Annotated in this window: 55 protein-coding genes and 2 pseudogenes (2 of these 57 only partly in view); 41 read left to right on the top strand and 16 right to left on the bottom strand. The window is 73.3% G+C overall.

Translation table 11 applies throughout. The features are described from left to right. Positions 1 to 4,557, bottom strand: partial view of an ATP-dependent helicase gene (locus DQ237_RS03970; protein ID WP_205730054.1) — the 5' portion only. 51 nt of this gene lie to the left of the window's left edge; only the first 4,557 of its 4,608 coding nucleotides appear in the window; it begins with the start codon at positions 4,555 to 4,557; its stop codon lies off the left edge, out of view. Positions 4,558 to 4,878: 321 nt separating this feature from the next. Between DQ237_RS03970 and DQ237_RS03965 the strand changes: the two genes are divergently transcribed. The 4 genes from DQ237_RS03965 to DQ237_RS03950 all read left to right on the top strand — a co-directional run bounded on the left by DQ237_RS03965 (position 4,879) and on the right by DQ237_RS03950 (position 8,094). Then, entirely contained in the window at positions 4,879 to 5,919 is a 1,041-nt protein-coding gene (locus DQ237_RS03965) for an MFS transporter (protein ID WP_240619373.1), read from the top strand. Between the two features lie 141 nt (positions 5,920 to 6,060). Next, a complete protein-coding gene (locus DQ237_RS03960) occupies positions 6,061 to 6,255 on the top strand; it encodes a DUF3046 domain-containing protein (protein ID WP_113797243.1) in 195 nt (64 codons plus the stop codon). Positions 6,256 to 6,437: 182 nt separating this feature from the next. Next, on the top strand, positions 6,438 to 7,475 hold the full coding sequence (gene recA, locus DQ237_RS03955) for a recombinase RecA (RefSeq protein WP_113797241.1): 1,038 nt from the start codon (positions 6,438 to 6,440) through the stop codon (positions 7,473 to 7,475). Between the two features lie 133 nt (positions 7,476 to 7,608). Then, a complete protein-coding gene (locus DQ237_RS03950; RefSeq protein ID WP_113797239.1) occupies positions 7,609 to 8,094 on the top strand; it encodes a regulatory protein RecX in 486 nt (161 codons plus the stop codon). Between the two features lie 278 nt (positions 8,095 to 8,372). Here the strand turns inward: DQ237_RS03950 and DQ237_RS19400 are convergent, their stop codons facing one another. The 5 genes from DQ237_RS19400 to DQ237_RS03930 all read right to left on the bottom strand — a co-directional run bounded on the left by DQ237_RS19400 (position 8,373) and on the right by DQ237_RS03930 (position 12,488). Beyond that, a complete protein-coding gene (locus DQ237_RS19400; RefSeq protein ID WP_147251736.1) occupies positions 8,373 to 8,681 on the bottom strand; it encodes a hypothetical protein in 309 nt (102 codons plus the stop codon). A 479-nt stretch (positions 8,682 to 9,160) separates the two neighbouring features. Continuing rightward, positions 9,161 to 10,060 (bottom strand): amino acid ABC transporter permease, encoded by a 900-nt coding sequence (locus DQ237_RS03945; protein ID WP_113797237.1) that lies wholly within the window; start codon positions 10,058 to 10,060, stop codon positions 9,161 to 9,163. Then, positions 10,057 to 10,707: an amino acid ABC transporter permease gene (locus DQ237_RS03940; RefSeq protein WP_113797235.1), complete on the bottom strand. Its 651-nt coding sequence runs from the start codon at positions 10,705 to 10,707 to the stop codon at positions 10,057 to 10,059. The genes DQ237_RS03945 and DQ237_RS03940 overlap by 4 nt, the downstream gene beginning before the upstream one ends. A gap of 86 nt (positions 10,708 to 10,793) precedes the next feature. Beyond that, the gene (locus tag DQ237_RS03935) at positions 10,794 to 11,684 is read right to left on the bottom strand and encodes a glutamate ABC transporter substrate-binding protein (protein ID WP_113797233.1); all 891 of its coding nucleotides are present in this window, start codon (positions 11,682 to 11,684) and stop codon (positions 10,794 to 10,796) included. A gap of 48 nt (positions 11,685 to 11,732) precedes the next feature. Continuing rightward, complete coding sequence (locus tag DQ237_RS03930) at positions 11,733 to 12,488, bottom strand: amino acid ABC transporter ATP-binding protein (RefSeq protein ID WP_113797232.1); 756 nt, start codon at positions 12,486 to 12,488, stop codon at positions 11,733 to 11,735. Between the two features lie 123 nt (positions 12,489 to 12,611). On the opposite strand from DQ237_RS03930, the gene miaB reads away from it, so the two are divergent. Next, entirely contained in the window at positions 12,612 to 14,087 is a 1,476-nt protein-coding gene (gene miaB, locus DQ237_RS03925) for a tRNA (N6-isopentenyl adenosine(37)-C2)-methylthiotransferase MiaB (protein WP_113797230.1), read from the top strand. Positions 14,088 to 14,145: 58 nt separating this feature from the next. On the opposite strand, the gene DQ237_RS03920 is transcribed toward miaB, so the two are convergent. Continuing rightward, positions 14,146 to 15,660: a DUF349 domain-containing protein gene (locus DQ237_RS03920; RefSeq protein WP_113797228.1), complete on the bottom strand. Its 1,515-nt coding sequence runs from the start codon at positions 15,658 to 15,660 to the stop codon at positions 14,146 to 14,148. A gap of 40 nt (positions 15,661 to 15,700) precedes the next feature. On the opposite strand from DQ237_RS03920, the gene DQ237_RS03915 reads away from it, so the two are divergent. The 6 genes from DQ237_RS03915 (at position 15,701) to DQ237_RS03890 (ending at position 21,560) form a co-directional block, all read left to right on the top strand. Then, on the top strand, positions 15,701 to 16,417 hold the full coding sequence (locus tag DQ237_RS03915; protein WP_113797226.1) for a hypothetical protein: 717 nt from the start codon (positions 15,701 to 15,703) through the stop codon (positions 16,415 to 16,417). After that, positions 16,414 to 17,331, top strand: a complete 918-nt coding sequence (gene miaA, locus DQ237_RS03910) for a tRNA (adenosine(37)-N6)-dimethylallyltransferase MiaA (protein ID WP_205730052.1) — start codon at positions 16,414 to 16,416, stop codon at positions 17,329 to 17,331. Before DQ237_RS03915 ends, miaA begins: the two co-directional genes overlap by 4 nt. Beyond that, the gene (gene dapF, locus DQ237_RS03905; protein WP_113797222.1) at positions 17,328 to 18,200 is read left to right on the top strand and encodes a diaminopimelate epimerase; all 873 of its coding nucleotides are present in this window, start codon (positions 17,328 to 17,330) and stop codon (positions 18,198 to 18,200) included. Before miaA ends, dapF begins: the two co-directional genes overlap by 4 nt. A gap of 73 nt (positions 18,201 to 18,273) precedes the next feature. Beyond that, positions 18,274 to 19,761, top strand: a complete 1,488-nt coding sequence (gene hflX, locus DQ237_RS03900) for a GTPase HflX (protein WP_255411517.1) — start codon at positions 18,274 to 18,276, stop codon at positions 19,759 to 19,761. A 55-nt stretch (positions 19,762 to 19,816) separates the two neighbouring features. After that, positions 19,817 to 20,527, top strand: a complete 711-nt coding sequence (locus DQ237_RS03895; RefSeq protein WP_240619372.1) for a phosphatase PAP2 family protein — start codon at positions 19,817 to 19,819, stop codon at positions 20,525 to 20,527. Next, the gene (locus DQ237_RS03890; protein WP_240619371.1) at positions 20,511 to 21,560 is read left to right on the top strand and encodes a hypothetical protein; all 1,050 of its coding nucleotides are present in this window, start codon (positions 20,511 to 20,513) and stop codon (positions 21,558 to 21,560) included. The genes DQ237_RS03895 and DQ237_RS03890 overlap by 17 nt, the downstream gene beginning before the upstream one ends. 69 nt (positions 21,561 to 21,629) lie before the next feature. On the opposite strand, the gene lexA is transcribed toward DQ237_RS03890, so the two are convergent. Then, positions 21,630 to 22,376, bottom strand: a complete 747-nt coding sequence (gene lexA, locus DQ237_RS03885) for a transcriptional repressor LexA (protein WP_113797218.1) — start codon at positions 22,374 to 22,376, stop codon at positions 21,630 to 21,632. Between the two features lie 310 nt (positions 22,377 to 22,686). Between lexA and DQ237_RS03880 the strand changes: the two genes are divergently transcribed. The 16 genes and pseudogenes from DQ237_RS03880 to nagB all read left to right on the top strand — a co-directional run bounded on the left by DQ237_RS03880 (position 22,687) and on the right by nagB (position 40,260). Next, positions 22,687 to 23,061, top strand: a complete 375-nt coding sequence (locus tag DQ237_RS03880; RefSeq protein WP_205730051.1) for a LysM peptidoglycan-binding domain-containing protein — start codon at positions 22,687 to 22,689, stop codon at positions 23,059 to 23,061. A gap of 140 nt (positions 23,062 to 23,201) precedes the next feature. Then, the gene (locus DQ237_RS03875) at positions 23,202 to 23,918 is read left to right on the top strand and encodes a hypothetical protein (protein WP_147251735.1); all 717 of its coding nucleotides are present in this window, start codon (positions 23,202 to 23,204) and stop codon (positions 23,916 to 23,918) included. A gap of 404 nt (positions 23,919 to 24,322) precedes the next feature. After that, the gene (gene nrdR, locus DQ237_RS03870) at positions 24,323 to 24,832 is read left to right on the top strand and encodes a transcriptional regulator NrdR (protein ID WP_113797212.1); all 510 of its coding nucleotides are present in this window, start codon (positions 24,323 to 24,325) and stop codon (positions 24,830 to 24,832) included. Positions 24,833 to 24,976: 144 nt separating this feature from the next. Then, on the top strand, positions 24,977 to 27,841 hold the full coding sequence (locus DQ237_RS03865; RefSeq protein ID WP_113797210.1) for a vitamin B12-dependent ribonucleotide reductase: 2,865 nt from the start codon (positions 24,977 to 24,979) through the stop codon (positions 27,839 to 27,841). Positions 27,842 to 27,935: 94 nt separating this feature from the next. Then, complete coding sequence (locus tag DQ237_RS03860; protein WP_113797208.1) at positions 27,936 to 28,904, top strand: 1-aminocyclopropane-1-carboxylate deaminase/D-cysteine desulfhydrase; 969 nt, start codon at positions 27,936 to 27,938, stop codon at positions 28,902 to 28,904. 61 nt (positions 28,905 to 28,965) lie between these two features. After that, positions 28,966 to 29,802 (top strand): DUF817 domain-containing protein, encoded by an 837-nt coding sequence (locus DQ237_RS03855; RefSeq protein WP_113797206.1) that lies wholly within the window; start codon positions 28,966 to 28,968, stop codon positions 29,800 to 29,802. A gap of 57 nt (positions 29,803 to 29,859) precedes the next feature. Beyond that, positions 29,860 to 30,954 carry an aromatic acid exporter family protein gene (locus tag DQ237_RS03850; protein ID WP_166509470.1) on the top strand — a complete coding sequence of 365 codons (1,095 nt, stop codon included), beginning with the start codon at positions 29,860 to 29,862 and terminating at the stop codon, positions 30,952 to 30,954. 194 nt (positions 30,955 to 31,148) lie between these two features. Further along, positions 31,149 to 31,445, top strand: a pseudogene (locus tag DQ237_RS20585) (hypothetical protein); the annotation flags it as partial. 94 nt (positions 31,446 to 31,539) lie between these two features. Continuing rightward, entirely contained in the window at positions 31,540 to 32,946 is a 1,407-nt protein-coding gene (locus tag DQ237_RS03845) for a BCCT family transporter (RefSeq protein WP_240619390.1), read from the top strand. A 238-nt stretch (positions 32,947 to 33,184) separates the two neighbouring features. Next, positions 33,185 to 33,883 carry a SemiSWEET transporter gene (locus DQ237_RS03840; RefSeq protein ID WP_113797202.1) on the top strand — a complete coding sequence of 233 codons (699 nt, stop codon included), beginning with the start codon at positions 33,185 to 33,187 and terminating at the stop codon, positions 33,881 to 33,883. A 90-nt stretch (positions 33,884 to 33,973) separates the two neighbouring features. Continuing rightward, positions 33,974 to 35,152 (top strand): ROK family transcriptional regulator, encoded by a 1,179-nt coding sequence (locus DQ237_RS03835; protein WP_205730050.1) that lies wholly within the window; start codon positions 33,974 to 33,976, stop codon positions 35,150 to 35,152. A 91-nt stretch (positions 35,153 to 35,243) separates the two neighbouring features. Further along, entirely contained in the window at positions 35,244 to 36,578 is a 1,335-nt protein-coding gene (locus DQ237_RS03830; RefSeq protein ID WP_113797200.1) for an extracellular solute-binding protein, read from the top strand. An 82-nt stretch (positions 36,579 to 36,660) separates the two neighbouring features. Then, entirely contained in the window at positions 36,661 to 37,650 is a 990-nt protein-coding gene (locus DQ237_RS03825; RefSeq protein WP_113797198.1) for a carbohydrate ABC transporter permease, read from the top strand. Beyond that, a complete protein-coding gene (locus DQ237_RS03820) occupies positions 37,647 to 38,507 on the top strand; it encodes a carbohydrate ABC transporter permease (RefSeq protein WP_113797196.1) in 861 nt (286 codons plus the stop codon). The genes DQ237_RS03825 and DQ237_RS03820 overlap by 4 nt, the downstream gene beginning before the upstream one ends. Further along, positions 38,504 to 39,475, top strand: coding sequence for an ROK family protein (locus DQ237_RS03815; RefSeq protein ID WP_113797194.1), 972 nt, complete (start codon positions 38,504 to 38,506; stop codon positions 39,473 to 39,475). The genes DQ237_RS03820 and DQ237_RS03815 overlap by 4 nt, the downstream gene beginning before the upstream one ends. Positions 39,476 to 39,477: 2 nt before the next feature. Further along, a complete protein-coding gene (gene nagB / locus DQ237_RS03810) occupies positions 39,478 to 40,260 on the top strand; it encodes a glucosamine-6-phosphate deaminase (RefSeq protein ID WP_113797192.1) in 783 nt (260 codons plus the stop codon). On the opposite strand, the gene nagA is transcribed toward nagB, so the two are convergent. Next, entirely contained in the window at positions 40,261 to 41,397 is a 1,137-nt protein-coding gene (gene nagA, locus DQ237_RS03805) for an N-acetylglucosamine-6-phosphate deacetylase (RefSeq protein WP_113797503.1), read from the bottom strand. After that, positions 41,394 to 42,818, bottom strand: coding sequence for a glycoside hydrolase family 3 protein (locus tag DQ237_RS03800; protein ID WP_205730049.1), 1,425 nt, complete (start codon positions 42,816 to 42,818; stop codon positions 41,394 to 41,396). The genes nagA and DQ237_RS03800 overlap by 4 nt, the downstream gene beginning before the upstream one ends. A 266-nt stretch (positions 42,819 to 43,084) precedes the next feature. Between DQ237_RS03800 and DQ237_RS03795 the strand changes: the two are divergent. The 3 genes and pseudogenes from DQ237_RS03795 to DQ237_RS03785 all read left to right on the top strand — a co-directional run bounded on the left by DQ237_RS03795 (position 43,085) and on the right by DQ237_RS03785 (position 45,800). Continuing rightward, positions 43,085 to 44,159, top strand: a pseudogene (locus DQ237_RS03795) (ABC transporter ATP-binding protein). A 118-nt stretch (positions 44,160 to 44,277) separates the two neighbouring features. Beyond that, positions 44,278 to 44,868 carry a hypothetical protein gene (locus DQ237_RS03790; protein WP_147251734.1) on the top strand — a complete coding sequence of 197 codons (591 nt, stop codon included), beginning with the start codon at positions 44,278 to 44,280 and terminating at the stop codon, positions 44,866 to 44,868. A 59-nt stretch (positions 44,869 to 44,927) separates the two neighbouring features. After that, entirely contained in the window at positions 44,928 to 45,800 is an 873-nt protein-coding gene (locus DQ237_RS03785; protein WP_113797185.1) for an alpha/beta fold hydrolase, read from the top strand. 1 nt (position 45,801) lies between these two features. Here DQ237_RS03785 and DQ237_RS03780 read toward each other — a convergent pair whose 3' ends face one another. From DQ237_RS03780 to DQ237_RS03775, 3 genes are read right to left on the bottom strand one after another with little or no spacing between them, the layout of a single operon-like run. Then, on the bottom strand, positions 45,802 to 47,229 hold the full coding sequence (locus DQ237_RS03780) for a serine hydrolase (protein ID WP_113797183.1): 1,428 nt from the start codon (positions 47,227 to 47,229) through the stop codon (positions 45,802 to 45,804). Next, positions 47,226 to 47,396: a hypothetical protein gene (locus tag DQ237_RS19585; protein WP_166509469.1), complete on the bottom strand. Its 171-nt coding sequence runs from the start codon at positions 47,394 to 47,396 to the stop codon at positions 47,226 to 47,228. The genes DQ237_RS03780 and DQ237_RS19585 overlap by 4 nt, the downstream gene beginning before the upstream one ends. 22 nt (positions 47,397 to 47,418) lie before the next feature. Beyond that, on the bottom strand, positions 47,419 to 48,948 hold the full coding sequence (locus DQ237_RS03775) for an alpha/beta hydrolase (RefSeq protein WP_113797181.1): 1,530 nt from the start codon (positions 48,946 to 48,948) through the stop codon (positions 47,419 to 47,421). Between the two features lie 110 nt (positions 48,949 to 49,058). On the opposite strand from DQ237_RS03775, the gene mgrA reads away from it, so the two are divergent. From mgrA to DQ237_RS03730, 9 genes are all read left to right on the top strand, one after another. Next, positions 49,059 to 50,090 (top strand): L-glyceraldehyde 3-phosphate reductase, encoded by a 1,032-nt coding sequence (mgrA, locus tag DQ237_RS03770; protein WP_113797179.1) that lies wholly within the window; start codon positions 49,059 to 49,061, stop codon positions 50,088 to 50,090. Between the two features lie 51 nt (positions 50,091 to 50,141). Continuing rightward, complete coding sequence (locus tag DQ237_RS03765) at positions 50,142 to 50,399, top strand: hypothetical protein (RefSeq protein ID WP_113797177.1); 258 nt, start codon at positions 50,142 to 50,144, stop codon at positions 50,397 to 50,399. Next, a complete protein-coding gene (locus DQ237_RS03760; protein WP_113797175.1) occupies positions 50,396 to 50,878 on the top strand; it encodes a hypothetical protein in 483 nt (160 codons plus the stop codon). The genes DQ237_RS03765 and DQ237_RS03760 overlap by 4 nt, the downstream gene beginning before the upstream one ends. Positions 50,879 to 50,892: 14 nt before the next feature. Continuing rightward, positions 50,893 to 51,492, top strand: a complete 600-nt coding sequence (locus tag DQ237_RS03755; RefSeq protein ID WP_113797174.1) for a hypothetical protein — start codon at positions 50,893 to 50,895, stop codon at positions 51,490 to 51,492. Positions 51,493 to 51,673: 181 nt separating this feature from the next. Further along, a complete protein-coding gene (locus tag DQ237_RS03750; protein ID WP_147251733.1) occupies positions 51,674 to 52,012 on the top strand; it encodes a hypothetical protein in 339 nt (112 codons plus the stop codon). After that, a complete protein-coding gene (locus DQ237_RS03745; RefSeq protein WP_113797170.1) occupies positions 52,009 to 52,602 on the top strand; it encodes a hypothetical protein in 594 nt (197 codons plus the stop codon). Before DQ237_RS03750 ends, DQ237_RS03745 begins: the two co-directional genes overlap by 4 nt. Before the next feature lie 211 nt (positions 52,603 to 52,813). Further along, entirely contained in the window at positions 52,814 to 53,689 is an 876-nt protein-coding gene (locus DQ237_RS03740; RefSeq protein WP_205730048.1) for a lysophospholipid acyltransferase family protein, read from the top strand. Positions 53,690 to 53,703: 14 nt separating this feature from the next. Further along, positions 53,704 to 53,913, top strand: coding sequence for a DUF4177 domain-containing protein (locus DQ237_RS03735; protein WP_113797167.1), 210 nt, complete (start codon positions 53,704 to 53,706; stop codon positions 53,911 to 53,913). Then, positions 53,910 to 54,452 carry a DUF4334 domain-containing protein gene (locus tag DQ237_RS03730; protein WP_240619370.1) on the top strand — a complete coding sequence of 181 codons (543 nt, stop codon included), beginning with the start codon at positions 53,910 to 53,912 and terminating at the stop codon, positions 54,450 to 54,452. The genes DQ237_RS03735 and DQ237_RS03730 overlap by 4 nt, the downstream gene beginning before the upstream one ends. 4 nt (positions 54,453 to 54,456) lie before the next feature. Here DQ237_RS03730 and DQ237_RS03725 read toward each other — a convergent pair whose 3' ends face one another. The 3 genes from DQ237_RS03725 to DQ237_RS03715 are packed head-to-tail and all read right to left on the bottom strand — an operon-like array spanning position 54,457 to position 55,918. Next, complete coding sequence (locus tag DQ237_RS03725; protein WP_113797165.1) at positions 54,457 to 54,849, bottom strand: arsenate reductase ArsC; 393 nt, start codon at positions 54,847 to 54,849, stop codon at positions 54,457 to 54,459. Beyond that, a complete protein-coding gene (locus DQ237_RS03720) occupies positions 54,846 to 55,577 on the bottom strand; it encodes an MIP/aquaporin family protein (protein WP_113797163.1) in 732 nt (243 codons plus the stop codon). Before DQ237_RS03720 ends, DQ237_RS03725 begins: the two co-directional genes overlap by 4 nt. Then, the gene (locus tag DQ237_RS03715; protein ID WP_240619369.1) at positions 55,574 to 55,918 is read right to left on the bottom strand and encodes a metalloregulator ArsR/SmtB family transcription factor; all 345 of its coding nucleotides are present in this window, start codon (positions 55,916 to 55,918) and stop codon (positions 55,574 to 55,576) included. The genes DQ237_RS03720 and DQ237_RS03715 overlap by 4 nt, the downstream gene beginning before the upstream one ends. A 131-nt stretch (positions 55,919 to 56,049) precedes the next feature. Between DQ237_RS03715 and DQ237_RS03710 the strand changes: the two genes are divergently transcribed. Next, positions 56,050 to 56,469: an ArsI/CadI family heavy metal resistance metalloenzyme gene (locus tag DQ237_RS03710; RefSeq protein WP_113797159.1), complete on the top strand. Its 420-nt coding sequence runs from the start codon at positions 56,050 to 56,052 to the stop codon at positions 56,467 to 56,469. Between the two features lie 88 nt (positions 56,470 to 56,557). Then, positions 56,558 to 56,909, top strand: partial view of a hypothetical protein gene (locus tag DQ237_RS03705; protein ID WP_113797157.1) — the beginning only. Its footprint extends 587 nt past the window's final position; only the first 352 of its 939 coding nucleotides appear in the window; the start codon lies at positions 56,558 to 56,560; its stop codon lies beyond the right edge, outside the window.

Genomic DNA, 56,909 nt, shown 5'->3' with positions numbered 1-56,909 from the left:
CAGCGCCTGCGACAGCGGGGTGGACTCGTGCACCGAGGCGCCGTCGGCCTTCTGCACGACCATGCGACCGAGCGCCCCTGCAGCGACCGCGCCGGACAGGGCTGTCGCCGCCTCCTTGAGCGTCTGCTCGTCCTCGGTCCAGGACAGCAGCGTCTTGCCGCCGCGCTCGACGTAGAGCACCAGTTCGCCGTCGACCAGCACGACCAGCGCACCGGCCTTGCGGCCGGCCCGGTGCCCGGCCTTGCGTGTGCCGGTTCCCTCGCCGATGTCGACGGCCTCGCCGCCCTCGGTCGAAGCGGTGCGCTCGGGCCAGGGGAGTGCCGCGCCGTAGACGTTGGCCGGGTCGGTCGCGGCCAGCACCACGGCCCCGGCCGGGACCCGGTCGGGAGAGGCGAAGCTGCGCAGGCGGTCGACCGAGCCGGGGGTGCCGAACTGGGCGGCGCCGAGCGTCTCCACGAAGTAGCCGCGGCGGGCCCGGCCGTTCTCCTCGAACGCGCGCAGCACCGGGTAGACCGCCGAGAAGCCGCCGACGACCTGCTCGGCCATCACCGCGCCGCGGGTGAGCACTCCGTGCCGCTCGAGCAGCGCCTCGGCCCGGGCGGTGGTGCGCCGGGTGGAGTTGGCCTCGCGGTCGGGCAGCCGCGACCAGCGGCCAGCCACGGTCGGGGGGCCGCTGCGCGTCGGCATCGCGGCGCGGCCCGGTCGGGGTCGGCCGTACCGGCTGCGGGTGACGCGGGGCGGGGCGGCCGCGCGCTTGTGGGTGCCACCGCCGCCGAGCCGGGTGCGCAGCGGCGCGAGGGTGTCGTTGGTCAGGGCTCCGGCCCATACCAGGTCCCAGAGGAGGTCGGCCAACGCGGCGTCGTCGGTGGCCCCGAGGGCGTCGGACAGGCCGCGGAAGAACATGGCCTGGCCACCGGCCAGCAGGTCGAGCAGCGGCTGCCCCTCGCCTGCGACCTCCAGCTGTTCGGGAAGCAGCAGCGGCGCCAGGTCGGCCGGCACCAGGCTGATCCAGCCGTCCCCGCCCGGCAGCCCGCCGGCGCCGGCCCACAGCACCTCGCCGGCGCTGGTCAGCTCGTCGAGCATCGCGGGGGAGTAGTCGCGCACCCGGGTCGGCAGCACCAGCGACTCCAGCGCACTGGCGGGCACCAGCGCACCGGCGAGCTGTTCCACGACCGCCAGCACGCCGTCGGCACCGCGCAGCCGGCTGCCCACCGACTGCCAGGACGGGGTGAACCGGGCCAGCGTGCTCGTGGGCACCGGCTCCACCTCCTGGCGGAGCTTGGCCAGGCTCCGCCGGCGGATGGATCGCAGCACGTCGGCGTCGCACCACTCCTGGCCGGTACCGCCGGGGCGGAACTCGCCCGACACCAGCCGGCCGGTGCCGGTGAGCCGCTGCACCGTGGCAGTGACCACGGCGACGCCCAGACCGAGCCGGGTGGCGACCTCCGCAGGCTGGAACGGGCCGTGGGTGCGGGCGTACCGGCCCACGAGGTCGCCGAGCGGGTCGTCGACCGGCTCGGTGAACACCTCCGGCACGCCCACGGGCAGTGCGGTGCCGAGAGCGTCGCGCAGCCGGCCGGCGTCCTCGATCGCGACGTGGCGCTCCTCGCCGGCGATGCGCACGACCAGTGCCCGCCGGGCGGCGACCAGCTCGTCCAGCCAGGCCTGCGGCACGCCGCGCAGAGCGGCCTCGGCGCCGGTCAGGTCACCGACGATGCGGAGCAGGTCGCCGGCGCCGTCGACGTCGCGGGGGTGCCGCTGCTGGGGCAGCCGCTGCAGCTCGGCCTCGATCTCGGCCATGGCCTCGGCGTCGAGCAGTTCCCGCAGCTCCGAGCGGCCGAGCAGCTCGGCCAGCAGGCCGGTGTCCAGCGCCAACGCCTGGGCGCGGCGCTCGGCCAGCGGGGCGTCGCCCTCGTAGAGGAACTGGCCGACGTAGCCGAACAGCAGCGACTGGGCGAACGGCGACGCCGTCTCCGTCTGCACGTCGACCACCCGCACCCGCCGGGCGCGGACATCGCCCATCAGCTCGATCAGCCCCGGTACGTCGTAGACGTCCTGCAGCACCTCGCGGGCCGCCTCGAGCGTGATCGGGAAGGAGGAGAACTCGCTGGCCACGCTCAGCAGCTGGGCGGCCCGCTGGCGCTGCTGCCACAGCGGGGTCCGGCGTCGAGGGTCGCGGCGCGGGAGCAGGAGTGCCCGGGCGGCGCACTCGCGGAACCGGCTGGCGAACAGTGCCGAGCTGCCGACCTCCGCGGTGACCTCGCGCTCGACGTCGTTCGGGTCGAGCACCGCGAGCTCGCCCTCGGGCGGCTCGCCGGTCGTGTCGGGCAGCCGCAGCACGATGCCGTCGTCGGAGTGCATCGAGGAGACGTCGACCCCGTAGCGCTCGCGCAGGCGCGCGGCGAGCACCAGGGCCCACGGCGCGTTCACCTGCGCGCCGAAGGGGGAGTGGACGACGATCCGCCAGTCGCCCAGCTCGTCGCGGAACCGCTCCACCAGCAGCGTGCGGTCGTCGGGCAGGTGGCCGGTCGCCGCCTTCTGCTCGGCCAGGTACGCGGCCAGGTTCGCCGCGCCCCACTCGTCCAGGCCCGCCGCGCGCGCTCGTTCGAGGCCCGCTTCCGGCGTCGCCGAACCGACCTCGCGGAGGAAGGCGCCGAGCGCCCGGCCCAGCTCGAGGGGGCGTCCGGGCGCGTCACCGTGCCAGAACGGCATCTTCCCGGGCTGGCCGGGCGCGGGGGTGACCAGCACGCGGTCGTGGGTGATGTCCTCGATCCGCCAGGACGAGGACCCGAGGAGGAAGACGTCGCCCACCCGGGACTCGTAGACCATCTCCTCGTCCAGCTCGCCGACCCGCCGCCCGCCGGTGCCCTCGGCGCCGACGAGGAAGACGCCGAACAGGCCGCGGTCGGGGATGGTGCCCCCACTGGTGACGGCGAGCCGCTGGGCGCCGGCCCGGGCGGTGAGGGTGTCGGTGACCCGGTCCCAGGTGAGCCGTGGCCGCAGCTCGGCGAACGCGTCGGAGGGGTAGCGCCCGGCGAGCATGTCGAGGACGGCGTGCAGCGCGGACTCCGGAAGCGACGAGAACGCCGCGGACCGGCGCACCAGCGCACCGACCTCGTCGACGGTGCGCGGGCGCTCGGAGACGATCGCGACGATCTGCTGGGCCAGCACGTCGAGCGGGTTGCGCAGGTAGCGGATGGACTCGATCGCACCGGACTTCATCCGCTCGGCGACCAGCGCGCACTGCACGAGGTCGCCGCGGTACTTCGGGAAGAGGACGCCGCGGCTGACCGCCCCGACCTGGTGACCGGCCCGGCCGACCCGCTGGAGGCCGCTGGCCACCGTGGGCGGCGCCTCGACCTGCACCACGAGGTCGACCGCGCCCATGTCGATGCCGAGCTCCAGGCTGGAGGTGGCGACGACCGCGGGCAGCCGGCCCGACTTGAGGGCCTCCTCGACGATCGCCCGCTGCTCGCGGGAGACCGAGCCGTGGTGGGCGGCGGCGACCGGCTGGAACGCGTCGGGCAGCCCGCCGCCGGACCCGGCCTGGGCCATGAGCGCCGCCGCGTTGGTGCCCGGAGGAACCGGTTCCCCGGTCACGCGTTCGTAGGCCAGCTCGTTCAGCCGGCTGGTGAGCCGCTCGGCCAGCCGCCGGGAGTTGGCGAAGACGATGGTGCTGCGGTGTGCCTGCACGAGGTCGAGCACCCGCTCCTCGACCGCCGGCCAGATGGAGTTGCGCGGCTGGTTGCCCGCGGCCGAGCCCTCCAGCTCACCGGTCAGCTGGCCGAGCTCGCTCATGTCCTCGACCGGGACGACGACCGACAGGTCCCACTGCTTGGTCGAGCCGGGGGAGACCACCTGCACCGGCCGGCCCCCGGCGAGGAAGGTCGCGACCTCCTCGATCGGCCGGACGGTCGCCGAGAGCCCGATCCGCTGGGCCGGCCGTTCCAGCAGCTCGTCGAGCCGGTCCAGCGTGACGGCCATGTGCGCGCCGCGCTTGGAGTCGGTGACCGCGTGGACCTCGTCGATGATCACGGTCTCCACACCGCGGAGCGCCTCGCGCGCCTGGCTCGTGAGCAGCAGGAAGAGGGACTCCGGCGTGGTGATCAGGATGTCCGGCGGCTTCCGGGCGAAGGTGCGCCGCTCGTCGGCCGGGGTGTCGCCGGAGCGGATGCCGACCTTGATGTCGGGTCGGGGGAGGCCCAGCCGTGCGGCGGCCTGGCCGATGCCGGCGAGCGGAGCGCGCAGGTTGCGTTCGACGTCGACCGCCAGCGCCTTGAGTGGCGAGACGTAGAGGACGCGGCACCGGGTGCGCTCGTCGGCCGCGGGAGTGGCCGCCAGCCGGTCCAGGGACCAGAGGAAGGCCGCGAGGGTCTTGCCCGACCCGGTCGGGGCGACGACGAGGGCGTGCTCGCCGCTGCTGATCGCCCGCCACGCGCCGTCCTGGGCCGCCGTCGGGCGCTCGAAGGCACCGGTGAACCAGGCCCGGGTGGGCTCGGAGAACCGGGCCAGGGCACCGGCCTCGTGGCCGGGTTCTGCGGACGGACGGGGAGGCACGTGATCAGTGTCCCCGGGGTGTACGACACTTCGCTCGGTCGGCGGGAGCCCCCCTGCCGGAACCACCCGGTCGTGAGACGGAGGCAGGCATGGCGTCGCTGGAGCAGGTGCCCGGGACCGACGTCCTCCGGATCCAGCGCCGCACGGTCGGCGTGCTGGGCGGTGGGGTCGCGCTGGCGGGCCTGGGCGTCACGGTCGGGATCACCGCCGGAGGGCTGCTCGCCCGCGACGTGGCCGGCACCGACACCGCCTCCGGGCTGGGGCAGACGGCGGGCGTCCTCGGGGCGGCCGTCCTGGCCGTCCCGCTCGCCCGGGTCAGCGATGCCGCCGGCCGGCGGGCCGGGCTGGCCCCTCGGCTACGGCATCAGCGTCGTCGGCGCCGTCGTCACCGTCGCTGCCGCGGCCGCGTCGTCGCTGTTCCTGCTCCTGGTGGGGCTGTTCCTCTCCGGGGCCTCGACCGCGTGCGGGCTGCAGTCCCGCTATGCCGCGGCCGACCTCGCCCCGCCGGAGCGCCGCAGCCGGGACCTCTCCCTCGTCGTCTGGGCCACCACGCTGGGGTCGGTGGTCGGGCCGAACCTCGCCTCGCCCGGTGCCGTCGTCGGCGAGACCCTGGGGCTCCCTCCGCTGGGCGGCGTGTTCGTCGTCTCCGCCGTCGTCTTCGCGGTGGTGGCCGGCGGCTTCCTGCTGCTGCTGCGCCCCGACCCGCTCCTGCTCGCGCGGCGGCTCGGTGGCGGTCGCGGCGGCCCGGCCCCCCGGCGCGCGACGGGGCCCGCGCTGCGGGCCGTCTGGTCCGCGCCCGGCGGCGCCCTGGGGCTGACGGCGGTCGTCGTCGCGCACTCGGTGATGGTCGGCGTCATGGTCATGACGCCGGTGCACATGGGGCACGCCGGCGGGGACGCCGACGGCGTGCTCCGGCTGGTCGGCCTGGTCATCAGCGTGCACGTGGCCGGCATGTACCTGTTCTCGCCGCTCGTCGGGGTGCTCGCCGACCGGCTCGGGGCGCCCGCCGTCGTCGCCGTCGGTGGTGCGCTCCTCGTGGCGGCCGCGGCGGTCGCCGGCACCGCCGCGCCGGAGGCCTCCGGGCAGCTGGCCGTCGGCCTCCTGCTCCTGGGGCTGGGCTGGTCGTGCGGTCTGGTCGCCGGGTCCGCGCTCGTCACGACGGCCGTGGACGCCGACCTTCGACCGACGGCACAGGGCGGCACCGACCTGCTCATGGGTCTGGGCGCTGCCGTGGCCGGCGTCGTCGGCGGCCCGCTCCTCGCGTGGGGCGGCTTCGGTCTGGTCTGCGCGGTCTCCACCGCGCTGGTGGTGCCGCTGGCCGTCGTCTGGCTGAGCGCGGCCCGGGCTCAGCGCCCGCGGTAGTCGCGGATCAGCACCACCAGGGTGACCAGCATCGCCAGCACGATGCCGATCTCCAGCACGCGGTCGAGGGTCGCCGAACCAGTGCCCGGGATCATGCCCGGAGCGTAGGACCCGCGGCGTGCGACGGGTTAGCGTCGGGGCGTGCGCCTGCAGGAGTTCTGGTCCCGGCTCGACGAGCAGTTCGGCTCGATGCGCGCGCAGACCGTCGCCCGCGACCACGTCTTCTCGGTCCTGGGCGGGCGGACCGCGCTCGACGCGATCGACAAGGGCGTGCCGGTCCGGAAGGTCTGGCTGGCGATCTGCGACGCCTACGACGTCCCTCCGAAGGACCGCTGACCCCCTGCTCGGGGCTGCTGTGACGTCTGGCGTGTCGCCCTGGCGGTCGAACAGGTGTTCGGCCTACTGTGGCGTCCACAGGCCGGTCGTTCCTCCACAGTCCGTCCGGAATCCGAAAACTGTCGGTGCCTCGCCCTAGCGTCGGTCCCGACCCGCTTCTCGCGAACCGAAGGTGACGCACCATGGCAGCAACGCTCGACCGCGACAAGGCCCTCGACATGGCCCTCGCCCAGATCGACAAGCAGTTCGGCAAGGGCTCGGTCATGCGTCTGGGCGACAACGCGGCCCAGACGATCAAGGTCATCCCGACCGGCTCGATCGCCCTCGACATCGCCCTGGGCATCGGTGGCCTGCCGCGTGGCCGGGTCATCGAGGTCTACGGCCCGGAGTCCTCCGGTAAGACGACCGTCGCCCTGCACGCGGTCGCCAACGCCCAGGCCAACGGCGGCATCGCCGCCTTCATCGACGCCGAGCACGCACTCGACCCCGAGTACGCCCGTGCGATCGGCGTCGACACCGACGCGCTGCTGGTCAGCCAGCCCGACACCGGTGAGCAGGCGCTCGAGATCGCCGACATGCTGATCCGTTCCGGGGCGCTCGACATCATCGTCATCGACTCCGTGGCGGCCCTGGTGCCCCGCGCCGAGATCGAGGGCGAGATGGGTGACAGCCACGTCGGTCTGCAGGCCCGCCTCATGAGCCAGGCGCTGCGGAAGATCACCGGTGCCCTGAACAACTCCGGCACGACGGCGATCTTCATCAACCAGCTGCGTGAGAAGGTCGGCGTGGTCTACGGCTCGCCCGAGGTCACCACCGGTGGTCGCGCGCTGAAGTTCTACTCGTCGGTCCGCCTCGACGTCCGCCGCATCGAGACCCTCAAGCAGGGCACCGACGCGATCGGCAGCCGAACCCGCATCAAGGTCGTCAAGAACAAGGTCGCCGCGCCGTTCAAGCAGGCCGAGCTCGACATCCTCTGGGGCCAGGGCTTCAGCCGGGAGGGCGGCATCGTCGACGCCGGCGTCGAGCAGGGCATCGTGAAGAAGTCCGGCGCCTGGTACACGTACGAGGGCGACCAGCTCGGCCAGGGCAAGGAGAACGTCCGCAACTTCCTGAAGGACAACCCGGACCTCGCCGACGAGATCGAGAAGCGGGTCAAGGAGAAGCTGGGCATCGGTCCGACGCTCGACGCCCCCGCACCGGTCGACGCGCCCGACTTCTGAGCCGTCCGTGGAGGACCGGCCGCCGAACCGTCGGCGCGCCCCGGGTAGTGCCCGGGGCGGCCGGCGCACATGGTCCCCGGGTGGCGACGCTTCCCTGACCCCGGACGTCGCCCCCGGACCCCCCGAGGACGAGATGGGGGACCCCGAGTCGGTGGCCCGCGGCATCTGCCTGCGAGCCCTGACCGGGGCGCCCAAGACCCGGCAGCAGCTGGCCGAGCTGCTGAAGAAGCGGGGTGTCCCCGAGGACGCCGCCACCACGGTCCTCGACCGGTTCACCGAGGTCGGCCTCATCGACGACGCGGCATTCGCCCGTGCCTGGGTGAGCAGCCGGCAGTCCGGCCGCGGACTGGCCCGCCGCGCGCTCTCGCAGGAGCTGCGGGCCAAGGGTGTGGACCCGGAGGTCGCCGCCGAGGCCGTGGAGGCCGTCGACGACGAGGACGAGCGCGCGGCTGCCCGGAAGCTCGTCGAGCGCCGGGCCGGCTCGATGAGCCGGCTCGACCGCGCCACGGCGACCCGGCGGCTCATGGGCATGCTGGCGCGCAAGGGCTACAACGGCGGGCTGGCGGCCGCGGTGGTCCGCGAGGTGCTGGACAGTCTCACGCCAGGGGTCGACGGCTAGTGTGACGACCCCGACGAGGACGCCATGTTGCCTTGACCCGGAAGCTCTCCGAGTCACGAATTCAGTAACCCTCGCTTCGCCGGCTTCGCGCTACGAACGGGGTGCTCGCCACGGCGTGCGCCTCCGCCGGGCGCCCCCGTTGGAGGCCCTTGAGCGTCGCCCCTGGGTCGGTGGAGGGCGAGGCGTCTTGACGAAATCTGCAGAATTCGCGGCACGGGCCCGATCATGGTGCCGGGCGAGTGGAATCCACGAGGACCTCCACTCGCCCGGCGGGACATTCAGTTGCAGCCGCGCGCCCAATTCCCGCGGAAGGTGGTGGCATTGCCCCAGATGTCCTGGTCGTAGATGTTCCAGACCCCCGATCGGTAGCCGCTCGAGTCCCAGGAGTAGTAGGCGAATCGAGCCCGGTTACGGCTGCCGTTTGCCGCTGTGTAGGACACATCCTGTCCGCACGTCAAGCGGTAGGTCGGTTCTTCCCCGGCCTTGAGCATGGTCCACGCCTGTGCCGGGCTCGCCCCCAGTCCAACCGCCATCGCTACTGATGCGCCGACTATCAAGCCCTTGACGGCGGTGCGCTGCTTTCGCATGGTCACGTCCTTCTGGAGTTGAGGGTTACTGGACGGACTGTCTCAGGAACGATGTCGAACCGCAATGGCGTCGCTCCCAGTGTCGGGCGACGTGTGGAACTACTAGTCGCTGTCATGGCGACCCTGTTGGCAGAAGACGACGCGGACGAGCCAACTTCATGGAGGTGGACACGTCGGGGCTGTTCGCGGCCGCTCGTGCCCCCGGGCTCTACGTGCACAGGTGGTCGATTCTGGTGCGACGCTGCCAGCCGAGTCTCGAGACCGGGCATCCGTATCATCGGTCGTGATCCGGGGGCGCGTCGCTGCCCGGGGGCATGGGCGGACGAAGTTGCCGGTGGCCACTGCCGCGGCGGGCTCGGCTCAGCCCCGAGGGGCAGGGGTGCAGATCTGGCTGCAGCGTCCCGCCGCGGTCACCGGGCCGCATGGGGTGGCAGCAGGATCGTAGAGCTGCTTGGGTCCGACCGTCACGTGCGATCGAATCAGGCGCCGTCCCGGACCGCAACCAGCTCGGTGTCATCCGTTTCCTGCACGGTGGACCGCCCTGCCCGTCCCTGACGCCGCTGGATGTACTCCGCGAGCTTGCTCAGGGTGTAGTTGATCGCCACGTAGATGAGCGCGATGACGAAGAAGGTTTGGATGGGGTTGTCCAGGTTCCGCTGGATGCTCTCGCCCTGGCTGAGCAGCTCGTCGTAGTTGGCGATGAACGCCACCAGGGACGTGTCCTTGAGCACCACCACCAGCTGACTGATGATCGCCGGCAGCATGACCCGGAAAGCCTGGGGGAGCAGGACCAGGCGCATCGCCTGACCGTTGGTCATGCCGGTCGCGAGGGCAGCTTCCCGTTGCCCACGGGGCAGCGAGTTGACGCCGGCCCGGACCACTTCGGCGAAGATGACCATGTTGTACACGGTCAGCGCGAGAATCAGCCCCCACAGCACCTGTCCGCCGGGGAGCCCGCTCAAGTCCACGCCCACGTCGTCGAGGACGCGCACCCCGAAGTAGACCAGGACCACGACGGGCAGGCCGCGGCAGAGCTCGACGAGGCCGATCAGGGGGATCCGTCCGGGGCGGCCGAGGGAGAGCCGGGCCACCGCGATCAGTGTGCCCAGGACGATCGACAGCACCATGGCGACGGCCGCCGCCGTGAGCGTGTTCACGATGCCCGTGCCGATCAGCCGCCAGACGGCGTCGAATGCCTCGTTGCCGGGATCGATCAGCGGCCCCCAGCGCTCCATGGAGAACTGTTCCCGGTCGATCAGCCGGCGCACGGCGAGGAAGGCGAGGGCAGCGATGACCACCAGGGCCACCACCGTCCCGATGCGGGTGCGACGGCGGGCCCGCGGACCCTGGGCGTCGTAGAGGACCGACTGCTCGCTCATCGGGCGATCGCCACCTTCCGCTCTAGAACCTGCAGCAGCGCGCCAGCCGTGAGCGTGATGATCAGGTAGCCGATGGCCACCCCGATGTAGACGGGCAGCGTCTCGTACCCGCGGGCGCTGGTCAGCGTCGCACCCGTGCTCCACAGGTCACCGCCCACGCCGAAGGCGCCGACCACCGCAGAGTTCTTGAACATCGCGATCAGGACGCTGCCCAGCGGTGGCACGACCGTGCGCAAGGCCTGGGGGAGCACCACCTGACCCAGGCACTGCGAGAAGGTGAGTCCTAGGGACCGAGCCGCCTCCGCCTGACCGGCAGGCACCGAGTTGATGCCGGAGCGCACCGCCTCGCAGACGAAGGCGGACGTGTAGAGCACCAGCCCGAGCACGCCGAAGAAGAAGAAGCTGCGGTTGAAGCCCAGCTCGGGCAGCCCGAAGGCGCAGAAGACCAGCACCACCGTCAGTGGCGTGTTGCGGAACGTCGTCACCCAGAACAGGCCGAAGCGCCGCAGCGGCGGCACCGGTGACACCCGGGAGGCCGCGATGAGCAGGCCGAGCACCAGGGACCCGACGAGGGACCACAGGATGATGCTGAGCGAAGTTAGGAACCCGTCGACGTACGCGTCGAGGTTTTCGGTGACCGCCTCCACGGGTTCTCCTCGCGGCTCGGGCGGATCGGGACAGGGGACGGCGCCACGGCCGGCCGGTTCACGGCCGGCCGCAGCGCCTCAGCGGATCAGGAGCAGGGCTGCGGCTCGGGCAGCTCGGGAGTCTCGGCGCCCTCGACCTGACCGGCGGTCGACTCCCAGGCCTCGGCGTAGGCCTCCTCGTTCGCGGCGAGGGTCTCGTTGATGAACTCGCAGAACGCCACGTCCCCCTTGGCGATGCCGACGCCGTACGGCTCCTCGGTGAACTGCTCACCGACAAGCTTGAAATCGCCGTCGGACTCGGAGACGAAGCCGAGCAGGATGACGTTGTCGGTGGTGACGGCGTCGACCTGGCCGTTGCTCAACGAGTCGGCGCACTGGGAGTACTCGTCGAAGAGCGTCAGCTGGCCCGGGTCGGCCAGGTAGGGCTTGATCTGCTCCGCCGGAGTCGACCCGGTCACCGAGCAGACGGTCAAATCGGGGTTCTCCTTTAAGGAATCGGGCCCAGTGATCTCGTCGTTGTCGGCGGCCACCATGATCTGCTGCCCGGCCTCGTAGTACGGCCCGGCGAAGGAGATTCGCTCGCGGCGCTTGTCGTTGATGGTGTACGTGGCCACCACCATGTCGACCTCGCCGCCCTCGATGACTTCCTCGCGGATGGCCGAGGGAGTCTGGACGAACTTGATTTTCTCCGGAGAGATGCCCAGCTCGGCGGCGATGATCTTGGCGATCTCGACGTCGAAGCCCTCGACGTCGCCCTCGAGGTTCTCCAGGCCGAACCCCGGCTGATCGAACTTGGTGCCGACGGTGATGGTGCCCTGCTCGGCCAGCTCGGCCATCGTCGTGCCGGCCTCGAACTCGGGGACCTCGGCGACGGTCGGCTCGGCAGCCGCCTCCTCGCTCTCCCCGCCGCTACAGGCAGCCAGGAAGACGGAGGCGACGGCTAGCGTCGCGGCCAGGGTCGTGAAACGGGAGTGCATGTGCGTGGTCCTTCCGATCGGGATGGTCGCGTGTGGCGTGCGCGTAATTCAGTGGTTGAGGATCTTGGACAGGAAGTCCTTGGCGCGATCCGACGTCGGGTTGGTGAAGAAGGTCTCGGGCTCGGCGGACTCGACGACGCGGCCGCCGTCCATGAACACGACCCGGTTGGCCGCACGGCGGGCGAAGCCCATCTCGTGGGTGACGACGATCATCGTCATGCCGTCGCGGGCCAGCGAGGTCATCACGTCGAGGACCTCGTTGATCATCTCGGGGTCCAGCGCGGAGGTCGGCTCGTCGAAGAGCATCACCTTCGGGTCCATGGCCAGCGCCCGCGCGATCGCGACGCGCTGCTGCTGACCGCCCGAGAGCTGGGCCGGGTACTTGTCGGCCTGCGCCCCCACGCCCACGCGGTCGAGGAGCTCGCGGGCCCGCTTCTCGGCGTCGGCCTTCGACTGCTTGCGCACCTTGATCGGGCCCAACGTGACGTTCTCGAGGATCGTCTTGTGCGCGAAGAGGTTGAAGCTCTGGAACACCATGCCGACGTCGCTGCGCAGGCGGGCGAGCTCCTTGCCCTCCTCGGGCAGCCGCTGGCCGTCGATGGTGATCTCGCCCCTGTCGATCGCCTCGAGCCGGTTGATGGTGCGGCACAGCGTCGACTTGCCCGAGCCGGACGGTCCGATGACCACGACGACCTCGCCGCGGTCGATGGACAGGTCGATGTCCTGCAGGACGTGCAGGTCGCCGAACCACTTGTTGATGCCGGCCAGGCGGACGAGAGGCTCTCCGTTCGTTCGGCTGGTCACGGTGGGGGAGCCTAGGCGCGGATGGTCGCGGATCCCGCACCGTGGGATCACGAAGACGTAACGAACCCTCCGTTACCCGATCGGACGGGTGAACGAAGGGCGCGCCGTACGCTCGGGGGCGTCATGGGAACCGAGCTGGAGGCACCCCCGCGCACCTACCGCGTGCGCACCTACGGGTGCCAGATGAACGTGCACGACTCCGAGCGCCTGTCCGGCCTGCTGGAGGCCGCGGGCTACTCCGCCGCCGCGGAGGGGGACGACGCCGACGTCGTCGTCCTCAACACCTGCGCGGTCCGCGAGAACGCTGACAACCGCCTCTACGGCAACCTCGGGCACCTGCGCCCGGTGAAGGACGCCCGGCCGGGGATGCAGATCGCGGTCGGCGGCTGCCTGGCGCAGAAGGACCGCGGTGAGATCGTGCGGCGAGCGCCGTGGGTCGACGTCGTGTTCGGCACCCACAACGTGGGCTCGCTGCCGGCGCTGCTCGAGCGCGCCCGGCACAACGAGGAGGCGCAGGTCGAGATCGCCGAGGCGCTCGAGGTGTTCCCCTCGACGCTCCCGGCGAAGCGGGACTCCGCCTACGCCGGCTGGGTCTCGATCAGCGTCGGGTGCAACAACACCTGCACGTTCTGCATCGTCCCGGCGCTGCGCGGCAAGGAGAAGGACCGCCGGCCCGGCGAGATCCTCGCCGAGGTGCAGGCGCTGGTCGACCAGGGCGTGCTCGAGGTGACCCTGCTCGGCCAGAACGTGAACAGCTACGGCAGCGACTTCGGCGACCGGGGCGCCTTCGCCGACCTGCTGAGGGCCACCGGGCGCATCGAGGGGTTGGAGCGGATCCGGTTCACCAGCCCCCACCCGGCGATGTTCACCGACGACGTCATCGCCGCGATGGCCGAGACGCCGGCGGTCTGCCACCAGCTGCACATGCCGCTGCAGTCGGGGTCCGACGACGTGCTGAAGCGGATGCGCCGGGCCTACCGGCAGGAGCGCTACCTCGGGATCATCGACCGGGTGCGCGCCGCCATGCCCGACGCGGCGATCACGACCGACATCATCGTCGGCTTCCCGGGGGAGACCGAGGCGGACTTCCAGCAGACCCTGGAGGTCGTCCGCGCCGCCCGGTTCTCCAGCGCGTTCACCTTCCAGTACTCCAAGCGCCCGGGAACCCCGGCCGCCGAGATGGAGGGGCAGCTGCCCAAGGAGGTCGTGCAGGAGCGCTACCTGCGGCTGACCGCCCTGCAGGACGAGATCAGCTGGGAGGAGAACCGGCGGCTCGTGGGCCGGGAGGTCGAGCTGCTCGTCGCCGCGGGTGAGGGGAGCAAGGACGCCGCTCGGGGCCGGCTCTCCGGCCGCGGCCGCGACGGGCGGCTGGTGCACTTCACGCACGCCCAGGGCGTCCGGGCCGGGGACGTCGTCGAGACCGTCGTCACCGAGGCCGCGCCGCACCACCTCATCGCCGACGGCCCGCTCCTGTCGCACCGCCGCACCCGCGCGGGCGACGCGAGCGAGGCCGGCACGCGGCCGACGACGCCGGGCGTCTCGCTGGGCATGCCGCAGATCGGGGTCCCGGCACCGCTGCCGGTCGTCACCGGCTGCTGACCGCACGCAGGAGGGGCCCCCGTCCGGTTCGGACGGGGGCCCCTCCTGCTGCGAGCGGTTACCGGCGGGCGGACTTCTCCGCCTCGGCGAGCCACTCCTGGCGGGTCGCCAGGTTCGCCTTCGCCTCGTCGATCCGCCGCGCGTCACCGGCGGCCTCGGCCTTGGCCAGCTGCTCCTCGGCCTTGGTGACGGCGGCGCGCATCGAGGCGACCATCGGGTTCTCCGGCGCGGTGCGGACCCGGCCGGCGTCGGCGGCGCCGCGCACCTTCTGCTCGACGGCCTGCATGCGGTCCTCGAGCTGCCGCATCACGCCGCGGGGCACGTGCCCGATGGCGTCGTAGCGCTCCTGGATCTTCCGCAGCGCGTTCTGGGCGCCGCGGAGGTCCTTCGACGGGTCGACCTTCTCCGCCTCGGCCAGCAGCTCCTCCTTGGCCTGCTGGTTGGCGGTCTCCTCCGCGTTGCGCGCCTTGTCCTGCTCGGTGCGCGCGGTGAAGAAGACGTCCTGCGCGGCGCGGAACTGCTTCCACAGGTCGTCGTCGCCGTCGCGGCCGGTGCGGGGGACCGCCTTCCAGCGGTCCATCAGCGAGCGCATCGCGGCGCTGGTGGCACCCCAGTCGGTGGAGGTCGCCAGCCGCTGCGCCTCCTTGATCAGCTCCTGCTTGGCGGCGCGCGCCTCGCCCCGCTGGGCGTCGAGCTGGGCGAAGTGGGTGCCCCGGCGGCGACCGAAGGCGTCGCGGGCGGCGGCGAACCGCGCCCACAGGGCCTCGTCGGTCTTGCGGTCGATCCCGCGGATCGTCTTCCACTCCTCGACGATCGCCTTGAGGCGGTCGCCGGCGGCCTTCCAGGCGGTGGACTCGGCGCCGATCTGCTCGGCCTCCGCGGCCAGCGCCTCCTTGCGCGCGATCTGCGCGGCCCGGGCGGCCGCCTTCTCGGCCCGGAACTCGGCGGTGGCCGACTCGGCCGCCTCCACCATCGCGCGGGCGCGGGCGGCGAGACCGTCGAGGTCGCCGACGGCGGCAGCGGTGGGGAGGGAGGCGGCCAGCTCCTGCGCCTTGCTCTTGATCTCGCCCGGGTTGCCGGTGTGCGCCTTGAGGCGTGCCTCGAGCAGGGCGACCTCGGTCGCGAGGTCGTCGTAGCGCCGGCCGTAGTGGGCCAGCCCCGCCTCGGCGTCGCCCGCCTGCCACGAGCCGACGGCGCGCTCGCCGTCGGCGGTGCGCACGTAGACGGTGCCCTCCTCGTCGACCCGGCCCCACTGGGACGGGTCGCTGACCACGGCCTCCACCGGCGGGGTGCCGGGCGTCGGCACGTGGGCCGGCGCCGACGGCGTGGGCACGGGCGCCGACGGCGTGGGCGCGGGGGCCGGCGGCGTCGGGACCGGGGCCGGAGCGCCGTCCGTGGGGTCGGCGAGAGCGGCGTCCGCGGGGGTGGGCGCCTCCGGGGTCCCGGCCGCGGGGGTCACCGCGTCGGGGCTGCCAGGAGTCGGTTCCGCCTCCGGGGCGATCGTCTCGGGGGTCTCCGCAATCGGCGGAGCGGCCTGCTGCACCCCGTTGCCGGGGTTGTCCGTGCTCGACACGTCCGGCAGTGTCCCACGTCGCATCGGACACACTGCTGCGGTGACCTCTCCTCCCGGGAACCGGCCGGCCCGTCCGTCCGCCGTCGTCGCGTTCTGCCCCTGCCCGCCGCTGCTGCTGCCCGCGGTGGAGGGCCGGGCCGAGCCGGAGACGCGTGCGCTGCGTGCCGCCTGCGCCGAGGCGGTGACCGGCCTGCTCGAGGTGGCGCCGGAGGTGGTGGTGGTCGTCGGGGACGGCGCCGCTCCCGGCGAGCGATTCGGGAACGGCGACCGCGGTGACCTGCGCGGATTCGGTATCGACCTGGAGATCCCCTTCGACGGGCTGGTGCGGCCGGGGGGCTCGCGGCTCCCGGCGGCGCACACGGTCGGCGGCTGGCTGCTGGACCAGGCCTCGTTCGCCGGCACCCGGGTCGGCGTGGGGCCGGAGGACCTGGCGCAGCTGATCCACGACCTGCCTTCTCCGGTCGGCGTCCTGGCGATGGGCGACGGATCGGCGCGCCGCACCCTCAAGGCTCCGGGCTACCTGGACGACGCCGCCGCGCCGTTCGACGCCGGCGTCGCCGCGGCCCTGGCGGCGGGGGACGCCGCTGCCCTGGCCGCTCTGGACGCGCTCGAGGGGGAGCGGCTGCTGGCCGCGGGCGTGCCCACCTGGCGCGCCGTGGGGGCGGCCTTCGCCGGACGGCACGTGACGGCGCGGCTGCACCACGACGCAGCCCCCTACGGCGTCGGCTACCTGGTGGCCGACTGGGTGGTCGCGTGAGCCCGCCGGTCGTCGCCGTCGTGGGGCCGACGGCCACGGGGAAGACGGCACTGGCCGTCGCGCTGGCCCGCCGCTTGGGCGGGGAAGTGGTCAACGCCGACTCCATGCAGCTCTACCGGGGCATGGACATCGGCACCGCCAAGCCCGACGAGGGCGAACGTGGCGGGGTGCCCCACCACCTCCTGGACCTGTGGCACGTCCGCGAGCCGGCGTCGGTCGCGGAGTACCGGCTGCGCGCCCGCGCCGAGATCGACCGGCTGCGCGCCGCGGGGCTGACACCGTTCCTCGTCGGCGGCTCCGGGCTCTACGTGCGGGCGGTGCTCGACGAGCTCGACTTCCCCGGTACGGACCCGGCGGTCCGCGCACGGCTGGAGCAGGAGCTCGCCGACGTCGGCCCCGACCGGCTGCACGCCCGGCTCGCCGAGCTGGACCCGGCGGCGGGCGCGGCGGTGCTGCCCAGCAACGGACGGCGGATCGTGCGGGCGCTGGAGGTGATCGAGCTGACCGGCGGGCCGTTCCGTGCCGAGCTGCCCGAGCCCAGCCCGCACTACCCGGCCGTGACCATCGGGCTGGACCGGGAGCCCGGGGAGCTCGACGAACGGGTGGCGCTGCGGGTGGACCGCATGTGGGCGGCCGGCTTCGTCGACGAGGTGGCCGCACTGGAGGCCCAGGGACTGCGCGAGGGGTCGACCGCCTCCCGGGCGCTCGGCTACGCGCAGGTGCTGGCGCAGTTCGACGGCACCCTGACCGCCGAGGAGGCGCGCGAGCGCACCGTCACCACCACCCGCCGGTTCGTGCGGCGCCAGCGGTCCTGGTTCCGCCGCGATGCGGGCACCACCTGGTTCGACGCCGCCCGCACCGACCTGGTCGACGCCGCCGCCGCGGTGATCACCGCCCGTACGATCGAGCCGTGACCTCCTCGCCCCGCGTGCTGATCGGGCACGGCACCGAGAACGACTTCGTGGTGCTGCCCGACCCCGACGGCACCGTGTGGCCCGGCGACCGGCTGGACGCGGCGACGGTGCGGCGGCTGTGCGAGCGCCGCGCCGGGCTCGGTGGCGACGGCGTCCTGCGGCTGGTCCGCAGCGCGCACGTGCCCGATGCGCCGGCGGTGCTGGGCGCGGATCTCGAGCGCTGCGAGTGGTTCATGGACCACCGCAACGCCGACGGTTCCTACGCCGAGATGTGCGGCAACGGCATCCGGCTGTTCCTGCACGCGCTGATCAGCGAGGGGCTGGTGGACCGCACCGCCTGCGACGGTGGGCTGCTGGTGGGCACCCGTGGCGGGCCGCGTCGGGTCGGGACGGCGCCCGACGGCGGGTACTGGGTGGACATGGGCCCGGCGCGCGAGTTCGGGCGGGGCAGCGCGGAGCTCGACGGGCGGACCTTCGAGGGCCTCGCCGTCTCCATGGGCAATCCGCACCTGGCCGCGATCACCGACGTCGACGTCGACACCCTCGACCTGACCGCCCCCCCGCGGTTCGACGCGCAGCTGTTCCCCGAGGGCGTGAACGTCGAGCTGGTCAACGTGCTCGAACCGGGCGCCCACGTGCGCTTGCGGGTCTTCGAGCGCGGGGTGGGGGAGACCCGCTCCTGCGGTACCGGGGCCTGCGCCGTCGCCTACGCCGCCCTCGTCGCGGCGGACCGTTCCGAGGGCACCGTCGTCGTCGACGTACCCGGCGGCCGGCTCTCGGTGCAGGTGGGTCCGGAGACGACGGTGCTGACCGGCCCGGCGGTGCTGGTGGCGGCCGGGGAGCTGTGCGCGGAGTGGCTCGCCGGCTGATCCCGGTGGTTGTCCCGCCGTGCCGGGATGCAGCCGGGTGGGCGATGCGTTGTACCCGGCGATGACAACTCAGGTGACCTCCTCGCAGGACCGTGCCACGCTGGACACGATGACGACCGCCCCGCAGACCCCGTTCGAGGAGCCGACCGAGCCCTCGACCCGGCTCCCGAACCGCCCCGAGCCCGACGACACCACCGGCTCCTACGCGCTCGAGGCACGTGGTGCGCTCCGGCGCGTCGCGGGCCTGTCCACCGAGCTCGCCGACGTCACCGAGGTCGAGTACCGGCAGCTGCGCCTCGAGCGCGTCGTGCTCGTCGGCGTCTGGACCGAGGGCTCGCAGGACGACGCCGACCGCTCGCTGGCCGAGCTCGCCGCCCTGGCCGAGACCGCGGGCTCGGAGGTGCTGGAGGCGGTGAGCCAGCGGCGGGACAAGCCCGACGCGGCCACCTACGTCGGCTCGGGCAAGGCCGCCGAGATCCGCGACATCGTCGCCGCGACCGGCGCCGACACCGTGATCTGCGACGGTGAGCTCACTCCTGGCCAGCTCAACCAGCTGGAGAAGGTGCTCAAGGTCAAGGTCGTCGACCGGACGGCGCTGATCCTCGACATCTTCGCCCAGCACGCCACCAGCCGGGAGGGCAAGGCCCAGGTCGAGCTGGCGCAGATGCAGTACATGCTCCCGCGCCTGCGCGGCTGGGGTGAGTCGATGTCCCGGCAGGCCGGTGGTCGGGTGGCCGGCGGTGGCGGCATCGGTACCCGCGGCCCCGGTGAGACCAAGATCGAGACCGACCGGCGGCGGATCCGGTCGCGGGTGAGCAAGCTGCGCCGGGAGATCGCCGGCATGGCGACGGCCCGGGCCACCCAGCGCTCCAGTCGCGGCCGCAACGCCGTGCCCAGCGTGGCCATCGCCGGCTACACGAACGCCGGCAAGTCCAGCCTGCTCAACCAGCTGACCGGCGCCGGTGTGCTGGTGGAGAACGCGCTGTTCGCCACCCTGGACCCGACGGTGCGCCGGGCGACCGGCCCCGACGGGCGGGAGTACACGCTCACCGACACCGTCGGCTTCGTGCGCCACCTGCCCCACCAGCTGGTCGACGCCTTCCGCTCCACGCTGGAGGAGGTCGCCGCGGCCGACCTGCTGCTGCACGTCGTCGACGGCTCGGACCCGGACCCGCTGGGCCAGATCAACGCGGTGCACGTGGTGCTGCAGGACATCGACGCCTCCGCGGTGCCCGAGGTCATCGTGGTGAACAAGGTCGACGCGATGGACGAGGAGTCGATCCTCACCCTGCGCCAGGCCCTGCCGGGCGCGATCTGGGTCTCTGCCCGCACCGGTCTGGGCATCGAGGAGCTGCGCGCGCTCATCGCCGAGCGGTTGCCGCACCCGGACGTGGACGTCGACGTGCTGGTGCCCTACGAGCGCGGCGACCTGGTGGCCCGGGTGCACCGGGACGGCGAGGTGCTCAGCGAGCAGCACGAGGGTGGCGGCACCCGGCTCACCGCGCGGGTCGACGGCGCGCTCGCCGCGGCCCTCGCGCAGTTCGCGGTGCCGGCCGCCTGAGCGGGGCGTCGGTCGGCCGGATCACGGTCCGGTCACGGGCCGGTACGGTGACGACGTGACCAGGGGTGCCGTGCGGGAGGCCGGCGTCAGCCGCACCCCGGCCGTGGTCTCCGTCGGTCGGCCGCCCTGGTGGCTGGTCGTCGCGGCGCTGCTGGTCGGCAGCCTCCTCACCGCCGACCTGCTCGCCGACGGGCTGACGCTGCAGCTGGACCTGCAGGTGTCCGAGGTGGTGGGCGACTGGGGGCTGCGGGACTCCGGCTCCTACGCCCTGATCTGGTCGGTCACCCAGCTCGGCGGGCGGGTCACGATCCTGGTGGTGCTCGCCGGACTGGTCGGCTACCTCCTGTGGCGTCGGGGCGCGTGGTTGCCACTGCTGCGCGTGCTCCTCGCGGTCGCGGTCCTCACCGCCGGGGTCTACGCGATCAAGCACGGGACGGGACGCACGGCACCGGCCTTCCCGGGCTCCTACTTCTTCCACGACGACGGGGCGTCGTTCCCCTCCGGGCACGTCGCGAACGCCGTCGTCATGTGGGGCGTGGCGCGGTGGCAGGCAGTGCACTACGGCCTGCCCGCTGCGGTGCAGCGGGCCTTCTGGTGGTTGAGCGTCGTGGGACCGATCGGGACCGGCGTGGCCATGGTGTCGCTGAACTACCACTGGGTCACCGACGCGGTGGTCGGGGCGGCCGCCGGGATTGTGCTGCTGGGCGTGGTTCACGCACTCGATGCAGTCGTTCTGTCACGCTGGGTGCGTGTCGACGCGCACTGACGGACCGCGGAGCCGGGGCGTACGCCGCCGGCTGGTCGTCGTGCCCGCGCTCGCCTGGGCGGTTGCCTGGCCCTCGGAGGCTGTCGCGGAGGAGGCGGCACCGGCGGAACCCGCGCCGACCGTCCGGTGCTCGGTCACCGACGAGCGGCTGCCCGAGCTCTCCGGGCTGGTCGTGGTGGGCGAGCAGATGCTCGCGCTCAACGACGGCGGCTCACGGGTCGAGGTGTACGGCCTGGACGGCGCCTGCCGCGTGTCCGACGTGCAGACCGCCGCGGTGGACCCCTTCGACCCCGAGGACCTGGGGGTCGGGCCCGGGGGAACGGTGTGGGTCGCCGACACCGGCGACAACAACGGCGAGCGCACGACGGTCGCCCTGCACGTCCTGAGCCCGGACGGCGACGCCTCGCTGTACCGCATGACCTATCCCGACGGCCCGCACGACTGCGAGGCCCTCCTCATGGCGCCGGACGGCACGCCGTACCTGGTGACCAAGGAGGTGCTCGGCTCCAGCGGCGTCTACCGGCCGACGGCGGCGCTCGCCGACGGCGGCACGGTGCCGATGGAGCGGGTGGCGACGGTCAACGTGACGCTGACCGGGACGCCGGGTGGGCCGGTCGGCCGGGCCGGCCAGCTCATGATCACCGGGGGAGCGGTGGCCGCGGACGGGTCCGCGCTCGCGCTGCGCACCTACACCGACGCCTACGTGTGGCCACTGGCCGGCTCGGACGTGGCCGGTGCGCTGGCCGGCTCGCCCACCCGCATCCCGCTGCCCGACTCCCCGCAGGGCGAGGCGGTCAGCTTCGCCGCCGACTCGCGGAGCCTCGTCGTGGCGAGCGAGGGGCTGCCGAGCGAGGTGACCGTGGTCCCGATCCCGACCGCAGCGACGGCCGCGCCGACGACGGCGGTTGCGTCCGCCGTGCCCGGCCTCGCCGAGCTCACCGGGGAAGGATCGCCGTTGCCGGCCGCACTGTTCGCGGCGCTGGGCGCCACCGTCGTGGTGTGGTTCGGCAGCCGGATCCTGCGACGCCCCTGACGGTCCTCGGACGCCGGAGGGCAGACGGGCGCGCCCGGATGCTCCGGACGCGCCCGCGGAAGCCGGGGGTCAGACCCGGCGCAGCACCGAGACGACGCGACCCAGGACGGTGGCGTCGTCGCCCGGGATCGGCTCGTAGGCCGGGTTGTGCGGCAGTAGCCACACGTGCCCGTCGCGCCGCTTGTAGGTCTTGACCGTCGCCTCGCCGTCGATCATCGCCGCGACGATCTCGCCGTTCTCGGCGGTGGGCTGCTGGCGGACCACGACCCAGTCGCCGTCGCAGATCGCCGCCTCGACCATCGAGTCACCGACGACCTTGAGCATGAAGAGGGTGCCCTCGCCGACCAGCTCGCGGGGGAGCGGGAACACGTCCTCGACCGCCTGCTCGGCGAGCACCGGACCACCGGCGGCGATCCGGCCGACCAGTGGCACGTAGGTGGGGGCGGACGCCTGCTCGCCCTCGCCCAGGACGGGCGGCTCGACCGTGGGGGCGGCTGCGCGACCGGCCTCTCCGGGGAGGCGGACGTCCAGGGCGCGGGGGCGGTTCGGGTCACGCCGCAACCAGCCCTTCTTCTGCAGCACGGAGAGCTGGTGGGCGACGGACGAGGCCGAGGAGAGGCCCACTGCCTCGCCGATCTCCCGGACCGAGGGCGGGTAGCCGCGACGGTCGATCGAGTCGCGGATGACCTCGAGCACCCGCCGCTGCCGCTGGGTCAGACCGTCGCCGTCGGCGCCGCGGTCCGGGAAGGTGCGCACGGACGCCGTCGTGGCGTCGGCCTCCTGCGTACCGCCGGAAGTACCGCTCGAGTCCGTCACGTGTCCTCCTCGCGGCTGCGTCGCAGCACATCGGTGTCCGTCCGTCGCACGCACGGTAGCGCCGATCCGGCCGTACTTCAAACACGTGTTCGAAAAGTGGTCGTGTCCCGTCGCTTCTGTCGGCGCCTTCCGGTAGACATCCGGCAGACGTTCTGATCGAACAGGTGTTCGGGGCCGGTGGGATACCGGCAGGTGGGAGACGAGAGCCATGACGCGGGAAGCGGTAGCGACGGTCGAGGCGCCCGGCGGCGGGGGCGAGGCCCCCGCGGGGAGGGTGGCGCCGCGGGCTGCTCGGGCGAGGCATCTGCGCGTGCTGCCGCCACCGGCGGCCTACGCGGCGACCGCCTCTCCGCGCCCGACGCCGGTCGCGAGGGTCCGCGTCGCCTCCGCTCCGCCCGCGCGACTGCGCCTCACGGCGCGGGGGCGTCGCCTGGTCGCGGTGCTCGGACTGGCCGCAGCCGTAGGCCTGGTGGCGCTGGGTGACGCACTCGGCGGCGAGGGTGAGGACGGGCTGGCGCTGATGGGCACGAGCAGCGTCGTGGTCGAGCGCGGCGACACGCTGTGGGGCATCGCGCAGGCGGTGGCCGGCGACGGCGACGTGCGCGAGGTGGTCGACCGCATCGTGGAGCTGAACGGGCTGCAGGGGGGCGAGATCGAGCCGGGGCAGGTGCTCTCGCTCCCCTGACCCGGGAGGTCGAGCGGCGAATCCGGCACCGGTGGGGTGTCCGCCACGGCAAGAGATTCACAACCGTGAGGACCGACTTCGTCAACCCTCTGTGCCTGGACATTCACCTTCTGTGCTGGTCAGCGACATACGGTCCTCGTGTGTCGAGCGTCATGGAGAACCGCGATGCGGTGTTCACCAACCAGCCCCAGGCCGTCGAGGTGTACGAGTCCGGTGCGTGGTGGCCGGGTGAACTCCTCGGCTGGCGGCACGACGCGAGCGGTGCCTGTCAGGTGCGGGTGCGCGCCGTGGTCGAGGGTGTCCAGGCGACCGGTTGGACCGATCTGAGCACCCTCCGGCTGCCCGAGCCGCCCTCCGCGCCGCGCCCGGTGCAGGAGTTCGGCGGTCGCCCCGCAGAGGCGCCCCGGCGCCGGCGGGCCGACGCCGAGAGAACGGCGAGCCTGCCCCTGGCCCGGGACCACGCAGTGGCCGAGGCTGCCCCGGTCCGCACCGGCGGTCGGCGACGCGCCCCCGAGGACGCCCACGTGCAGCCCGCCCCCGCCGCCGCGGTGCCCGTTCCCGCCCCGGGGCGGCACCGTGCGCCGTCGACCGACCCGCATGCCGGCCGGCACCGCGACGCCGACACCGAGCTCTTCCAGGCGATCGTCGACGAGCCGGCGCCGTCCTCGCGCCAGCGTCGGGAGGACCTCCTGGCGACCTCCGCATGGTCGGTCCCGGCCGCCCGTCCCGCCCCCGCCGAGGAGTCCGTGTCGGACACCGCGACGTGGCGTGGACCGGCTGACGAGCTCCTCACCCGCCCCATGCGGCTGAGCGACCAGGTTGCCCAGCCCCGCCGTCCGCGGCTGATGGCGCACTGACGTTCCGCCGTCCCGCACGGCCGCCGACGGCGTCGGTTCCCTCTCGAGGGGACCGGCGCCGTCGGTGCGTTCGCCGTCGTGATCAGGACCGGCGGCAGCGGCGACCCCGGCTGTTCCGGCGCGTCGCTCCGGCGTGTCGTGTGACTCGTGGGGACCGGTGTTCCGGCTGCACACGGACGTGTCAGGGCGGAACACGCCGAGGAAACGATCACTTGCACATCTTGTGGAGCCCGGCCTAGGGTTCCCCTACATCTAGTAGTTCCAGAGTTGTAAGCCCGTCCACAGGCCGATCCTCAGGTTCTCCCCGGCGCATCCACCGGATGTCCCCAGGAGGGTCCACAGGACTCCGGTGGCGGGTCGGTCGGGGGCCCCGGGTCCGCGACCGGGGAGGGAGGTGAACCACCGTGCGTTGCCCGTTCTGCCACAACCCCGACAGCCGGGTCATCGACTCCCGCGAGGCCGACGAGGGCGCCACCACCCGGCGCCGTCGCAACTGCCCGAAGTGCGGGCGGCGGTTCACCACCGTCGAGGAGGCGGTGCTCGCCGTCGTCAAGCGCAACGGCGTCAGCGAGCCCTTCAACCGCAGCAAGGTGGTTGCCGGCGTCCGGCGGGCCTGCCAGGGCCGCCCGGTCGACGAGGACCAGCTCAAGCTCCTCGCCCAGCAGGTGGAGGACGCCATCCGCGCCAGCGGCGCGGCGGAGGTCCCCAGCCACGAGGTGGGTCTGGCGATCCTGGGCCCGCTCCGCGAGCTCGACGAGGTGGCCTACCTCCGGTTCGCCAGCGTCTACCGGTCCTTCACCTCGGTGGCGGACTTCGAGCGGGAGATCGCCGAGCTGAGGGCCCGGCAGACCGCACCGTCCCCGGCCGAGCCCGCGCCACCGGCTCCCCGGGACCCCGTCCCGTCCGGCGGCTGAGAACTGTCAGTGCCGGCCGATAGACAGCAGTTCGAGCAGTTACCGATCGCGGCTCTTCCCCAGCCCCCGATCCGCCACCGCGCAGCACCACCGCGCAGCCCCGCGAAGCACCACGCGACACACGACCAGGGAGAGCTCCACACCATGACCGAGACCGACGACCGCTTGGCGAGCCGCACCCGCCGCGCAGGCAAGGCGCCCAGCCGCAAGGGCCTCAAGATCAAGCGCGTCTTCACCACCGCCGGTGTGCACCCGTACGACGAGGTGACCTGGGAGCGCCGTGACGTCGTCATGACCAACTGGCGCGACGGCTCGATCAACTTCGAGCAGCGCGGTGTGGAGTTCCCCGCCGAGTGGAGCATCAACGCCACCAACATCGTCACCACGAAGTACTTCCGCGGTGCCGTCGGCACCCCGCAGCGCGAGACGAGCCTGCGCCAGTTGATCGACCGCGTCGTGCTCACCTACACCGAGGCCGGTCGCGAGCACGGCTACTTCGCCACCGAGGGCGACGCCGAGATCTTCGAGCACGAGCTCACCTGGATGCTGCTGCACCAGTACTTCAGCTTCAACAGCCCCGTCTGGTTCAACGTCGGCACGAGCGCTCCCCAGCAGGTCAGCGCCTGCTTCATCCTCGCCGTCGACGACGAGATGGACTCGATCCTCAACTGGTACCGCGAGGAGGGCCTGATCTTCAAGGGCGGCTCCGGTGCCGGCCTGAACCTCTCCCGCATCCGCTCCTCCAAGGAGCTGCTCTCCTCCGGTGGCACCGCCTCCGGCCCGGTCTCCTTCATGCGCGGTGCCGACGCGTCCGCCGGGACCATCAAGTCCGGTGGCGCCACCCGTCGCGCGGCCAAGATGGTCGTCCTCGACATCGACCACCCCGACATCGAGGAGTTCATCGAGACCAAGGCGCGCGAGGAGGACAAGATCCGCGCGCTGCGCGACGCCGGCTACGACATGGACCTCGGTGGCAAGGACATCACCAGCGTCCAGTACCAGAACGCCAACAACTCCGTCCGCGTCTCCGACGAGTTCATGCGCGCGGTGGAGGAGGGCACCGACTTCGGTCTGCGCGCCCGCATCGACGGGTCGGTCATCGAGACCGTCGACGCCAAGAACCTGTTCCGCAAGGTCACCCAGGCCGCGTGGGAGTGCGCCGACCCGGGCATCCAGTACGACGACACGATCAACGACTGGCACACCAACCCCGAGACCGGCCGGATCAACGCGTCCAACCCGTGCTCGGAGTACATGAGCCTGGACAACAGCTCGTGCAACCTGGCGTCGCTGAACCTCATGAAGTTCCTCAAGGACGACGGCACCTTCGACTCGAAGAACTTCGTGAAGGCTGTCGAGCTGGTCATCACCGCGATGGACATCTCGATCTGCTTCGCCGACTTCCCGACCGAGCCGATCGGCGAGACGACCCGGGCCTACCGCCAGCTGGGCATCGGCTACGCCAACCTGGGCGCGCTGCTCATGGCGACCGGCCACGCCTACGACTCCCGCGGTGGCCAGACCCTGGCCGCGGCCATCACCTCGCTGATGACCGGCACCGCCTACCGGCGCTCGGCCGAGCTGGCCGGCATCGTCGGCGCCTACGATGGCTTCGCCCGCAACGCCGACGCCCACGCCCGGGTCATGCGCAAGCACGCCGCGGCCAACGACGCGATCCGCCCGGTCGGCGCCGACGACGCCGACGTGCTCAAGGCCGCCACCGCTCAGTGGCAGGAGTGCCTGGAGATCGGCGCCGAGAACGGCTGGCGCAACGCGCAGGCCTCGGTGCTGGCCCCCACCGGGACCATCGGCTTCATGATGGACTGCGACACGACCGGCATCGAGCCGGACTTCTCGCTGGTCAAGTTCAAGAAGCTGGTCGGCGGCGGCTCCATGCAGATCGTCAACCAGACGGTGCCGCGGGCGCTGCGCAGCCTGGGCTACCAGGAGGAGCAGATCGAGGCGATCGTCGAGTACATCGCCGAGCACGGTCACGTCGTGGACGCCCCGACCCTGCGGCCGGAGCACTACGAGGTCTTCGACTGCGCCATGGGCGAGCGGGCCATCTCCCCGATGGGGCACGTCCGCATGATGGCGGCGGTCCAGCCCTTCATCTCCGGCGCGATCAGCAAGACGGTCAACATGCCGGAGACGGCGACCGTCGAGGACGTCGAGAACATCTACTTCCAGGGCTGGAAGATGGGCCTCAAGGCCCTCGCGATCTACCGCGACAACTGCAAGGTCGGTCAGCCGCTCTCCGACGCCAAGGCCAAGAAGGCCGAGGCGAAGGTGGAGGAGACCGCTCCGACCGCGCTGTCGCACCCGGTGCGCAAGCGGCTGCCGAAGAAGCGGACGAGCGTCACCACCTCGTTCAGCGTCGCCGGTGCCGAGGGCTACATGACCGCCGGCATGTACGAGGACGGCAGCCTCGGTGAGGTCTTCCTCAAGCTCGGCAAGCAGGGGTCGACCCTGGCCGGTGTGATGGACGCCTTCTCGATCGGCATCTCCCTGGCGCTGCAGCACGGTGTGCCGCTGGAGACCTACATCTCCAAGTTCACCAACATGCGCTTCGAGCCGGCCGGCATGACCGACGACCCGGACATCCGGATCGCCCAGTCGGTGATGGACTACATCTTCCGTCGCCTGGCGCTGGACCACCTGCCCGTCGAGAAGCGGGCCGGCCTCGGCATCTTCACCGCCGAGGAGCGGGCCGCCCAGGTCGCCGGCAGCTACGGCTCCTCGGCCTCGACCGCCACCGTGCAGGAGGAGGAGGTCGACCTGGAGCAGCTGCGTGGCTCCGCGCCGATCGAGACCGCCAAGGTCGAGACCCAGGTCAACCCCGAGGGCCCGAAGTCGGTCAAGGAGGCCCACTCCTCGGCCGAGCTGCTCGAGCTGGTCACCGGCACCGCCACCGACGCGCCGCTGTGCATGACCTGCGGCACGAAGATGCGCCCGGCCGGCAGCTGCTACGTCTGCGAGGGCTGCGGCTCCACCAGCGGCTGCAGCTGATCATCAGCTAGCCCCGTTCGACACCGGTGCCCCGGTCCCACCTCGCGTGGGGCCGGGGCACCGGCGCGTTCGCAGGTGGTGCCACGATCTCCGCATGACCTCAGACGCGCGCCAGGTGCGGCTGGCCAGCTGGCCGACACCGCTGGAGCCGGCTCCCCGCCTGGCCCGTGCCATCGGGCTGGAGGCGGACGACCTCTGGCTCAAGCGCGACGACCTCGTCGGCCTGGGCGGCGGCGGCAACAAGGTGCGCAAGCTCGAGTGGATCGTCGGCGCCGCGCTCGAGGACGACGCCGACGTCCTGGTCACCACCGGCGCGGCGCAGAGCAACCACGCCCGGCTCACCGCCGCCGCCGGCGCCCGGCTCGGCCTCGACGTCGTCCTCGTGCTGAAGGGCGAAGCGGGGAGGGGCTCGTCGGGCAACCTGGCGCTCGACGGGCTGCTGGGCGCCCGCGTCGTGTGGGCCGGCGACACCGACAACGCGGGCATGGCCGACGCCGCCGACCAGGTCGTCGCCGACCTCGTCCGGGACGGGCGCCGGCCCGCGCTCGTCCCCTTCGGCGGCTCCAGCGCCCTCGGCGCTCGCGGCTACCGGGAGTGCGCCGACGAGCTGCTGGCCCAGGCGCCCGACCTGCGGACCGTCGTCACCGCCGCCGGCTCCGGCGGCACCATGGCCGGCCTCGTCGCCGGCCTCGGTGACGACCGTGTGCTGGGCGTGCACGTCGGCGCGGTCGCCGATCCCGCGCGCACCGTCGCGGACCTGGTGGTGGAGCTGACCGGAGCCGACTGCGATCCCCATGGCCTCAGGCTGCGGCTGGATCAGGTGGGCGGGGGCTACGCCACGCTGCCGGAGCCGGTCGTCGCCGCCCTCGCCACCACGGCCCGGACCGAGGGCGTCGTCCTCGACCCCGTCTACACCGGTCGCGCGATGGCCGGCCTGGTGGCCGCGGTCGAGGCCGGCGACGTGCGGCCTGGCGAGCGGACGGTGTTCCTGCACACCGGCGGCCTGCCCGGTCTCTTCGGTTCGGCGGCTGCGGTTCTGCGCGCGGAGGCCATGCTCCGGTGAGCGTCGCACGCCGCCGTGGCGCAACGACCGCGGCGCCGTTGCCTGACCTAGCCTTCCGGCGATGAAGCAGCTGCTCCGGTTCGCCTGGGTCGAGGCGCAGTCCTGTCTGTTCGCCGTCCTCTTCTTCGCCGGGCTGGCGCTGGTCCGCGTGGTGGAGCTGCCGATCGACCCGGCCGACGCCCTGCTGGGCTGGTCCCTCGGGGTCACGCTCGTGCTCTGGCTGACCCGCTGGGAGACCAGCCGCGAGGTCGCCGTCATCTTCGGGTTCCACCTCGTCGGGCTGGCGCTGGAGCTCTACAAGGTGCGGCAGGGATCGTGGTCCTATCCCGACACCGGCTGGGCGACGGTCGGTGGCGTGCCGCTCTACAGCGGGTTCATGTACGCCGCCGTCGGCAGCTACGTGTGCCAGGCGTGGCGCCGCTTCGACCTGCGGATCACCAACTACCGCGTCCGCAGCACCGCCGCCGTGGCCGCGCTGGTCTACCTCAACTTCTTCACCCACCACGTCACCTGGGACCTGCGGGCCCCGCTGGCGGTGGCGCTGCTCGCGGTCACCTGGCGCACCTGGGTGCACTTCACCGTGGGGGAGCGGCGCTACGCGATGCCGCTCGCACTCTCCTTCGTGCTCATCGGGTTCTTCCTCTGGATCGCCGAGAACGCCGCCACCCTCCTGCGCGCCTGGCAGTACCCCGACCAGGAGTCGGTGTGGACGCTGGTGCACGTCGCCAAGTTCGGCTCGTGGGCACTGCTGGTGGTGGTCAGCATCGTCCTCGTCGCGGGGGTGAAGGCGTACGAGGGCCTGCTGTACGGCTCCGCGGAGGACCGCTCGGTGACGCGCGGCGGGCGCCAGGGACGGCCGGTGCCGGCCCGCTCCGAGCAGCCGGTACCGGCCGCCTGATGTGAGATCTCCCCGGCCGGTGGACGGCGCCCGGGGCGCGGTGGCCATCCTGGAGAGGTGAACCGCACTCGAGAGTTGCTCCGTGAACCCTGGGTGCAGCGGGCGGTTCGGGCGGCGCTCGCCGCGGGGCTGGCCTGGCAGGCGGCCGTGCTGCTGCCCGCTCCCATGTCGCAGTACGCCTACTACGCAGCGCTCGGCGCAGTGATCGCGGTGCACCCCACGGTCGCGGACTCGGCGTCGGCGGCGTGGCGGACGGTGCTCGCGATCCTGCTCGGCTTCACGCTCGCCGTGGTGGTCCACGAGGCGACGATCGCCGTCCCGGCCGCCGCCACCATCGCGCTCGTCGTCGGGCTGGCGGTCGTCGTCGAGCAGTGGCGGGTGCTCCGCGAGCACGCCAGCTGGGTGAGCTTCGCCGCGGTCCTCATGTTCACCGTCGGCTCGACCGACCCCGCCGCGTACGCCGTCAACTACGCGGGTCTCACGCTGCTGGGTGCGGCGATCGGCGTCCTGGTCACCACCGTCCTCTTCCCGCCACTGCAGCTGACCGTCGCCGAGCGGCGGATCGCTGACGCGCGGGGTCTGCTCGCCCGGCACCTCGGCGGCATGGCCGACGGGCTCCGCAACGGCGAGGTGCCCTCCCCGGGGGAGTGGGAGGGTCGGGGCAAGGAGCTGGCGGCGGCCCTGGACCGCATGCGCTCGGCGGAGAACGTGGTGGAGCGCGCCCGGCGGGCCAACCCACGGGCCCGGAAGTGGGTGCGCGCCGCCGAGCGGATCCGGGAGCAGTCGCGCGCGCTGGACCGCGTCGCCGTGCTCGTCGACGACCTCACCAGCCTGGTGGTCGAGTTCCAGCCGCACCGCCGGGGGATCGACCGGATCGACGGCGGCACCGGCTGGGTGCTCGCCGACGCGCTCGACTCGCTGGCCGGCGTCGTCTGCAACCCGTACCCGACCCGGGAGCAGGAGGGCGACCGGGACCACCGGGAGGCGGCCATCGAGGCGGCCGAGGCTGCGCTCCAGCGGCTGACCACGCTGCTGCGCACCTCCGACGTCGCCGACGACGAGGGGTTCTTCGCCCTCGGTGCGGTGACGGTCGGGATGCACCGCGCACTGGACACGCTGCGCGACCGCGTCCCGACGCCGTCGCCGACGTGATCTGCGCCCCTCGTCGTCCTCCGCCGGGGTGACAGCAGGTTTTCGGGGAGTCGCGGGGGAGCACTCAGGCAGGTGACCCCAGCCGCGCGGGTCCCCATCCGGCGGTCCTCGGCAGCGGTGCGCGTTCGCACCGGCGCAGGACCAGCCCGCACGTACACGAATCGGAGGGGCGCCTTCGGGCGCCGTACCCACCTGTGACCAGAACACCCACAGCACCGTCGGGACCTGCCGCGTCCCGGTCCACCGACGCCCTCGCCGGCACCGGCCCGGGCACCGACGAGCACCCGGCCATCGCCGCTCCGCCGCCGCCCGCCGCGGACGAGAAGGCCGCCCTGGACCGCGTGGTCTTCGTGGTCGCCGCCGTCGTCGCCCTCGCCTTCGTCGTCTGGGGGTTCATCTCGCCCAGCGGCCTGGGCTCGGCCAGCGGCAGCGCGCTCACGTGGGTCGAGAAGAACCTCGGCTGGCTGTTCGTGACGCTGGCCTCCGCATTCGTCGTCTTCGTCCTGTGGCTCGCCGCCAGCAAGTACGGCCGCATCCCGCTGGGGGCGCGACGACGAGGCGCCGGAGTTCCGCACGGTCTCGTGGATCGCGATGATGTTCAGCGCAGGCATGGGCATCGGGCTGATGTTCTACGGCGTCGCCGAGCCGCTGGCCCACTACGTGTCGCCGCCGCCGCGCAGCGTCCAAGCCGAGACCCCCGAGGCCATCCAGACCGCGATGGCCACGACGCTGTTCCACTGGACCCTGCACCCGTGGGCGATCTACGCCGTCGTCGGCCTCGCGATCGCCTACGGCACCTTCCGCCGCGGCCGCAAGCAGCTGATCAGCGCGGCGTTCGAGCCGCTGTTCGGCAGGCGCCGCACCGAGGGGCCGGCCGGCAAGCTGATCGACGTCCTGGCCATCTTCGCCACGCTCTTCGGCTCGGCCGCCTCGCTCGGGCTCGGCGCCCTGCAGATCGGCAGCGGCCTGGAGATCCTCGGCTGGGCCGGGAACGTCGGCAACGGCGTGCTGGTCGCGATCATCGCGGTGCTCACGGCCGCGTTCGTGGCGTCGGCTGTCTCGGGCATCGCCAAGGGCATCCAGTGGCTGTCCAACATCAACATGGTGCTGGCCGTCGTCCTGGCCCTGTTCGTGTTCGTCGTCGGCCCGACCGTCCTGATCCTCAACCTGATCCCGGGCGCGATCGGCAGCTACTTCTCCGACCTCGCCCAGATGGCCGCCCGGACCGAGGCCAGCGGCGGCGACGCCATGGCCGAGTGGCTGCGCGGCTGGACGGTCTTCTACTGGGCCTGGTGGGTCTCCTGGACGCCGTTCGTCGGTGTCTTCATCGCCCGGATCAGCCGTGGCCGCACCATCCGGCAGTTCGTCACCGGGGTCCTGCTCGTGCCCAGCGTGGTCACCCTGCTGTGGTTCGCGATCTTCGGCGGGGCCGGCATCGCCGCCCAGCGCGACGGCGTCGACGTGGCCGGGCAGGCGACGTCGGAAGGTCAGCTGTTCGGCGTGCTCGAGCAGTTCCCGCTGGCCACGGTGATGACGGTGCTGGTGATGGTGCTGGTCGGGATCTTCTTCGTCAGCGGCGCGGACGCGGCCTCGATCGTCATGGGCTCGCTGTCCGAGCGGGGCACGCTCGCGCCCAGCCGCCCGACGGTCATCTTCTGGGGCGTGGTGATGGGTGCCGTCGCGGCGGTCATGCTGCTGGTCGGCGGGGACGAGGCCCTCACCGGTCTGCAGAACCTGACCATCATCGCGGCGCTGCCCTTCGCGCTGGTCATGGTCGGGCTGGCGGTCGCGCTGGCGAAGGACGTGCGCTCGGATCCCCTCGTCCTGCGCCGCACCTTCGCCACCGAGGCCGTGGAGCACGCCGTCGTCGAGGGCATCTCCAGGCACGGCGAGGACTTCGTGCTCGTCGTCGAGGCCGGTGAGGACACCAGCCCGACACCGGCGGACGGACCGAACCCGGACCGGCTCACCGGTGACCCGATGACCCGGTAGCCCGCCCGGTACGACGGCCCCCCATGACCTGGTCATGGGGGGCCGTCGTCGTCGGGTGCGAGCGATGGACGTCACAGGCAGCGGTGCTCAGGTCACGGGGGCGTAACGCCGATGCTGTCTGTGGCCACCGAACGTGCCTGCACCGCTCCGCTCAGTGACGAGCGTTCTGACTGGGGTGCACAGCTCGACCGCGGTGGCCCGACCATCGCAGCCCTCCCGAACGGAAGTCCGCTCCACCATGTCCGCCGCGCTCGGCGTCCTCGCGTCCACCTTCAGCATCGCCCTCGTCTGGCCCCAGGTCTGGCTGTCCTGCCGGCACCGCCGCACCCTCGGCATGTCGCCGACCAGCACCTGGCTCGCGGTCGCACTGAACTTCTGCTGGCTGACCTTCGGGGTCCTCACCGGCGACCCGGCCCAGATCGTCACCAACGCAGTCGTCGGCGCGGCCAACACCGCACTGCTCCTGGCCCTCCTGCTCACCCAGCCCCAGCAGCGCGCGCGGGGGGCGCTGCTGAGGACGGCCTCGGGAGCGGTGTGCCTGGTCTCCTTCGCCGCGGGCAGTGCCGGGGTGGTCGCCCTCCTGGGGGTGGACGCGGCAGTGATCGCCGGCCCGCTGGGTGCGACGGCGTCGCTGGTGGGCGCGGCCGCGTGCCTGCCCCAGCCGCTGAGCCTGCTGCGGGACCGCAGCCAGGACGTCTCCGGCCTCTCGCCGGCCCGGTGGGTGATGGGAGCGGGGTCCACCGCGGCCTGGACCGCCTACGGGCTCTCGCTGGGTCAGCCGGCCGTGTGGATGTCGGCAGCGGTGGGTCTGGCGTGCGCCCTGGTCGTGTGCGGGGTCGTGCTCGACCCGCGCGCGCGGCGGAGCACGGCCGCCGTTCCCGTCCCGCTGCAGCGCCGCCTGCGGACCGAGCCCCGGGCGGTCCTCGCCGCGGCGTGACCGACCCGTCCGGAGACGTTCCGGATCACGGTCCCGTCACGGCGCGGACATCTCTTGACAGGTGTTTGTTAGGAGAGTGTCCTAACAAACGTGTCGGTGATCACGGATGCCCGGTCGCAGGGGCGGCTGCTGCGGCCCACGGCGAAGGTGCTGCCCGAGCACGCCCGCGCGCACAACCGCGCGATGGTGCTGCAGCACCTCTTCCACGCCGGGCCGGGTTCGCGGGCCGACCTCGCACGGGCCACGGGGCTCACCCGGGTCACCGTCTCCGACCTCGTCGCCACGCTCATGGCCGAGGGGCTCGTGGGCGAGCTGGGCGCGCGGTCGGAGGGGCGGCCCGGCAAACCGGGCACCCTCGTCGGCCTGCGCACGGAGGCCTTCCAGATCGTGGCCGTGGACCTCGCGGACGACGAGCGCATGCACGGTGCCGTCCTCGACCTCTCCGGCGCCGTCCTGCAGCGCCGGGCCGTGCGGCCCGAGCGGCGCACCGGCGCGGGCGCGGTGGAGGAGCTCCGGCTGCTCTGCCGCGATCTCGTCGGGGCGGCGACCGCGCCGGTCCTCGGCGTCGGGGTGGGTTCCCCCGGGGTCATCGACCCCTCGGGGCGCGTCCTGCAGGCCCCCAACCGCGAGTGGTTCGACCTGCCCCTGGCCGAGGAGCTCGCCGCCGACCTCGGCGTCCCGGTGCACGTGGCCAACGACGCCAACACCGCGGCCCTCGGCGAGTTCACCTACGGCGGCGCCTCGGGCGGGGGCCTGCTCGTCCTCACCGTGGGCGGCGGTGTCGGTGCCGGGATCGTCCTCGACGGCGTCCTCGTGCAGGGGCACGAGCACGCGGCCGGCGAGCTCGGGCACGTGACCGCCGTCGACGAACGTGACGACCTCGACGGCGCTCCGCTGGGACGTCCCGCGCCGTGCGCCTGCGGCCGCCGGGGATGTCTGGAGACCGTGCTGTCGGTCCCGGCGTTGCGGCGCCGGGTCGAGGGCCTCGCCCCCGAGGAGGCCGCGACGTCGCTGGCCGCCGTGGGGCGCCGGCTCGGGATCGTGCTCGCCCCCGTGGTCAGCGCGCTCAACCTGTCCGAGATCGTCCTGTGCGGTCCCGGTGACCTGCTGGGCGGCCCCCTGCTCGACGCGGCCGCCGCCGCGCTGCGGGAGCGCGCCATGCCGGTCGTCAGCAGTCACCTGCAGCTGCGGGTGACCTCACTCGGCGAGGACGGGGCCCTGTCCGGGGCCGCGGTGCTCGTGCTGTCCGGCCAGCTCGGGGTCACGTGACGACCCCGAGCCGGCCAGTTGCAAGTCGGAGAACCACATCCCTGTGGCGGCGCTGTCCGGCACCGCCTGCGCACCAGGAAGGAACCCCAACATGAAGAGGGTACGCACGAGCGGCCTGGCGGCCGTGGGTGTCGGGCTGCTGCTGGCGGTCGCCGCCTGCAGTGGCGGGAGCGAGACCGGAGGGGACAGCGGCGACGCCGAGGTCCGCCTCTGGCTGGCCGGCACAGACACCCCGCAGGAGCTGCGCGACTACCTCGTCGAGACCTTCGAGGAGCAGAACGAGGGCGCCACCCTGGTCATCGAGGAGCAGGACTGGAGCGGGCTCGTCCCCCGCCTGCAGACGGCGCTCGCCTCGGCGGACCAGACGCCCGACCTCGTAGAGATCGGCAACACCCAGAGCCCGACCTTCACCTACGCCGGGGCGTTCTCGGACATCACCGACATGGTCGAGGACCTCGGGGGCGACCAGCTCCTGGAGGGCTTCGTGGAGGCCGGCACCGTCGACGACAGCGTCTACGCCGTCCCCTACTACTCCGGAGCCCGGGCGGTCTTCTACCGCAAGGACCTCTTCCAGGCCGCCGGCGTGCAGGTGCCGACGACGCTCGCCGAGTTCCGCGAGGCGGCGCTCAAGCTGCAGGCTGCCGCGCCCGGCGGGAAGCCGAACTTCTCCGGCTTCTGGTTCCCGGGCCAGGACTGGTACAACGGCATCGCCTGGATCTACAGCCACGGCGGGGACCTCGCCGTGCAGGACGGCGACACGTGGGTGGGGGCCCTCTCCTCGCCGGAGTCGCAGAAGGGGCTGGCCGAGGTCCAGGAGCTCTTCGCCGACGCCACCAGGGCTCCGCGCGACGCCGACTCGGCGGAGCCGTGGGTGCCGTTCAACAACGGCGAGGCCGCCATGTTCTCCGCTCCCACCTGGGCCCGCTGGAGCATCGACCTGCCCGAGTGCAACAAGGGCGTCGCGGCCGACGACGAGTCGGAGCAGGCCAAGGTGCTGCTCGCCGAGCAGCAGGCGTGCAACGAGGAGAAGACCGGTGTGTTCCCGTTGCCCGGTGAGCAGGCCGGCACGCCCGCGACCGTCTTCGCCGGCGGGTCGAACATCGCCATCCCGGCGAAGTCGGGCAACCAGGAGCTGGCCCGGAACCTGCTGGAGATCATCTTCAGCGAGGAGTACCAGACCATGCTGGCCGAGAACGGGCTCATCCCCGGCAACAGCAGCTACGCCGACGCCCTGGGCGACGACGTCTACGCGCAGGCGGCCCGGGACGCGGCCCTCGGCGCCAAGCTGACGCCCGCGGCGGAGAAGTGGGCCGAGGTCGAGGGGGCCCGCATCCTGGAGGACTTCTTCCAGCAGATCGCCGGCGGTGCCGATCTCGCCGAGGCCTCCGCCGAGGCCGACCAGCTGATCGCGGACACGCTGAACTGACCGCCTGACCGGACGGGGCGCGACCGCCCCGGCGACCGCCACCGGTGGTCGCGCCCCCGTCCGGTCCGTCCCCGGAGGCATCGTGTCCGCTACCCGCAGCACCCCGGCCGCCGTCGTGCCGCCGGCCCCACCCCGCGCCCCCGCCGTCGGCCCACCGGCCGCCCCGCCGGGACGGCCGAGGCAGCGCAGCCCGCGGCGGGCCCGGCTGGGTCCCTACCTGCTGCTCGTGCCGGCCCTCGTGCCGGTCGCGATCGGGCTGGGCTACCCGCTGGTCCGGCAGTTCGTGCTCTCGTTCCAGGAGTACGGGATGGCCCAGCAGTTCGGCCGGCCGGCCGAGTGGGTGGGTCTGCGCAACTACACCGAGCTGCTGTCGGACCCCTACGTCTGGGGGGTCATCGCGCGGTCGGTGGCCTTCTGCCTCGTGAACGCCGCGCTCACCATGGGCGTCGGCATCGCGCTGGCGGTGCTCATGAGCCGGGTGGGCCGGGTCGCCCGCATGACGCTCCAGGTCGGCCTGCTCCTCGCCTGGGGCACGCCCGTGCTCGCGACGATGACGGTCTGGCAGTGGCTGTTCGACTCGCAGTACGGCGTCGTCAACTGGCTGCTCGCCGAACCGCTCGGCATGACCGGCATGCGGCAGCACTCCTGGATCATCGAGCCTGCGTCGTTCTACCTGGTCGCCACGGTCATCGTCGTCTGGATGTCGGTGCCGTTCGTCGTCTTCACCGTGTACGCGGGCCTGCTGCAGGTGCCCGAGGAGTGCATGGAGGCCGCGCAGCTCGACGGCGCCACCGCCTGGCAGCGGCTGCGGTACCTCGCGCTGCCGATGGTCGCGCCGGTGCTGCTGGTCGTGGCGCTGCTCCAGGTGATCTGGGACCTGCGGGTCTTCACCCAGATCTACGTCCTCCAGCGGGCGGGGGCCCCCACCCGCGAGACGCACCTGCTCGGCACGTTCATCTACTCGCTGTCGAAGGAGTTCTCCATGGCCGGGGCCATGGCCACGATCATGCTGGTCATCACGCTCGCGCTGACGGCGTTCTACATCCGCCGGATGCTCCGGGAGGAGGCGTGACCGCCGTCGCGGCCCGGTCGAGGCGCCGCCGCGGCACCGCCGGCCGGCGGCTGCTGGGGCTGGCCGCGGTCCTCGTCGCCCTGGTGTGGGTCTTCCCGATCTACTGGATGGTCAGCAGCGCATTTCTGCCCACGAACCGCCTGCGCACTCCGGAGCCGACATTCTTCCCGACCGACGGAACCCTCGCGAACTTCCGTCGGGTATTCGCGGACCCGACATTCTTCCGCTCATTCCAGGTGTCGATCTCGGTGACGCTGCTGACGCTCGCCGTCGCCATTCTCTTCGCATTCCTGGCGGCTCTCGCCATCAGCCGTTTCCGGTTCCGGGGAAGGAAGCCGTTCATCGTCACGATCCTGGTCGTGCAGATGATCCCCGCCGAGGGGCTGTTCATCTCGCAGTACCAGGTGCTCGACACCTGGCACCTGGTCAACGCGGTCGCCGGGCTCTCGGTCGTGTACGTGGCGGCGATCCTGCCGTTCACCGTCTGGATGCTCCGGGGCTTCGTGACCGGCGTGCCGCTGGAGCTCGAGGAAGCGGCCATGGTCGACGGCCTGTCGCGGACCGCGGCCTTCTTCCGCATCACCTTCCCGCTGCTGGCCCCCGGGTTGGTCGCCTCCGGCGTCTACGGGTTCCTCCAGGCGTGGAACGAGTACACCCTGGCCCTGGTGGTCATGACCGACCCCGACCAGCGCACGTTGCCGCTCTGGCTGCAGGGGCTGGTCGAGGCCAACCGGGCGACCGACTGGGGGGTGGTCATGGCCGGCGCCACCCTGATCTCGGTACCGGTCATCGTCTTCTTCCTGTTCGTCCAGCGGCGGATGAGCGCCGGGCTGGTCGCCGGGGCGGTGAAGGGGTGAGGCGGGAACCCCACGCCTCGGCCGGGTGGTCGGTCGGCCTGGACATCGGTGGCACGAAGGTGCTGGGCGTGCTGCTCGACGAGGAGGGCGAGGTGCGGCACAGCCTCCGGGTGCCGACCCTGCCGGGAGCGCAGGGTGTGGTGGCCTCCGCCGCCGACGTCGTCGGCCGCCTGTGCGGGGCGGTCGGAAAGCGCCCGGAGGATCTCGTGGGCGTCGGCGCGGGCGTGCCAGGGCTCGTGGACCCGGCCACCGGGCGGCTGTCCTTCGCGGTCAACCTGGGCATCGACGAGCGGGGGGTCGAGCTGGCCGCCCTGCTCGGCGCCCGCCTGGGTGGGGTCCCGGTCGCGGTCGAGAACGACCTGAACGTCGCCGCGGTCGGTGCGGCCCGCGTCCTCGGGCTCCCGGGCGACCTCGCCTTCCTGGCCCTGGGCACCGGGGTCGCCGCCGGCCTGCTCCTCGGCGGGGAGCTGCGCCGCGGCCGCCACGGCGCGGCCGGCGAGATCGGCCACCTGCCCTACGAGCCCTCCGGCCCGGCCTGTCCGTGCGGGCAGCGCGGCTGTCTGGAGCTGTACGCCTCCGGCGCCGCCCTGGACCTCGCCTGGCCCCCGCACAACGGCCGGCCCGCCGCCGCGGACCTGTTCGCGGCGGCGGTCGAGGGCGATCCGCGCGCCGTGGCCGTCCGCGACGGGTTCGCCGACGCCGTGGCCGCGGCGGTGCGGCTGCTGGTGCTCACCTGCGACGTCGAGCACGTGGTGCTCGGCGGAGGGGTGGCCGACGTCGGCGAGCCGCTGCTGCTGGCCGTCGCCGAGCGCAGCCGGCAGCAGGCCGCCGGGTCGCCGTTCCTGCGCAGCCTCCGCATCGCCGAACGGCTGCAGCTGGTGAGCCGCGACGTCCCCGTCGCGCCCATCGGTGCGGCGCTCGCGGTGCGCGCCCCCGCGCCGGGTCACGAGCGCCCCGTGGGGGTGTAGGGGTGGAGGTCGTCGTCCTGGCCGACGCCGACGAGGTCGCCCGGGTCGCCGCGAGCCGCGTGGCCGCGGCGATCCGCCGGCGCCGGGACGCCGTGGTCGGTCTGGCCACGGGGTCCTCGCCGCTGGGCATCTACGCCACGCTGGCCCGGTGGGTCGCGGGCGGGGAGCTCGACGTCCGGGCCGTCACCGGCTTCGCGCTCGACGAGTACGTCGGGCTGCCCGCCGAGCACCCCCAGAGCTACGCCTCGGTGATCCGGCGGACGGTCACCGCGCCGCTGCACCTGGACCCGGCGCGGCTGCACGTGCCCGACGGCCGTGCCGCCGACCTCCGTGCCGCGGCCGAGGCCTACGAGCGGGCGATCCGGGACGCCGGGGGCATCGACGTGCAGATCCTCGGCATCGGCGCCAACGGGCACATCGGCTTCAACGAGCCCACGTCCTCACTCGCCTCCCGGACCCGGGTCAAGACCCTCGCCCCGCGCACTCGTGCCGACAACGCGCGCTTCTTCGGGAGCAGCGACGAGGTGCCGACGCACTGCCTCACCCAGGGGCTGGGCACCATCCTGGAGGCCCGCGAGCTCGTGCTCGTCGCGCAGGGGGAGGCGAAGGCCGACGCCGTGGCCGCCGCCGTCGAGGGTCCGCTCAGCAGCATGTGCCCCGCGTCGGTGCTGCAGCTGCACCCCCGGGCTGGGGTGTACGTCGACGAGGCGGCCGCGTCCCGGCTGCGACTCGTCGACTACTACCGGCACACCTGGGCGCACAAGCCGGAGTGGCAGCGCGGCTGATCACCGGGGGAGGGGCCGACCGGCCGCCCACACCTGCCGCACGGTCCAGTCGTCGTCCAGGACGACGGCGTCGGCGACGTGACCGGGGGCCAGCCGCCCCATCCGGTCCTGCAGACCGAGCGCGCGCGCCGGGGTCGACGTCAGGGCGGTCACCGCGGCCACCGGGTCCAGGCCGAGCTCGATGACCGCGTGGCGGAGGGCGCGATCGAGCGTGAGGGTGGACCCGGCGAGCGTGGCGGTCCCGGCGAGCTCCGCGCGGCCGTCCCGCACCTCGACGTCGGCCCCGCCCAGCCGGTACCGGCCGTCCCCGGCGCCGGCGGCGGCCATCGCGTCGCTGACCAGGGCGATCCGCCCGGGCGCCGCGGCGAACAGCACGCCGGCGACCGCAGGGTGCACGTGGTGGCCGTCGAGCACGAGCTCGAGGACGACGCGGGGGTCGGCGAGGGCGGCGCCGACCGGTCCCGGGGCGCGGTGACCGAGCCCCGGCATCGCGTTGAAGGCGTGCGTGAGCAGCCGGGCGCCGGCGTCGAAGGCGCGGGCGGTGAGCGCCATGTCGGCGTCGGTGTGGCCCACCGCCACGGTGACGCCGGCAGCGACGAACCGACGGACGGCGTCCAGCGCGCCCGGCAGCTCCGGGGCGAGGGTCACCTGGCGCAGCGTGCCGTGGCCGGCGGCGACCAGCCGGTCGACGGCCTTCTCCGACGGGGTGCGCAGCTGCGCCGGGTCGTGCGCCCCGCAGCGCCCGGCCGCGAGGAAGGGCCCTTCCAGGTGCGCACCCAGGACGAGGGGATCCCGGTCGGTCAGCGCGGCGATCTCGGCGAGCGAGCCCGCGAGGTCGTCGAGCGGAGCGCTGACCAGGCTCACCAGGGAGCGCGTGGTGCCGTGGGCGCGGTGCGCGTCCAGTGCGGCCCGGATGCCGTCGGGCCCCTCCTCGGCCGCGTGGCCGCCGCCCCCGTGCACGTGGAGGTCGACGAAGCCGGGGGTGAGCCGGGCGCCGTCGAGGTCCACCACGCGGGTGGCGCCCGGTCCCGGGCCGGTCCCGGTCGCGGCGATGCGGTCCCCGTCGAAGAGCACCCACGAGCGGTCCGCGTGACCGTCGGCGTCCAGCAGCCGGGCGTTGCGCAGCAGGGTCGTCATCGGCCGGACAGCGCCTCGGCCGCGGCGCGCGTGCACGCGCGCGAGGCACCGTGGGTGGCCACGGCCGGACCGTTCACCAGGCCGAGGTCGTCGGGCATGCCGAGGGCCACGGTCACGGTGTCGGGCCTCCGCTCGACCGCCCGGCGCAGCCACCGTTCCTGCCAGGGGGTGCGGTAGGCGTCGCGCACCGCGACGACGACGGGCCGCGTCCCGGCCCGCGCGAGGACGTCGTCGGCGGGCGGGCCGGCGGCCGTCACCGTCACGAGCTCGTGCAGCCGGCCGAGCTCTCCGAGCGGCTCGGCCAGGCTCCAGCGGGCGTCGCCCACTGCCATGTTGGTCTCCCCTCGCAGCTCCACGACCAGCGCCGGACCGGCCAGGGGGAGCACGCTCCGCAGCCGCAGCGCGCCGCGGGCGGACCTGCTGCCGACGTCGGACGCGACCGGGACCGGGTCCCACGCGGACCGTGCCGACAGTTCGCGGCGGAGGTCGGCGACGCGCTCCGCCGCCTCGTGCAGCCGCGCCTCGGGGAGCAGCCCGGCCCGGACGTGGTCGGCGACGGCGGCCCGGATCGCCGCGCAGTGCTGCTCGCCGTCCTCCGCGCCCACCAGCAGCAGGTCGGCCCCCGCTGCCAGGGAGAGCGCAGCGGCCCCTGGGATGCCGTGGGCGGCCCGCACCCCGGCCATGTCCAGGGCGTCGGTGACCACGACCCCGGTGAAGCCCAGCTCGCCGCGCAGCAGGTCTCCCAGCAGACGCCGGCTCAGGGTGGCCGGCTGGGGGTCGAGTGCGGTGAACACGACGTGGGAGGTCATCACCAGGCGCACCCCGGCAGCGACGGCCGCGGCGAAGGGCGGCAGGTCGCGGGACCGGAACGTGTCCTCGTCGGCGTCGATGACCGGCAGTCCCAGGTGCGAGTCGACGGTGGTCGCCCCGTGGCCGGGGAAGTGCTTGGCCGTGGCCGCGACGCCGGTGGACTGGAGGCCGCGGATCCAGGCGGCACCGTGCCGGCTCACCAGGTCCGGGTCCCCGCCGAAGCTCCGGACCCCGATCACCGGGTTGCGGCTGTCGCTGTTGACGTCGACCGACGGGGCGAGGTCGACGGTCACGCCGGCCTCCCGGAGGGCGCCACCGATCGCCGCGGCCGCCGCGGCGGTGACCTCGACGTCGTCGAGCACGCCGAGCGCGAGGTTGCCCGGCTGGCTGCTGCCGGTGCGGTACTCGAGCCGGGTGACGTCACCGCCCTCCTCGTCGAGGGCCACGAGCGCGTCGGGCCGCGCTCCCCGGACGGCGCCGGAGAGTGCCGGCACCCGGTCGGGGTCCGCCGCCCCGGCGAGGTTCTGGCCGTAGAGGCACACCCCGGCCAGGCCCCCGTCGAGGCCCTCGTGCACCCAGCCCGGCACCGTGGTGCCGGTGAACCCGGGCATGAGGCAGGCATTCACGAGACGGTCGAGTTCTGACATGGCCCTTCGAATTCCCGCCTGTCGTGTGGTGCATTGTGCGACCGGCTCGTCGCCATTCCTGATGGGTTCCGCGTGGTGCTCGTCGCGGCGACGACGATCTTTGCACGGAGTCCCTTCTTCGGTATGTTCGCCGGGCGCGGTGAATCCGTCCGGTCCACTGCCGCCCGCCCCTCGCGACAATGGGAGGGGTGACCATTTCCCGAAGCAGGTGCGAGCGCAGGAGGCCCCTGATGGCGACCGTGACCTACGAGCGCGCGAGCTGCTCCTACGCGGGCAGCGGCCGGCCCGCCGTCGACGCCCTCGACCTGGCCGTGGAGGACGGCGAGTTCCTCGTCCTGGTCGGCCCGTCGGGCTGCGGCAAGTCGACGTCGCTGCGCATGCTGGCCGGCCGTGGAGGACGTCACGGACGGCCGGGTGCTGATCGGGGACCGGGACGTCACCGACGCCGCACCCAAGGACCGGGACATCGCGATGGTGTTCCAGAACTACGCCCTCTACCCGCACATGACCGTGGCGGAGAACATGGGGTTCGCGCTGCGGATCGCCGGGGTGCCCAAGGAGGAGATCCGGTCGCGGGTGGGCGAGGCCGCACGGGTCCTCGACCTGGAGTCCTTCCTCGACCGGCGGCCGAAGGCCCTCTCGGGCGGTCAGCGCCAGCGGGTCGCGATGGGCCGCGCGATCGTCCGCAAGCCCCAGGTGTTCCTCATGGACGAGCCGCTGTCCAACCTCGACGCCAAGCTGCGCGTGCAGACCCGCACCCAGATCGCCCAGCTGCAGGCCCGTCTGGGGGTCACCACCGTCTACGTCACCCACGACCAGGTCGAGGCGATGACGATGGGCGACCGCGTGGCCGTGCTCAAGGACGGTGTCCTCATGCAGGTCGGCAGCCCTCGGGAGCTGTACGACCGCCCGGTCAACTCCTTCGTCGCGGGCTTCCTCGGCTCGCCGGCGATGAACCTGGTCAGTGCCCCGGTCGTGGACGGCGGGGTGCGGCTGGGGGAGCTCCTGCACCCCGTCCCCCGCGCGGCGGTCGCGGCCGCGGGCGGCACGGTCGTCCTGGGTGTCCGCCCGGAGGACCTCGAGGTCGGCTCGCACGGGCTGCCGCTGGAGGTCGACGTCGTCGAGGAGCTCGGGGCCGACGCGTACGTGTACGGCCGCGCGCGGATCGGCGCCGACGAGGTGCCGATGACCGTGCGGGTGGATGCCCGTCGGCCGCCCGCGAAGGGTGAGCTCCTGCACGTCAGACCAGATCCGGCCCGGGTGCACCTGTTCGACGCGGTGGGCGGTCATCGGCTCGAGGGCTGAGTCGCACCGTCGGACGCACAGGAACCCCGTGCCTCCGGCACAGCGCCGTCACAGGCGCGGCAAGCACGCTCGCTCCTCCACGGCCGGGGACCACCTCGGCCCGGACGAAGGAGCGTGCGTGCGCAGAAAACTGATCGTGGTGACCACCGCCGGGGTCCTCGGGCTGACCGGTCTCGCCGTCGCGGTACCCGCCCTGGCGGCGACCGACGACGCCCCGGCGTCGGCGGTCCAGCGGATCACCGACGCCCTGGCCGGACTGGTCGACGACGGCTCCCTCACCCAGGACCAGGCCGACGAGGTGGCGACGACGCTCAGCGAGGCCGGCATCGGCCGCGGCGGGCACCACGGTGGAGGTCCCGGCCTCGACGAGGCGGCCGCGGCCCTGGGGATGACCGAGGACGAGCTGCGCACCGCGCTGGAGCCCGATGGCACCACCCTCGCCCAGGTCGCCGAGGACCGGGGTGTCGCGGTGGACGATCTCGTCGCGGCGCTGGTCCAGGCGGAGAAGGACCACATCGCCCAGGCCGTCGAGGACCGCCGGCTCACGCAGGACGAGGCCGACCAGCGGCTCGCCGACGTCGAGCAGCGGGTCACCGACCGGGTGAACAGCGCCCGCCCGGCGCGCGGCGACGGCGATGGCGATGGCGATGGCGACGGCGATGGCCCCGGCCACGGGCCGCGCGACCCCGCCGAGGAGCCGGGCGACTGAGACGTCGGCGCCGCCGCCGGGGAGAGGCGGCGGCGCCGGCCCCGTTCTAGCCTCCGCTCATGGCACCGCAGATCCTCGAGGTCCGTTCCGCGCACGACGTCCCGGTGACCGTCTACCGGTGGGACCCGGCCGGCCCGCCGCGCGGGATCGTGCAGCTCACGCACGGCATGGGGGAGCACCTCCTCCGCTACGAGCCGCTCGCCGCGAACCTGACCGGGGCCGGCTTCGTCGTGATCGGCCAGGACCACCGCGGGCACGGTGCCACCGCGGCCGACGGGCGCCAGGGCGAGCTCGGCCCCGGCGGCTGGGACGAGCTGGTGCGCGACATCGGCCGGGTGAGCGAGCTGGCGCGCGCCGACCACCCCGACCTCCCGCTGGTGCTGCTCGGCCACAGCATGGGCTCCTTCGCCGCCCAGCAGTACGTGCTCGACTCCAGCCGGGAGCTCGCCGGGCTCGTGCTCAGCGGTACCACCACGCTGGACCTGCTCGAGCCCGCCCTCGATCTCGACGGGCCGACCGACCTCTCGGCCTTCAACGCGCCGTTCGCACCCGCCCGTACCGACTACGACTGGCTCTCCCGCGACGAGTCCCAGGTCGACGCCTACGTCGCCGATCCGCGCTGCGGCTTCGGCCTGTCGGCGCCGGACAACAAGCAGATGTTCGTCTCCGCGCGGCAGGTCGCCGACCCCGAGCGGCTCCGCGGCATCCGTCCCGACCTGCCGGTGTACGTGGTCGTCGGGGACGCCGACCCGCTGAGCGGTCAGCTCGCCCTGGTGCAGGCCCTGGTGCAGCGGCTGCAGGAGACCGGGCTGACCGACGTGACGCTGAGGGCCTACCCGGGCGCGCGGCACGAGGTGTTCAACGAGACCAACCGGGCCGAGGTCGTCGCCGACCTGCTCGCCTGGCTGGAGCGGGTCGTGCCCGCCCGCTGAGCTACCCGCCCCGGCCCATCCGGGTCATCGCCGACCTGCGGGGCAGGAACTCCTCGACGGGCACACTGGTCACCCCGGCCAGGCGCAGCGACACCACGCGCCCGGTCGGGTCCCGCTCCACCGGCACCGCCTCGCCGGAGGCGCCGAAGCCCGGCTGCGCCGCCACACGGAGGGTGTCGGCGTCGACGATCTGCAGCTCCTCGACCGTGGGCAGCGGGTCCGGCGCGGTGGGTCGCAGCAGCACCAGCCGGCCGCCGAGCTCGGCGACGTCCAGCAGTCCCCACAGCGAGGCGAACCGCCCTGCGAAGGAGTCGGGGCGCACCCCGGCCGGCGGGGGTGGCAGCTCCGCGCGCGGGGCGAGCGCGACGTCGACCAGCTTCACCAGGCCGACGGCGAGATCGTGGGCGGGACCGTCGATCGCGTTGGTCAGCACGCTGACCACGAGCTGCCCGACCGGGTCGACCAGCGTCAGGGTGATGAACCCGGGGAAGCCGCCGCTGTGTCCGACCAGCTGCCGGTCCCCGACGGTCAGCAGCTCCATGCCCAGGCCGTACCGCCCGACCTCGGTCCCGTAGGCGGTCACCACCGACTCCAGGCGCTGCATCAGGCGCTTCGACCCGTCGGTGAGCAACCGCTCGTCACCGAGCGCGTGCGCCGCCCCGTACGCGGACAGCTCCTCGGCGGTGGAGAAGAACCCGGTCGCGGCGGCCATCGCCGCGGTGGCGACGTGCTCGATCGTCTCCCGGGTGTCCTCGCCCAGGAGCAGCCCGGTGTGGCCGGTGGCGTGCTCACCCGCCCGCGCGGGGTCGTACTCGGCGCCGGTCCGCGTCAGTCCCAGCGGGTCGACGATCGCCGTCCGGCAGTGCTCGGCGTAGCTGACGCCGGTGACCGCCTCGATCGCCAGCCCGAGGAGGGCGTAACCCACGTTGGAGTACTTGAACTGCTCGTTGGGGGCGTGCACGGGGCCGGCGCGCAGCACCAGGTCGAGGAGCGCGCCGCGGTCGGGGAACGGCATCCCGAGCTGCCAGAAGTCCGCGTCCTCGCCGTCCCGGATGACCCCGGACTGGTGGCCGAGCAGCTCGCGCACGGTCACCCGCCCGGCCGCGGCACCGGCCAGCTCCGGCACGTGCTGGGCGATCGGGTCGTCCAGCCGGAGCCGGCCCGCCTCGACCAGCTGGAGGACGGCGGTCGCGGTGAAGGTCTTGGAGTGCGAGGCGATGCGGAACAGGTGGTCGGTCGTCAGCGCGGCCCCGGTGTCGACGTCGGCCAGGCCGACCGCGGCCGACAGCACCAGCTCGCCGCCGGAGCGGATCGCCACCTGCGCCCCGGGCACCCGGCGGTGCGCGGCCTGCGCCGCCACCCAGGAGTGCAGGTAGTCGGCGGCCGCGCGGACGGTCGCGGTCTGCGTCGCGAGGCGGTCGGCGGTCACCGGCCGGGCGGGAGGGCGCGGTCGTTCCGCTTGGCCCAGCCGAGCGCGGTGGTCGCGACGAAGAACAGCGCGCCGACCACGGCCAACCAGAACAGGCCCTTGACCACGGCGCCGACCACGGTGAGGACGAGCCAGATCACCAGCAGGAGTCCGAGGAAGCGCAGCATGCCCCCACCGTAGGCCCGCCGGTCAGCAGCCGACCCCGGTCAGGTCGTCGTCGCGGACCTCGCCCCCCGCGGTGCGCAGCGAGTACCCGGAGCAGAAGTAGAAGGAGAGGTGCTCGTCCCGGTCCAGCGAGATCGGGCGCCAGGTGCCGGTCGCGTCCGGCTCCAGGTAGCGCAGCGTCGTCCCGAGCAGGACGTCGTCGGCCGAGGCGTCGTGCCGGAGGTACTTCGCCAGCCAGGCCTGCGTGTAGACGCTGGAGACCGCCTGCCCGTAGCGCGACGCCGGGAGGACGTAGGGGATGTCGGTGTACTCGAGGTGGGTCGAGGCGCGCGGCACCACGACCATCGAGTCGACGCCGGCCGCGGTCCAGCCCTCGTAACCGGTGGCGAGCTCGCGGCGCGGGTCCGGGGCCTGCGCCGGCGAGCCGGCGCCGGCGGGGTCGAAGAGGCCGGAGTTGGCGAAGTACGGGGCCACGGTGAACCCGTACTCCGACTGCATGCCCAGGGCGGGGACCACCGGCCGCGAGTCGCCGAGTGCGTCGAAGGGGTCCTCGCCGCGGACCGACGCCGTCGTCGACAGCTTGTCCAGGGCCACCACGGTCTGGATCCGCGGGTCGATGCCCTGCAGGTAGGAGACGGCCAGCGCCCCGAGGGAGTGCCCGATCACGGCCAGCCGGGTGGTGCGGCCGGGGGTGACGGTGCCCGGGTCGGGGGAGCGGTCGAACGAGGCGTGCAGCGGGTTGAAGGAGTCGACCTGCGCGCTGCCGGCCGAGGGGTTCGGGTAGGGCTGGTCGGGCGTGGAGAGGAAGAAGTCGATCGCGTCCTGGGTGCCGTACACGAAGTTCGACGTCTGCTGGAAGGGGACGCCGGGGCAGCCGGTCTGCTCTCCCGCGAGCGGCGCGGCGGCGAACGAGCAGTACGGCAGGTCGGCGGGGTCGCCCTGGTGCGGGAAGGTCTCGCTGCGGCCCTGCCCCTGGACGTCGTAGGTGAGGACGACGTAGCCGCGCTCGGCGAGGTCCTGCGCGAGCCACCAGTACATCCGCTCGCTGCCCTGCACCGAGCCGGTGGTGAGGACGACTCCGGGGAACGGGCCGGTCAGCGGCTCGCCGGTGTAGGGGTCGGTGGCACCGGGGAGCGGGGAGAAGACGTCGCCCTGCACCAGCGCGCCGTACCGGTTGGTGAACGAGACCGGGGTGATCTCGCCGCGGGTGCCGTCCCAGTGCGCGCGGTAGGGGTTGCCGCTGTTCCAGCCCGGCACCAGCAGGCCCGGGGTGAGCGCCGGCCGGTTCGGGCGGGCGGCCTGGGCCAGCAGGTCGCCGGCGTGCTGCGGGGTGGTGGCCTCGACCAGCGCGGGGAGGTAGCCGGGGGAGAGCTGACCGTCGGGTGCGGTCTGCCGGCCGTAGGCGTCGGCGATGTTCTGCGCGTCGCGGGCCAGGTACGCGGGTGAGCCGGGCGAAGGGTCGCCGGGTGCGGCGGAGGCGGTGGACGCCCCGCCGGCGACGAGGGCCGCCGCGGCGGCGAGGGCCAGTGCGGCACGGGGCAGGGGGCGGCGCATGCGGACTCCTCGACGGGTGGTCTGTGCGCTGTCCCAACGAGCCGACCTGGATCTGGTTACCGTCCGACACAGGTACTGCGGTGCGCGGGCCGGGCGACGAGGATCAGGGCATGCCGTTCTCCGCTGCCGACAGCCGCTACGACTCGATGACCTACCGCCGGACCGGCCGCAGCGGCCTGGACCTGCCGGTGATCAGCCTGGGGCTCTGGCACAACTTCGGCGACGACGTCCCGTTCGACCGGCAGCGCGACATCCTCCGCCGGGCCTTCGACCTGGGCATCACCCACTTCGACCTGGCGAACAACTACGGCCCGCCCTACGGCAGTGCGGAGACCAACTTCGGCCGGCACCTGGACGACGACTTCCGGCCCTACCGCGACGAGCTGGTGATCAGCACCAAGGCCGGTTACGACATGTGGCCCGGGCCGTACGGGCAGGGCGGCGGCTCGCGGAAGTACCTCCTGTCGAGCCTGGACCAGTCCCTGACCCGGATGCGCCTGGACCACGTCGACATCTTCTACTCGCACCGCCCGGACCCGAGCACGCCGCTCGAGGAGACGATGGGCGCCCTGGACTCCGCCGTCCGGTCGGGGAAGGCGCTGTACGCCGGGATCTCCTCCTACTCGCCGGAGGACACCGCGAAGGCCGCCGCGATCCTCGCCGAGCTCGGCACACCGCTGCTCATCCACCAGCCCTCCTACTCGATGCTCAACCGCTGGATCGAGACCGAGGGGCTCCTGGACACCCTGGCCGACGTCGGCGCGGGCTGCATCGCGTTCTCCCCGCTGGCCCAGGGGATGCTCACCGACAAGTACCTCGGCGGCGTGCCTGAGGGCTCGCGGGCCAGCCAGGGCAAGTCGCTGTCGACCGACCTGCTGACCGAGGAGGCGCTCGGCCACGTGCGAGCCCTGGACGAGATCGCGCGGGGCCGGGGGCAGAGCCTGGCGCAGATGGCGCTGGCCTGGGCACTGCGGGACGAGCGGGTGACCACTGTCCTGGTGGGCGCCAGCAGCGTCGGGCAGCTGGAGCAGAACGTCGGGGCGCTGGGCAACCTGCAGTTCTCCGCCGACGAGCTGGCCGCGATCGACCAGCACGCCGTCGACAGCGGCATCGACCTCTGGGAGGCCCCGCGCACCGCATGACCGCTGTGGACGACGGGTGCGACAGGCCTGACTGCCTCGTAATCTCCCGGGGTGAGCGCCGGACTGCAGGTGGACACGGCCGAGGCCTACCGGCCCTCCAGCCTCTTCCGGGAGGTGGTGACCGGGCCGGCGCCGGTGGTCCACCCGGCGACCACCGTGGCTCCGGAGGTCGCTGCCGGCCTGGGGCGCGCGGCATTGGCAAGCCGGGCGTCCACGGCCGCCGGCGTGGCTGGGAACATCGGGGACGCCCGGTCCATCGGCCAGTGGGCCACCGAGGGTCCGGCCACGCCGGTCGGGACCGATCGGTGACCTACGCACCTCACCGTCTGGTCCTGCTTCCCGGCGACGTCCCGGCGGCTGTCACGCGTGCGGAGCCGGTCCGGCTCGAGGTGGCGGAGGGAATCCTGCGCCGGATCAGCGCCGACGGCACGGAGAGCTGGGACGTCACCGGGTGCCGCCTGCGGCCGACCCGGGGCGATTCCCTCGGGGCCACGGCGCCCTTTGCCTTCGTGACGACGTCCGGGGAGATTCGCTGCTGGCTGGATCTGGCCGAGTGGATGCCCGGCGTCCTGTGCAGCGACCCGACGACGCCGCCGGCGGGCCTGGGGCGGTGGACGGAGCGGGTCGCGCAGGCCGTGGCCGAAGCCGCCGGCGTGGCGAGGGAATCCAGGAGCGTGCCCACCGGGGGCGCACGGGTCTACGCCGCGGAGGCGGCCCTCTCGTCCCGCCGCAGCTACGTGCAGCTGGCCGCCGTCCTCGCCGCCGTCGTGCTCACCGGTCTCGGCTGATCCTCCGCAGCGATGTGCTGCTGGCGCTCGGTGGGCTGGCCGCGATCGTTCTCGTCGTGGTCGCCGCCTTCCCGCGGGAGTGGTGGCCTCGGCGATCGCCGAGCGCCCGGTGGCGGGTCGCGCTGGCCGGGCCCACCGGGGTGCGGGCGGGGGAGCTGGCCGGCACTGACGACGCGCTCGTGCACACGACGTCCGACGACGTCCGGCGGTGGATCCCGCTCACCGGGCCGACGGCTGCCGCGGGGGCGGTCGCGGCGCCGGGCCAGGGTGCGGTCGCTCTCCGGATGCCGGGCGCGACCCTGGACGTGACGCCCCGCGATCCGGCGGCGGTGGGGGAGCTCATCGCCCACCTCGAGAACTCCGGAGTGCGCGTGGAGCAGGTGGCCACGGTGCCCCGCCCGCGGGTGGAGGCGATGATCCCCAGCGGGGCGATGGGCGACGCCCGGTGGAGCGCGGGGCTGATGTTCGCCGCGGTGGGCGGTGCCACGGCCGCCACCGTGCTCGGCGCCGGCGCGGAGATCGTCTGGGTCGCACCGCTCGGGCTCGCGACCTTGCTCGCCCTGGGGGCTGGGCTGACCGGCCTGCGAGCCCGTGCGGCGTTGCGGCGGCCATGACGGGCCACACCGAGCAGGGTCGATCGGCGTCCGTGGAGCGGCCGCGGGACTTCACGTTCGCGGTGCCCAACGACTGGGTGCGCATCCGGGTCCTGGACGACGCCGAGCGGGCCGACGACATCGCCCGGATCGCGCGGGCCGTCACCCGCGGCCGCCCGACCGCGACACCCTCATGCCCCAGGTGGCGCAGCTGCTGCAGGAGGCCGCCGCAGCGCGCGCCGACAGCCACACCGTCGAGGTGTACCTGTCGCTGTTCCAGGAGGGGGCGCCGCCGATCGCGTGCGCGCTGGCGGTGGGCGTCGTCGAGCTGGCGGCCGGCCCGGTGCCGCGACTGCGCCACCGGATGACGGCACCGGCGGTGGGCGGGCACCAGGTGGACACCGAGGTGGTGCAGTACCACCACGAGATGCCCGGAGGTGGGTTCGTGCTGCTGAGCTTCTCGACTCCCCAGTTGCAGGTCCTCGAGCCGCTGGTGGCCCTCTTCGACGCCGTCGCCGGCTCCTTCCGGTGGTTGCCGTGACGGCCGCGCGGCGGAACTGGGGGTACACGGTCGACCCGCCCGACGGCGGGTGGATCTGGATCCCCCGTCCGGACGAGTCGGTCGCGGTGTGGGCGGAGCAGGTCTGCGAGGACCTCTACGTCGAGGGCGCGGCCGCGGTGGAGCTGGGGGAGCAGCTCCGGTCCTTCGCGACGGCGCTCCTGCAGCGGGCGCCCGATCTCGGCGCCCTCTGGATCCCCGACCCCGTCTACGGCGTCCTGGCCACGCTGCGCTCCGACCGGTACAAGCTCACGAGCACGCTGGAGGAGATCGCCGAGGCCGAACGCAGCCGGCTCGAGCCCGGACTGGCCGCTCCGGAGGTCGGTCTGATCACGCTGCCCGCCGGCCCGGCCCTGCGGGTCCGGCGGGTGGAGCGTCAGCCCGGTTGGCTCGCCGGCGACCTGCTCGTGGAGACGGTCCGTCACCTCGTGGCCCCACCAGGGGCGCTCGACGTCGACGGCGACCCGACCGGCATCGAGCTGCTCATGAGCTGGACGGTGCTGCACGAGGGCGACGAGTTCGCCGACATGGCCGACCAGGCCGCCGGGCTCCTGCAGATCACCGGCGCCTGAGCCGAGCTCCACCCGGCCGGCGCCCGGGCCTCCCACTCCGCGCACCTGTCCAGCCGGTACGGATCAGTGATCCGTGTCACGATCATGCCGGAGCACCCGATCGGAGACGGAAAAGTCCGGTCGGCGGCGTGACCGCGGCGCGACAACGGCGTTGGTGCTTTCCGACGCACCTCTCCGAGCACGTCAGTCCTTCAGAGACGAGGGAGCAACCGTGGCCGACGACGCCGAGCAGCCGAACATCCTCCAGCGCCTCATCCAGTGGCGCGTGGGTGCCGCCATGGAGCCGCACCCGCCGAACGAGACCGTGATGAAGCTCCAGCAGCCGTTGGTGGACTTCCTGGAGAAGTACTACTTCCGGGCCGAGTTCGAGGGCTGGGACCGGGTTCCCGACCGCACCTGCCTGGTCATCGGCGTGCACTCCGGCGGCGCGTTGACGATGGACGCCTGGTCGCTGGTCAACGCCTGGCAGAAGCACTTCGACGGCAAGCGCACCCTGCACGGCACCGCGCACGACGTGCTCATGGCCTCGCCCGGCCTCGGTGACTACTTCCGCGCGGTCGGGGTCATCGCGGCCAACCGGAAGAGCGTCGGTGCGGCCCTGGAGAAGGGCGAGGACGTCGTCGTCTGGCCCGGTGGTGAGGTCGACGCGATGCGCAGCTGGTGGAAGCGCGACGTCGCGACCCTCGGCGGTCGGACCGGCTTCGTGAAGCAGGCGATCCGCTCCGGCGTGCCGATCCTGCCCGTGGCCACCGTCGGCGGGCACGACACCGTGTTCGTGCTGTCGGAGGGCAAGTGGCTCGCCAACGCCGTGGACAAGGTGACCGGGCTGAAGAAGACGCTGCGCGGGGCCAACCTGCCGATCATCGCCGGCTTCCCCTTCCCGATCGCGGTGGAGATCCTGCCCGCGCACGTGCCGCTGCCGGCCAAGATCCGCACCGAGATCCTCGATCCCATCGAGGTCGACACCGACCCGGAGCGGGCCGAGGACACCGCCTACGTGCAGAAGATCTACGACGAGGTGGAGTCGGTCATCCAGGCCGGCATGGACCGGCTGGCGGCCAAGCGCACCCTCCCGGTGCTCGGCTGAGGGAGGATCCGGCCATGGCGGCGCGCTACGAGTACAAGGTCGAGGAGATCCGCGAAGGCCTCATGGGCGGCAAGATGTCCGGCGGCAAGCTGGAGAAGGTGCTCAACGAGCACGCCCGCCAGGGCTGGCAGCTCAAGGCCATCACGGCCGTCGAGGTGAAGGGCCGCATCGGTCCCGGTGGGGTCGACGGCGTGCTGGTCACCTTCGAGCGTCCGGTCGCGTGACGCGCGAGCACCTGGACGGCGAGCTCGCTGAGTACTCCGACGGACTGCCCGTCGTCCAGGCGTTCGCGCTGTTCGACGCGTTCGCGCCCGTCGCGCTCGAGGAGATGACCGGCCGCTGGCGGGGGAGCGGGCTGCCCACCGGCTCGCCCCTGGACGGGTTGCTGGAGGCCTACGGCTGGTACGGCAAGGAGTTCCTCGACGCCGAGACCGTGCACCCGCTGCTGTTCGCCACCCGGTCGGGTCCGCGGCCGGTCGACCCGGCGCTCGTCCCGGTCGATGTGCTGCGCGACCGCCCGGGTCTGGCGCACGCGCGCGCCGCTCGGCTGGCGTTCCGCGCGGTCCGGCCCCTGCTGACGACGACGAGGCCCCGGGCGCGACTGCGGACGGTCGAGCACCGCGGGGTGCAGACCGCGGCGATGGTCTACGACGCGCTGCCGATCATCGACGTCTTCCGGCGGGTGAGCAGCCGTACGGTGCTGGGTCTGATGGACCTGCGCGGCCTGCCCGACCCGTTCTTCTTCGTGCTGCACCGCGACTGAGCACTCAGAGCAGCTCGGCCAGCAGTCCCCGCACGCGGCGCTCGATCTCGTCGCGGATCGGGCGCACCGCCTCGACGCCCTGCCCGGCGGGGTCCTCGAGCGGCCAGTCGAGGTAGCGCTTCCCGGGGAGGACCGGGCAGGCGTCGCCGCAGCCCATGGTGATCACGACGTCGGAGGACTCCACGGCGCCCTCGGTCAGCACCCTGGGCCGCTGGTCGGAGATGTCGATGCCGACCTCGCTCATGGCCCGGACCGCGGAGGGGTTGACCTGGTCGCCGGGCAGCGAGCCGGCCGAGCGGACCTCGACGGCGTCGCCGGCCAGGTGCCGCAGCCAGCCCGCGGCCATCTGCGAGCGGCCGGCGTTGTGCACGCACACGAACAGCACCGAAGGGGTCATCGGACGGGCTCCTGCGGGACGACGACGTCGCCGGCCACCGCCGGGGCGCCGGGGTACAGCAGGACGACGACCGCCACCGCGGCCAGGCCGCCGACGAGCTGGGCGAGCAGGAACATCGGGACCGATGCGGGCGCGATGCCGGCGAAGGTGTCGGAGAGCATCCGGGCGACGTCGACCGTCGGGTTGGCGAAGCTGGTGGAGGACGACCACCAGTAGGCCGCGGCGATGTAGGCGCCGACGGCGAACGGCGCCACCGGGGCGCGGCCGGCGCGGGCCAGCGCGAAGACCAGCACGACCAGCCCGAACGTCGCGACCGCCTCCGACAGCCACCGGCCGCCACCGGTGCGCTGCGTCGTCGCCAGGGTCACCGCGGGCAGGTCGAACATCAGGTTGGCGACGACGGCGCCGAGCGCGCCACCGAGCAGCTGCGCCGGCAGGTAGGCCGCGACCTGGCGCGTGGTCACCCCGCCGAGGAGTCGGTCGGCCAGGGTGACCACCGGGTTGAAGTGGCCGCCGGAGACCGGCCCGAACGCCAGGATCAGTGCGACCAGGCCCGCGCCGGTGACCAGCGCGTTCTCCAGCAGCTGCAGTCCGGTGTCGTCGGGGGAGAGCCGCTGCGCGGCGATGCCGGAGCCGATCACGACCGTCACCAGCCCGGCCGAGCCGAGGAACTCGGCGAGGGCCTGGCGCGCAGGGCGCGTCAGCCGCAGCGGTGGCGCGCCGGTCACGCGGGCGTCAGCGCTGCGGTGTCGAACAGGGTGGCCACCGAGCGGAGCGCGTCGGGCCTGACCGCGTAGTAGACCCACACCCCGCGCTTCTCCCGGTCGAGCAGACCCGCGGTGTGCAGCACCTTGAGGTGGTGGCTGATCGTGGCCTGGGTGAGGTCGAAGGCGTCGTTCAGGTCGCAGACGCACGCCTCACCGCCCTTCCCGGCAGCGATCAGGCTGACCAGTCGCAGGCGCACGGGGTCGGCCAGCGCCTTGAGCAGCGGAACGATCCGCTCTGCCTGATCGGCGGACATGGCGGTGCCGGTCAGCGGAGTGCAGCAGGACAGGCTCGGGTCGCTCACGGCCGGCTCCGGTTCTCGGGACATCGCCGTCCATCATAACGACGCTGATCGTATTGACAAGCATCTATGTCTGGTGCCACGGTCGAAGGCATCGACGAGTGTCGATGTCTACCGATCGAGAGGTGCTCCCCATGTCCCGCGTACAGCTCGCCCTCCGCGTCGCCGACCTCGAGGCAGCGGTCGGCTTCTACTCCCGGCTCTTCGGCGCCGCCCCGGCCAAGCGGCGCCCCGGATACGCGAACTTCGCCGTCGCCGAGCCGCCGCTGAAGCTGGTCCTCCTCGAGGGCGAGCCCGGGGAGCCGACCCGTCTGGACCACCTCGGGGTGGAGGTGCCCACCACCGAGGAGGTGACCGCCGCGACGACGCGCCTGGCGGAGGCCGGCCTGGCGACGCTCGAGGAGGCGGGCACCACGTGCTGCTACGCCGTCCAGGACAAGGTCTGGGTCACCGGGCCCGGCGCCGAACGGTGGGAGGTCTACACGGTGACGGCCGACGACCGCCCCGAGCTGGAGGGCCGCACGACGGCGGAGCGCGCTCCGGCCTGCTGCTGAGGTCGTCGCTGTGCGTCGAGGGCGCGTTCCCACCGCAGGGGGCGCCCTCGACGCACAGAGCCCGCCCCTCTGGCATGGTTCGGGCCTGATGGAACTGGACGACGTCGCCGACGAGCTCTACGAGGTGCCGCCGGAGGAGTTCGTGGCGCTGCGGACGCAGCGTCGGGACGAGGCGAGGGCCGAGGGCGACAAGGCGCTGGCCAAGGAGATCGGCGCGCTGCCGAAGCCCTCGACACCGGCGTGGGTCTGCAACCTGCTGGTGCGTGCGCACCGGGACGAGATCGAGGGCCTGGTCGAGCTGGGCAACCTGCTGCGCGAGGCGCAGGGCAACCTGGCCGGCGACGAGCTCAAGGCGCTCGACGTGCAGCGGCGGCAGCTGCTCAACGCCCTCAGCCGGCAGGCCCGCGCGGTCGCGCACCAGCGAGGCCATCCGGTCAGCA

Origin of the sequence: Blastococcus sp. TF02-8, assembly GCF_003319175.1 — a bacterium.
Taxonomy (GTDB): Bacteria; Actinomycetota; Actinomycetes; order Mycobacteriales; family Geodermatophilaceae; genus Blastococcus.
Note: the sequence above shows the minus strand (reverse complement) of the source record. Positions and strands in the feature narration are given on the sequence as shown.

Bases quoted from the DNA above. Each gene is read 5' to 3' on its own strand.
- DQ237_RS03965 (WP_240619373.1), top strand. From the start codon at position 4,879: ATGCCGCCGGCCGGCGGGCCGGGCTGGCCCCTCGGCTACGGCATCAGC.
- recA (WP_113797241.1), top strand. From the start codon at position 6,438: ATGGCAGCAACGCTCGACCGCGACAAGGCCCTCGACATGGCCCTCGCC.
- DQ237_RS03950 (WP_113797239.1), top strand. From the start codon at position 7,609: ATGGGGGACCCCGAGTCGGTGGCCCGCGGCATCTGCCTGCGAGCCCTG.
- DQ237_RS19400 (WP_147251736.1), bottom strand. From the start codon at position 8,681: ATGCGAAAGCAGCGCACCGCCGTCAAGGGCTTGATAGTCGGCGCATCA.
- DQ237_RS03945 (WP_113797237.1), bottom strand. From the start codon at position 10,060: ATGAGCGAGCAGTCGGTCCTCTACGACGCCCAGGGTCCGCGGGCCCGC.
- DQ237_RS03935 (WP_113797233.1), bottom strand. From the start codon at position 11,684: ATGCACTCCCGTTTCACGACCCTGGCCGCGACGCTAGCCGTCGCCTCC.
- miaB (WP_113797230.1), top strand. From the start codon at position 12,612: ATGGGAACCGAGCTGGAGGCACCCCCGCGCACCTACCGCGTGCGCACC.
- DQ237_RS03865 (WP_113797210.1), top strand. From the start codon at position 24,977: ATGACCGAGACCGACGACCGCTTGGCGAGCCGCACCCGCCGCGCAGGC.
- DQ237_RS03860 (WP_113797208.1), top strand. From the start codon at position 27,936: ATGACCTCAGACGCGCGCCAGGTGCGGCTGGCCAGCTGGCCGACACCG.
- DQ237_RS03855 (WP_113797206.1), top strand. From the start codon at position 28,966: ATGAAGCAGCTGCTCCGGTTCGCCTGGGTCGAGGCGCAGTCCTGTCTG.
- DQ237_RS03840 (WP_113797202.1), top strand. From the start codon at position 33,185: ATGTCCGCCGCGCTCGGCGTCCTCGCGTCCACCTTCAGCATCGCCCTC.
- DQ237_RS03830 (WP_113797200.1), top strand. From the start codon at position 35,244: ATGAAGAGGGTACGCACGAGCGGCCTGGCGGCCGTGGGTGTCGGGCTG.
- nagA (WP_113797503.1), bottom strand. From the start codon at position 41,397: ATGACGACCCTGCTGCGCAACGCCCGGCTGCTGGACGCCGACGGTCAC.
- DQ237_RS03800 (WP_205730049.1), bottom strand. From the start codon at position 42,818: ATGCCCGGGTTCACCGGCACCACGGTGCCGGGCTGGGTGCACGAGGGC.
- DQ237_RS03785 (WP_113797185.1), top strand. From the start codon at position 44,928: ATGGCACCGCAGATCCTCGAGGTCCGTTCCGCGCACGACGTCCCGGTG.
- DQ237_RS19585 (WP_166509469.1), bottom strand. From the start codon at position 47,396: ATGCTGCGCTTCCTCGGACTCCTGCTGGTGATCTGGCTCGTCCTCACC.
- DQ237_RS03775 (WP_113797181.1), bottom strand. From the start codon at position 48,948: ATGCGCCGCCCCCTGCCCCGTGCCGCACTGGCCCTCGCCGCCGCGGCG.
- mgrA (WP_113797179.1), top strand. From the start codon at position 49,059: ATGCCGTTCTCCGCTGCCGACAGCCGCTACGACTCGATGACCTACCGC.
- DQ237_RS03735 (WP_113797167.1), top strand. From the start codon at position 53,704: ATGGCGGCGCGCTACGAGTACAAGGTCGAGGAGATCCGCGAAGGCCTC.
- DQ237_RS03725 (WP_113797165.1), bottom strand. From the start codon at position 54,849: ATGACCCCTTCGGTGCTGTTCGTGTGCGTGCACAACGCCGGCCGCTCG.
- DQ237_RS03710 (WP_113797159.1), top strand. From the start codon at position 56,050: ATGTCCCGCGTACAGCTCGCCCTCCGCGTCGCCGACCTCGAGGCAGCG.